Annotated in this window: 37 protein-coding genes and 2 pseudogenes; 30 read left to right on the forward strand and 9 right to left on the reverse strand. The window is 61.9% G+C overall.

The genetic code is table 11. The features are described 5' to 3' along the window. Positions 1-19: 19 nt before the first annotated feature. Together speB and ACXR0M_RS26040 are read right to left on the reverse strand one after the other, a co-directional pair. A complete protein-coding gene (gene speB, locus ACXR0M_RS26035) occupies positions 20-979 on the reverse strand; it encodes an agmatinase (RefSeq protein ID WP_458834485.1) in 960 nt (319 codons plus the stop codon). A gap of 16 nt (positions 980-995) precedes the next feature. Then, on the reverse strand, positions 996-2,087 hold the full coding sequence (locus ACXR0M_RS26040; RefSeq protein ID WP_458834486.1) for a polyamine ABC transporter substrate-binding protein: 1,092 nt from the start codon (positions 2,085-2,087) through the stop codon (positions 996-998). A gap of 99 nt (positions 2,088-2,186) precedes the next feature. On the opposite strand from ACXR0M_RS26040, the gene ACXR0M_RS26045 reads away from it, so the two are divergent. From ACXR0M_RS26045 to ACXR0M_RS26055, 3 genes are all read left to right on the forward strand, one after another. Beyond that, a complete protein-coding gene (locus ACXR0M_RS26045) occupies positions 2,187-3,080 on the forward strand; it encodes a LysR family transcriptional regulator (RefSeq protein ID WP_458834487.1) in 894 nt (297 codons plus the stop codon). Between the two features lie 194 nt (positions 3,081-3,274). Next, positions 3,275-4,741, forward strand: coding sequence for a nucleobase:cation symporter-2 family protein (locus ACXR0M_RS26050; RefSeq protein WP_458834488.1), 1,467 nt, complete (start codon positions 3,275-3,277; stop codon positions 4,739-4,741). Between the two features lie 65 nt (positions 4,742-4,806). Beyond that, positions 4,807-5,280, forward strand: a complete 474-nt coding sequence (locus tag ACXR0M_RS26055; RefSeq protein ID WP_458834489.1) for an LEA/WHy family protein — start codon at positions 4,807-4,809, stop codon at positions 5,278-5,280. A gap of 141 nt (positions 5,281-5,421) precedes the next feature. Here the strand turns inward: ACXR0M_RS26055 and ACXR0M_RS26060 are convergent, their stop codons facing one another. Next, positions 5,422-6,345: a carbon-nitrogen hydrolase family protein gene (locus ACXR0M_RS26060; RefSeq protein WP_458834490.1), complete on the reverse strand. Its 924-nt coding sequence runs from the start codon at positions 6,343-6,345 to the stop codon at positions 5,422-5,424. An 84-nt stretch (positions 6,346-6,429) separates the two neighbouring features. On the opposite strand from ACXR0M_RS26060, the gene ACXR0M_RS26065 reads away from it, so the two are divergent. Beyond that, complete coding sequence (locus ACXR0M_RS26065; RefSeq protein ID WP_458834491.1) at positions 6,430-7,344, forward strand: LysR family transcriptional regulator; 915 nt, start codon at positions 6,430-6,432, stop codon at positions 7,342-7,344. 6 nt (positions 7,345-7,350) lie between these two features. Here the strand turns inward: ACXR0M_RS26065 and ACXR0M_RS26070 are convergent, their stop codons facing one another. Next, on the reverse strand, positions 7,351-7,605 hold the full coding sequence (locus ACXR0M_RS26070) for a hypothetical protein (RefSeq protein ID WP_458834492.1): 255 nt from the start codon (positions 7,603-7,605) through the stop codon (positions 7,351-7,353). A gap of 153 nt (positions 7,606-7,758) precedes the next feature. On the opposite strand from ACXR0M_RS26070, the gene ACXR0M_RS26075 reads away from it, so the two are divergent. Next, on the forward strand, positions 7,759-8,076 hold the full coding sequence (locus ACXR0M_RS26075) for a DUF883 family protein (protein ID WP_458834493.1): 318 nt from the start codon (positions 7,759-7,761) through the stop codon (positions 8,074-8,076). Positions 8,077-8,293: 217 nt separating this feature from the next. Here ACXR0M_RS26075 and ACXR0M_RS26080 read toward each other — a convergent pair whose 3' ends face one another. Further along, entirely contained in the window at positions 8,294-9,334 is a 1,041-nt protein-coding gene (locus ACXR0M_RS26080; protein ID WP_458834494.1) for an Ldh family oxidoreductase, read from the reverse strand. Between the two features lie 211 nt (positions 9,335-9,545). On the opposite strand from ACXR0M_RS26080, the gene ACXR0M_RS26085 reads away from it, so the two are divergent. Continuing rightward, positions 9,546-14,372 carry a dermonecrotic toxin domain-containing protein gene (locus ACXR0M_RS26085; protein WP_458834495.1) on the forward strand — a complete coding sequence of 1,609 codons (4,827 nt, stop codon included), beginning with the start codon at positions 9,546-9,548 and terminating at the stop codon, positions 14,370-14,372. A gap of 56 nt (positions 14,373-14,428) precedes the next feature. On the opposite strand, the gene ACXR0M_RS26090 is transcribed toward ACXR0M_RS26085, so the two are convergent. After that, a complete protein-coding gene (locus ACXR0M_RS26090; RefSeq protein ID WP_458834496.1) occupies positions 14,429-14,698 on the reverse strand; it encodes a PepSY domain-containing protein in 270 nt (89 codons plus the stop codon). Positions 14,699-14,851: 153 nt separating this feature from the next. On the opposite strand from ACXR0M_RS26090, the gene ACXR0M_RS26095 reads away from it, so the two are divergent. Continuing rightward, on the forward strand, positions 14,852-15,877 hold the full coding sequence (locus tag ACXR0M_RS26095; RefSeq protein WP_458834497.1) for a FecR family protein: 1,026 nt from the start codon (positions 14,852-14,854) through the stop codon (positions 15,875-15,877). Between the two features lie 73 nt (positions 15,878-15,950). Here the strand turns inward: ACXR0M_RS26095 and pvdQ are convergent, their stop codons facing one another. Next, positions 15,951-18,299, reverse strand: coding sequence for a bifunctional acylase PvdQ (gene pvdQ / locus ACXR0M_RS26100; protein ID WP_458834498.1), 2,349 nt, complete (start codon positions 18,297-18,299; stop codon positions 15,951-15,953). A 275-nt stretch (positions 18,300-18,574) separates the two neighbouring features. On the opposite strand from pvdQ, the gene ACXR0M_RS26105 reads away from it, so the two are divergent. Next, positions 18,575-18,952 carry a fe2+ zn2+ uptake regulation protein gene (locus ACXR0M_RS26105; protein ID WP_458834499.1) on the forward strand — a complete coding sequence of 126 codons (378 nt, stop codon included), beginning with the start codon at positions 18,575-18,577 and terminating at the stop codon, positions 18,950-18,952. Positions 18,953-18,970: 18 nt separating this feature from the next. Here the strand turns inward: ACXR0M_RS26105 and ACXR0M_RS26110 are convergent, their stop codons facing one another. Continuing rightward, complete coding sequence (locus tag ACXR0M_RS26110) at positions 18,971-19,159, reverse strand: hypothetical protein (protein ID WP_458834500.1); 189 nt, start codon at positions 19,157-19,159, stop codon at positions 18,971-18,973. Between the two features lie 539 nt (positions 19,160-19,698). Between ACXR0M_RS26110 and ACXR0M_RS26115 the strand changes: the two genes are divergently transcribed. Genes ACXR0M_RS26115 through ACXR0M_RS26135 form a run of 5 tightly spaced genes read left to right on the forward strand, consistent with a single transcriptional unit; the run spans position 19,699 to position 26,752 of the window. Next, entirely contained in the window at positions 19,699-20,919 is a 1,221-nt protein-coding gene (locus tag ACXR0M_RS26115; protein WP_458834501.1) for an MFS transporter, read from the forward strand. A 43-nt stretch (positions 20,920-20,962) separates the two neighbouring features. Continuing rightward, a complete protein-coding gene (locus ACXR0M_RS26120; protein ID WP_458834502.1) occupies positions 20,963-22,093 on the forward strand; it encodes a LuxE/PaaK family acyltransferase in 1,131 nt (376 codons plus the stop codon). A gap of 1 nt (position 22,094) precedes the next feature. After that, positions 22,095-24,497, forward strand: a complete 2,403-nt coding sequence (locus ACXR0M_RS26125) for an acyl-CoA reductase (RefSeq protein WP_458834503.1) — start codon at positions 22,095-22,097, stop codon at positions 24,495-24,497. 36 nt (positions 24,498-24,533) lie between these two features. Beyond that, complete coding sequence (locus ACXR0M_RS26130; protein ID WP_458834504.1) at positions 24,534-25,823, forward strand: phenylacetate--CoA ligase family protein; 1,290 nt, start codon at positions 24,534-24,536, stop codon at positions 25,821-25,823. Continuing rightward, a complete protein-coding gene (locus ACXR0M_RS26135; protein ID WP_458834505.1) occupies positions 25,820-26,752 on the forward strand; it encodes a GNAT family N-acetyltransferase in 933 nt (310 codons plus the stop codon). The genes ACXR0M_RS26130 and ACXR0M_RS26135 overlap by 4 nt, the downstream gene beginning before the upstream one ends. A 40-nt stretch (positions 26,753-26,792) precedes the next feature. Here ACXR0M_RS26135 and ACXR0M_RS26140 read toward each other — a convergent pair whose 3' ends face one another. Continuing rightward, entirely contained in the window at positions 26,793-27,320 is a 528-nt protein-coding gene (locus ACXR0M_RS26140) for a hypothetical protein (RefSeq protein WP_458834506.1), read from the reverse strand. 377 nt (positions 27,321-27,697) lie between these two features. On the opposite strand from ACXR0M_RS26140, the pseudogene ACXR0M_RS26145 reads away from it, so the two are divergent. The 17 genes and pseudogenes from ACXR0M_RS26145 to ACXR0M_RS26225 all read left to right on the forward strand — a co-directional run. Further along, positions 27,698-28,828: pseudogene (locus ACXR0M_RS26145) on the forward strand (HAMP domain-containing protein); the annotation flags it as partial. 333 nt (positions 28,829-29,161) lie between these two features. Then, positions 29,162-29,689: pseudogene (locus ACXR0M_RS26150) on the forward strand (methyl-accepting chemotaxis protein); the annotation flags it as partial. 371 nt (positions 29,690-30,060) lie between these two features. Further along, entirely contained in the window at positions 30,061-30,507 is a 447-nt protein-coding gene (locus ACXR0M_RS26155; RefSeq protein ID WP_458834507.1) for a DUF411 domain-containing protein, read from the forward strand. Next, entirely contained in the window at positions 30,507-30,941 is a 435-nt protein-coding gene (locus ACXR0M_RS26160) for a YqaA family protein (RefSeq protein ID WP_458834508.1), read from the forward strand. The genes ACXR0M_RS26155 and ACXR0M_RS26160 overlap by 1 nt, the downstream gene beginning before the upstream one ends. A gap of 85 nt (positions 30,942-31,026) precedes the next feature. Further along, a complete protein-coding gene (locus tag ACXR0M_RS26165) occupies positions 31,027-32,079 on the forward strand; it encodes an alpha/beta fold hydrolase (protein ID WP_458834509.1) in 1,053 nt (350 codons plus the stop codon). A gap of 13 nt (positions 32,080-32,092) precedes the next feature. After that, positions 32,093-33,046, forward strand: a complete 954-nt coding sequence (locus tag ACXR0M_RS26170; protein ID WP_458834510.1) for a D-2-hydroxyacid dehydrogenase family protein — start codon at positions 32,093-32,095, stop codon at positions 33,044-33,046. Positions 33,047-33,606: 560 nt separating this feature from the next. Then, on the forward strand, positions 33,607-35,193 hold the full coding sequence (glgA, locus tag ACXR0M_RS26175; protein ID WP_458834511.1) for a glycogen synthase GlgA: 1,587 nt from the start codon (positions 33,607-33,609) through the stop codon (positions 35,191-35,193). Positions 35,194-35,211: 18 nt separating this feature from the next. Next, on the forward strand, positions 35,212-37,014 hold the full coding sequence (gene treZ, locus ACXR0M_RS26180; RefSeq protein WP_458834512.1) for a malto-oligosyltrehalose trehalohydrolase: 1,803 nt from the start codon (positions 35,212-35,214) through the stop codon (positions 37,012-37,014). Next, positions 37,011-39,089, forward strand: a complete 2,079-nt coding sequence (gene malQ, locus ACXR0M_RS26185; RefSeq protein ID WP_458834513.1) for a 4-alpha-glucanotransferase — start codon at positions 37,011-37,013, stop codon at positions 39,087-39,089. The genes treZ and malQ overlap by 4 nt, the downstream gene beginning before the upstream one ends. Next, positions 39,086-41,854 (forward strand): malto-oligosyltrehalose synthase, encoded by a 2,769-nt coding sequence (locus ACXR0M_RS26190; protein ID WP_458834514.1) that lies wholly within the window; start codon positions 39,086-39,088, stop codon positions 41,852-41,854. The genes malQ and ACXR0M_RS26190 overlap by 4 nt, the downstream gene beginning before the upstream one ends. A 27-nt stretch (positions 41,855-41,881) precedes the next feature. After that, the gene (locus tag ACXR0M_RS26195) at positions 41,882-42,214 is read left to right on the forward strand and encodes a DUF2934 domain-containing protein (protein ID WP_458834515.1); all 333 of its coding nucleotides are present in this window, start codon (positions 41,882-41,884) and stop codon (positions 42,212-42,214) included. A gap of 301 nt (positions 42,215-42,515) precedes the next feature. Beyond that, positions 42,516-44,678, forward strand: a complete 2,163-nt coding sequence (gene glgX / locus ACXR0M_RS26200) for a glycogen debranching protein GlgX (RefSeq protein WP_458834516.1) — start codon at positions 42,516-42,518, stop codon at positions 44,676-44,678. Between the two features lies 1 nt (position 44,679). Then, entirely contained in the window at positions 44,680-45,678 is a 999-nt protein-coding gene (locus ACXR0M_RS26205; RefSeq protein WP_458834517.1) for an acyl-CoA dehydrogenase, read from the forward strand. Continuing rightward, positions 45,675-46,445 (forward strand): PIG-L deacetylase family protein, encoded by a 771-nt coding sequence (locus ACXR0M_RS26210; RefSeq protein WP_458834521.1) that lies wholly within the window; start codon positions 45,675-45,677, stop codon positions 46,443-46,445. Before ACXR0M_RS26205 ends, ACXR0M_RS26210 begins: the two co-directional genes overlap by 4 nt. After that, positions 46,442-47,041: a class I SAM-dependent methyltransferase gene (locus ACXR0M_RS26215; protein WP_458834518.1), complete on the forward strand. Its 600-nt coding sequence runs from the start codon at positions 46,442-46,444 to the stop codon at positions 47,039-47,041. The genes ACXR0M_RS26210 and ACXR0M_RS26215 overlap by 4 nt, the downstream gene beginning before the upstream one ends. Then, on the forward strand, positions 47,038-47,724 hold the full coding sequence (locus ACXR0M_RS26220) for a glycosyltransferase family 2 protein (RefSeq protein WP_458834519.1): 687 nt from the start codon (positions 47,038-47,040) through the stop codon (positions 47,722-47,724). Before ACXR0M_RS26215 ends, ACXR0M_RS26220 begins: the two co-directional genes overlap by 4 nt. 156 nt (positions 47,725-47,880) lie before the next feature. Beyond that, positions 47,881-48,639, forward strand: coding sequence for a PIG-L deacetylase family protein (locus ACXR0M_RS26225; RefSeq protein ID WP_458834520.1), 759 nt, complete (start codon positions 47,881-47,883; stop codon positions 48,637-48,639). Positions 48,640-48,716: the final 77 nt, after the last annotated feature.

Genomic DNA, 48,716 nt, shown 5'->3' on the forward strand with positions numbered 1-48,716 from the left:
TCGGCAGCTCCTACAGGGGCTATAGGTCGACTTTGTGCCGGGCGGCGTACAGGCAGAGCATTTCCATGGCCAGGGTTGCCGCCGCCAGCGATGTAACGTCTGCATGGTCGTAGGCCGGCGCGACTTCCACCACGTCCATGCCGACCAGATTAATCCCGCGCAAGCCGCCGAGGATTTCCAGCGCCTGCACCGTGCTCAGGCCGCCACAGACGGGGGTGCCGGTGCCGGGAGCGAAGGCCGGATCGAGGCAGTCGATGTCGAAGGTCAGGTACACCGGATGGTCACCGACCCGTGCGCGAATCGCCTCGACAATCGCCTCGCAGCCACGCCGATGCACCTGACGCGCATCGAGCACCTGAAAGCCTTGATGATCGTCATTGGTGGTGCGCAAGCCGATCTGTACCGAACGCGCCGGATCCACCAGCCCTTCCCTCGCGGCGTGCCAGAACATGGTGCCGTGATCGACCCGCTTGCCGTCCTCGTCCGGCCAGGTGTCGCTGTGTGCGTCGAAGTGAATCAGCGCCAGCGCGCCGTGTTTACGGGCATGGGCCTTGAGCAGCGGATAGGTGATGAAGTGGTCGCCGCCAAAGGTCAGCATCGCGCTACCGGCATCCAGAATCCGTTCGGCGTGGGCCTCGATGCTTTCCGGGATGGTATGCGGCGAGCCGTAATCGAAGTCGCAATCGCCGTAATCGATCACCGCCAGATAATCGAACGGGTCGAACGCCCACGGCCAGTGGCGTTCCCAGGCAATCCCGGTGGACGCGGCGCGGATCCCGCGTGGCCCGAAGCGCGCGCCCGGGCGGTTGCTGGTGGCGGTGTCGAACGGCACGCCGCTGACCGCCACATCGACGCCGCGCAAGTCACGGCTGTAGCGGCGACGCATGAAACTGGTAATCCCGGCGTAGGTGCTTTCGGCGGCGGTGCCGTAAAGGCTGTCGCGGGTCATCGCCTGGTCGTTGAGCATCGGCACGTCCATCGGTGTGCTCCCTTTATTATTGATGGCTACGGAAAGTGGTCCACAGGCGCGTGCGCTGGCGCAGGTCCTTGAGGTTCATGCTGCGGTCGGCGTACAGGCGCTCGCGCACCTCGGCGGGCGGGAAAATGTCCGGATCGTTGCGCACTGCCTCATCCACCAGCGGCGTCGCGGCCTGGTTGGCGGTAGCAAAAAACAGCGTGTTGGTCAGCTCGGCCACCGATTCGGGACGCAGCATGAACTCGATAAATGCCCGTGCCGCTTGCGGGTGCGGCGCGTCCTTGGGGATGGCCAGGTTGTCCTGCCAGATCAACGTGCCCTCGCGCGGAATCCGGTAGGCGACTTCGAACGGTTTATTGGCCTTGTGCGCCTGATCGGCGGCCATGCTCACGTCGCCGTTGTAGGTCAGTGCCAGGCACACGCTGCCATTGGCCAGATCACTGATCTGTCGGCCGGTGGCGACGTACAGCACCGAGGGCTGCAGCTTCTGCAACAAGGCTTCGGCGGCGGCCAGATCTGTCTTGTCGGTGCTGTACGGATCTTTGCCGAGGTAATGCAGCGCGAGGCCGATCACCTCTTGCGGCGAATCGAGCACGGCAATTCCGCAGTCCTTGAGCTTGCCGGCGTATTCGGGTTTGAACAGCAGATCGAGGCTGTTCAGCGGCACGTCCGGCAAGCGCTTTTTCACCGCCTCGACGTTCAGCCCCAGACCCAGCGTGCCCCAGGTGTAGGGCACGGCGTAGCGATTGCCGGGGTCGATTGCGGTCAGTTTCTGCAGCAGATCGGCATCGAGGTTGGCGTAACCCTTGAGGCCATCATGGGGGATTTCCTGCAAGGCGCCGGCCGCCAGTCCACGGGCCAGAACGCTGGACGACGGCACCACCACGTCATAGCCGCTGCCGCCGGTGAGCAGTTTGGTTTCCAGCACCTCCGACGTGTCGAAGGTGTCGTAGCGCACGTGGATCCCGGTTTCCTGTTCGAAGCGCTGCAGGGTTTGCGCCGGCACGTAATCGGCCCAGCTATAAAGGTTGAGGGTCTGCTCCTCGGCCTGGGCGTGCAGGGCCACGGACATCAACAGCGCGGGAAAACTCAGCTTGAACACGGGAGCCATGGCGAACACCTGACAAGAGAAAGTGGTTGCAGGATGCGCGCTCGGATACATTGGCAAAATATCAAGTTTGTTAACCTGACTTTATTCCGGAGTAATGTGATGCTCGGCCAACTTCACGATGTCGATCTGCAGTTGCTGCGTCTGTTTGTGCGGGTCGTGGAGTGCGGCGGCTTCAGTGCGGCGCAAGGTGAGTTGGGCCTGAGCCAGTCGAGCATCAGTCAGCAGATGGCCAAGCTGGAAACCCGCCTCGGCTATCGTTTGTGCAGTCGTGGCAAGGGCGGCTTCGGCGTCACGCCCAAGGGCGAGCAGTTGCTGATCGCGATTCGCACGCTGTTCGAATCCATCGAAACCTTCCGCCACCAATCCAACGGCGTCGCCGGGCGGCTGATCGGTGAGGTGCGGCTAGGCTTGTCGGAAGCGCTGGATCAATCGGTGCTATTAAAGGTGGCGGAGGCGATCCGGCGTTTTCGCGAACGCGATGAATCGGTGCGCATCGAGTTGATCAGCGCCATGCCCGGGGAAATGGAGCGCCTGCTGCTGCAACAGCGGCTGGACCTGGCCATCGGTTATTTTTCGCAGGTGCAGAGCGCATTCGATTACCGCGAACTGTTCAGCGAAACCCAGCATCTGTATTGCGCCCAGGGGCATCCGCTGTTCACGGTCGAGGCGCCGGATGATGCGCAGTTGCAGGCCTGCGACCGGGTCGATCACCCGTACCGGGTCCTGCGCGCCGGTGAGCCGCTGCCGGAGCGGCGCTTTTCTGCGCGTTCGGAGCAGGTCGAGGGCACGCTGGCTTTCATTCTTTCCGGCAAGCACATCGATTATCTGCCGAATCACTATGCACGGGGCTGGGAGGACAAAGGCCTGCTGCGCGCATTGCGCCCCGGCGAATTGAGTTTCGAAGTGGCGTTTCATCTGGCTCGGCATCGGGCGCAGGTGCCGGGGGATGCGCAGAAAGCGTTCGAGGAGGATTTGCTCGCAGCGTTTGTTTGAAGAACAAAAGATCGCAGCCTGCGGCAGCTCCTACAGGTGACTGGTGTAGGAGCTGCCGCAGGCTGCGATCTTTTGACTTTGCCTGTAAATCCTGACCTTTCAGGCAATTTTTGTTCGTTGCCCTCGCCGCCCGCTTCCGGCATCCTGCGCCTCCATTTTCTGACCCGGCCTCGCCTCGCGGCGCGCAAAACACCATGACCGCCTCTGAAAAAGTCCCGCGCAACAACGATCTGATCTACGGCCTCAACGACCGTCCGCACCTGACCGCCACGGTATTTGCCGCGCTGCAACATGTGCTGGCCAGCTTCGTCGGCATCATCACCCCGACCCTGATCATGGGCGGCGCCTTGGGTCTGCAGAGCGAAATTCCATACCTGATCAGCATGGCGCTGTTTGTCTCCGGCCTCGGCACCTTCGTCCAGGCGCGGCGTTTCGGCCCGGTCGGTTCCGGTCTGCTGTGTCTGCAAGGCACCAGTTTTTCCTTTATCAGCGTAATCCTCAGCGCCGGGTTCATGGTCAAGGCCCGGGGCGGCGGCACCGATGAAATTCTCTCGACGATCTTCGGCGTGTGCTTTTTCGCCGCGTTCATCGAAGTGGTGCTGAGCCAGTTCATCGGCAAACTGCGCATGCTGATCACCCCGGTGGTCACCGGCACCATCATCACCTTGATGGGCCTGTCGCTGATCAAAGTGGCGATGACCGACATCGCCGGCGGCTTCGGCGCTGCCGATCTGGGTGCGTCCAGCCATGTATTCCTGGCGGCGCTGGTGCTGGGCACCATCGTGGTACTGAATCGCGTTGATGTGCCGTTTCTGCGTCTGGGCGCCATCGTGATCGGCCTGACCCTTGGCTATGTGGTCGCGTGGCTGATGGGCACCGTGGATTTCGCCACTCTGCCCGAGGTGCCGCTGGTCAGTGTGCCGGTGCCGTTCAAGTACGGGTTCAACTTCGACTGGATAGCGTTTGTGCCGGTGGCGGTGATTTTCCTGGTGTCTCCGCTGGAAGCGGCCGGCGACCTGACCGCCAACTCGATGATCTCGCGGCAACCGGTGAAAGGCCCGCTGTACATCCGCCGGATCAAATCCGGCTTGCTCGCCGACGGTCTCAATTCGGCCATGGCCGCGGTGTTCAACAGCATGCCGATGGTGACCTTTGCGCAGAACAACGGGGTGATCCAGTTGACCGGCGTTGCCAGCCGCTACGTGGCGTTCTTCATCGCCGGCCTGCTGGTGCTGCTGGGGCTGTTCCCGATGATCGGCGCGGTGCTGCAGCTGATGCCAAAACCGGTGCTCGGCGGTGCCGAACTTGTAATGTTCGGTACCGTGGCCGTGGCCGGGATCAAGATCCTCGCCGAGGCCGGCCTGCATCGGCGCAACATGCTGATCGTGGCGATTTCCGTCGGCATGGGCCTGGGCATCGCCGCCGTGCCGGAAGTACTGCGCGAATTGCCGCAGGCGCTGCGCAACATTTTCGAATCGCCGATCACCGTCGGGGCGTTGTGCGCTATCGTGCTGAATATCTTCCTGCCGGAAGAGTTCATCGAGCTGGAAGAGGACGATTTCGATCCTGAAGCGTCGATTCTGCAAGTCATGGAAAACCCCGATCTGCCGGGCAAAGCTGAACCTGCATCGGCAGCGGCGGTCGCACAGTTGAACCGCTGACGCTGCGCCTTGAACAAAAGGGCTGAGCCGGCAACGGTTCAGCCCTTTTCGTTGAGAGACTGTTTATGCGCCGCGTCCACGCCGTCATCCTGTCCTTGCTGCTGTTGTCCCTGAGCGCCTGCGCGCTGTTCCCCAACCGCGACCCGGTGAACATCAATGTAGTCGGCCTCGAACCGTTGCCGAGCCAGGACCTGGAAGTGCGCTTCGCCATCAAGTTGCGGGTACAGAACCCCAATGAAACCGCCATCGAATACAACGGCATCGCCCTCGATCTGGAGGTCAATGGCCGGCCCCTGGCCTCGGGCGTCAGCGATCAGGTCGGCTCGATTGCGCGCTTCTCGGAAACCGTGGTCAGCGTGCCAGTCAGCGTTTCCGCGTTCGCGGTGCTGCGCCAGACCCTCGGCCTGAGCCAGACGCAAACCCTCGACAACCTGCCTTACGTACTGCGCGGCAAACTGGCAGGCGGCGTGTTCGGCACCATGCGTTTTGTCGACAGTGGCAAGCTCAGTTTGCCGAAAGGCACTGCGGCGACGTGGTAAGAAACGAGGTATCGAAACGGTCCACAAAACCCAGTGGGAGCTGGCTTGCCAGCGATGGCGTCGAATCAGCCGATATCACGGTTGCTGATACACCGCTATCGCTGGCAAGCCAGCTCCCACAGGTTATGTGTATGTCCGAAGCTACGCGGTAAACCGCACCCCCGGCTTCGCCCGCTCATCCACACTCAACTCGAACACATCCGGCCGCGCATAATGGCCGACCACGTCGTAGTCATAGCGTGCCCGCACCAGATCGTCGGTATCGATTTCTGCAGTGAGCAACCCCGCCTCACCGCGTAGCGGCCCGGCCAGCACATCGCCCATCGGCCCGACAATCACGCTGCCGCCGGCAATCAACGGGCGATCCGCCGGCCAGTTGGCGATGTCCACGCCCAGCGCCTGCGGCGAGTCCTGCACCTGACAGGCGCTGACCACAAAGCAGCGACCCTCGTGGGCAATGTGGCGCATGCTGACCTGCCACATCTCGCGCTCGTCCACCGTCGGCGCGCACCAGACTTCAACGCCCTTGGCATACATCGCGGTGCGCAGCAGCGGCATCATGTTTTCCCAGCAGACCACCGCGCCGAGCTTGCCGACCTGGGTGTCGAGCACCGGCAGCGTCGAGCCGTCGCCCTTGCCCCAGATCAGCCGTTCGGTGCCGGTCGGCATCAGCTTGCGATGCTTGGCCACCAGCCCCGCTTGCGGATCGAAATACAGCGCCGTGCAATACAGCGTGCTGCCCGAGCGCTCGATCACGCCGATCACCAGATTGGCCCCGGTGCGCGCCGACAACCCGGCCAGCGCCTCGGTTTCAGCGCCCGGGACGTCGATAGCATTGGCGAAATAACGGGCGTAGGCCTCACGGCCCTCGGGCAAGCGATAGCCCAACTGCGTGCCAAAGCCTTCGCCCTTCGGGTAGCCGCCGAGCAGCGCTTCGGGCATCACCACCAGCGCTGCGCCGGACTCACTGATCGCTTCTTCCCAACGCAGAATCTGCTCCAGGGTCTCACCTTTGCCACCGGGCAAGGCGCCGATCTGCAGGGCCGCCACAATTGATTTGGGCATTGCATACACTCCATCAGGTTCAAGTGTTGCCGATTCTGCGGTGGCGCGGGATCATGAATAAAGACCGAATCACTGCTGAATGATATGAACCAGATGAATATCGCCACGATTGATCTCAACCTGCTGAAAGTCTTCGAAGCCCTGCACGAAGAGTCCAGCGCCAGCCGCGCTGCGTTGCGGCTTGGCGTCACCCAATCGGCGGTCAGTGCCGCACTGCGGCGCTTGCGCGAGGTGTATGGCGATCAGTTGTTTGTGCGCACCGGGCGCGGTCTGGCACCGACGCTCAAGGCCGACCAGCTCAAACCGGTGGTCAGCGAGGCGCTGAACAAGTGCCGGCAAAGTCTGGCGATGGTCGATCCGCAGGCGCAGCACTACGACGGACGTTCGGTGACGGTGGGCCTGTCGGATGACTTCGAAATCGCCTACGGTCGGCGCCTGATCGAAGAAATTGCCCGCCACGCACCGAAGCTGCGGCTGATCTTTCGCCAGACCCACAGCCAGATCGTTGCCGGTGCGTTGATGGAGCGCAGCATCGATCTGGCGATCACTGCCGGCGGGTTTGCTGAACGCTTGCTCAGTCGTCAGGTGCTGGGCGAAGGCGATTATGCGTGTCTGGTCGATCCGCGCAGCCTGGCCGCCGGGCAACAGTCGATCGAGTTGCAGGAGTTTGTCGCCCGCGAACACATTCTGGTGTCGTCGGGAGGTTTCATCGGCATCACCGATGAAGGCCTCGCGGCGCTGGGCCTGAACCGCCGGGTCTGCGCCTCGACCACGCATTTCGCGGCGTTGCCGCACCTGCTCAAAGGCAGCGACGCCGTGGCCACCATCCCGACACATGCCGCCGAGGCCATTGCCGCCCTCAGCGGACTGGTACTGCTGCCCTGCCCGCTGGCGTTGCCACGCTACCCGATCGAACTGGGCTGGCGCACCAGCACGCAGACCGATCCGCTGCTGATCAAGGTGCGCGAAGCGATCACCGCCGCGTTCAACACGCCGTAAGCGCGTTTACTTGTTGGCCGCCATCAGCCGGTTGACTTCACTGCGCACCATGTTGGCGAATTCCGGCGGCGACATGCCATCCAGTTCCGAGCGCACCCACTCGGCCCATTTGCCCTTGCGCTTGGAGCGTTCGCCGAATAACCGGGCGGCTTCGCCTTTGGCTTTGCCCAGATTGTTCTGCCAGAGTTCGAACAGACGGGATTTCTCGTCTTCCAGCGCCGCGCGCTCGGCGAGGGATTTGTCGGCCAGATTGAAACTCATGGGGAAATACCTGCTGCGTAAAATGGCGACATCTTACACGTTCGGCGGAAATCTCCCGCGCAGGTTTTGCGTTCGCACCTAAAATCAGTGCAACTTTTCGGACAGCGCCGCACTCCATTGATCACTGTCCATTCACTAGCAAGGAGTCACTTAATGGCCCGTAAATCCAACGTGCAAGCCGCCGCCGACCAAATCAAGGATCAAGCCTTCAGCGAGCTGCAGCAACTGATCGAAGAGTCCGACAAACTGCTCAAGAACAGCGCCTCGCTGGTCGGCGAGGAAGCGGAAACCCTGCGCGGGCAAGTCGCGCAGAAGCTGCAACAGGCACTGGATTCGGTGTCCAGCGTGCGCGAACGCACCAAACCGGCGGTCGAAGCCACTGAAACCTACATTGGCGGCCACCCGTGGCAGACCGTGGCGATCTCGGCCGGTTTTGGTCTGGTGGTGGGCTTGTTGCTCGGTCGTCGCTAAACCCGATGCAATAAAAAGGCGAGCCCACGGGGCTTAATGCTGTTCACTTAACAGAACCTTGTGGCGAGGGGATTTATCCCCGATCGGCTGCGAAGCAGTCGTCGCTCTTGACGATTTTAGGGCCGCTTCGCAGCCCATCGGGGATAAATCCCCTCGCCACAGAGTTAAGTAAACAGCATTAAGCCTACAGGCTCGCCTTTTTATCGCCTGAAAAAACTCAGCCGGCGGCGAGTTCGCGCAACTGCCCCAACGTCTGTTCGTCAAGAACGATGCCCTCGGCCAACGACTTTTCGCGCTGCCAATGGCGACGGTCACCCGGCAGACGCTTGAGTCCGACACCGTGCATCTGCCGCACCAGCTCCTGGCTGCGTTCGGCAAAGCTCTGCCCGGCGGCCTTGCCCGGATCGATGACGATCAGCAACTGCCCGGTCCACGGCGTCTTGGCGCCAGGATGATTCGACCAGTCGAACTCAAAGGAAAAATTGCCCCCGGTCAGCGCCGCCGCCAGCAGCTCGACCATCATCGATAGCGCCGAACCTTTGTGCCCGCCAAACGGCAGCAACGCTCCGCCCTCAAGAATGGCTTTCGGGTCCTGGGTCGCCTGACCAAGGCTGTCCACGCCCATACCAGCGGGCAGGCGCTCGCCCTTGCGCGCGGCAATCTGTACGTCGCCATGGGCAATCGCGCTGGTGGCCAAGTCGAAGACAATGGGCGCGCCGCCAGCCCGTGGCGCGGCAAAGGCAATCGGGTTGGTGCCAAACAGTGGTCGGTCGGCGCCATGCGGCACCACGCAGGTCATGCTGTTGACCACGCTCAACGCCACCAGCCCTTCTTCGGCGAACGGTTCGACGTCCGGCCACAGCGCGGCGAAGTGATGGGAATTACGAATCGCCAGCACGGCAATCCCGGCGTTGCGCGCCTTTTCCACCAACAGCGGCCTTGCTGCAGCCAGCGCGGGCTGGGCAAAACCATTGCCGGCGTCAACCCGCACAAAACCCGGCGCAACGTCCTCGACCTGGGGCACGGCCTGGCCGTTGACCCAGCCGCTTTTGAGCGTCGAGACATAACCGGGGATGCGGAACACGCCATGGCTGTGCGCACCGTCACGCTCGGCACCGGCGCAATTGGCCGCCAGTGAACGCGCGACCTCGGCGGAGGTGCCATGGCGCAGGAAAATCGTTTCAAGCAATTGCGTCAACGCCTCGAGTGACAGCGAAGGCAAGGCAGCAGAAGACACAGCATCGTGTGGCGCAGACATCTGAAGCTCCAGAGTGATTATTGGAGGGAACAACAGCGTTTGAACGGCTTGCCTGTCGATTAACCACGTCAGGCCGGGGGGCTGTCAACCGTTCGGGTGATCGGTCCTCAACATACGGCACATTTCGCTGATTTGTGTGCGGTAACTATGTACCACCGTCGCCCGTCCAGGGGTTTCTAGTCTGTGCTTTCTTTCTGATAGAGACCCGACAATGTCTGCGCCCGTTACCCCACTGCTGTTCCCGCAGGTCCTGAATGCTCCCGGAATGTGGAGATCGCTGGGTCAGTCCCACGGCCTGTCGATCAAGGATTTCGACTGGTTGGCCCATGTGCAGCTGGCGACCGATTCACTGCGGCGCGAGCAGACGCCACCGATGCTGGCCCATCGCGTGCGGCTGCACAGCGAAGGCGCGCCGCCGATGATTCTGGCCGGGTGCTTCATCCTCAGCAGCACCCCGGAAGACCGGGCTTTCCTGCTGTACAGCCCTTTCGACGGACTGCGCAAGTTCGCCACCCTCGCAGGCCTGACCCGTCACCTTGAGCAGCACCTGAACACGGCAGATGAAGATGATCGCTTGCTGGCCTTGCTTGCCATCGTGCCACGCAAGTTGCTGGTGGAGAAACGCGGCATCAGCGTGAGCTTCGAGCTGATCGAAGGTGACGTATTCGACGATCAGAAAGCCGCCATCGAGCACTGCCGGCAAATCAACGCCCAAGGCATGATCGAGGAGTTACTGCGCCTACCCGAACTCGACAGATTGCTCGAAGACATCCTCAAGGATCAGCTCTCCACCACCATGCCCGGGGTCGATCAAAGTCAAACCCGGGTCAGTTTTTACGCGGCTGCGTCCTCAGGCCATGAACCGGCGCAAACCCGTGGCACCGGACGCTTGCTCGATACCCTGCCCCTCGGCCTTGCCGTGCTCTTGCACTATCGCCATTCGGGCTGGCCGGGCGTGCAGACGCCGGTCTACTCTCACCCGCACAAACCAGTGTTGGCCGCAGACCATGAACATTGGGAGGCGGCAGTCAGCAGCGTCTGCGGAAAACTGCCCGCGCTGCTGTCCCGGCGTCTGCAGGCTTACTGGAGCGCCCCTTCAGCGGACGGCAATGCACGAAAGGATTTTTTCACCCGGATGCTGCGCGAACAGGCCCGGGCGGACATCCTGCTCAAGCGCGAGGGCGAAGTCATTGATACCGACAAATGCGACAACCTCATGGCCTGGATCGAGCCGCACAGTGTGTCCGGTCGACGCGGCACGCTGGAGTCGGTGCAGCTTTGGGAATACCAGCCCAACCATGTGGAGCTGGCTGGTTCACTGATGCTCCTGCACACCGATGCCTGCCTGTACACACCGACCCACGGCTTGCAGGTGTTCAGGGATTACAAGGATCTTAAAAATACCCTGCTGAGCAGATTCAAGGCCACCGGCCATGACGATGAGCTCTATGGCCTGTTGAGCCTTGAAGAGCGCCAGCGCTCCATCGGATTCGAGCAGCCGGTGGTCTCGGGCGAAGTCATCGGCGGCGACGTTTTCAAGGTACTGCTCGAAGCCATCATCACCAAGCAACGCAAGAACATCGAGTATGTTCTGCAGGTGTTTCGCCATAGCGATGGCGCCGTCGACTTAGCGGCACTGTTCGACAAGGCGCTGGATATTCGCTCCATGCTCCACGAACGACTGCTCCCGCTCGATACGGGAGGACGCTGGAGCACACGCCTGGCAATCACCGGCAGCCAGTTGCCTTCGATGCTGCTGGCGGATGTCGCTGCCGCGCAGATAAAAGTCTTCAGCAGCGTTCTGCCGATGATCAGCGCAGAATTCTCGGCCCAGCCGCTGACCACTCTGGCGCAACAACGCGCGCACCTGCAGGGCCTGGAGAGCAGACTGGCGCATTCGTTGTTTGTCGGTGTTACCGGCGAGGCCCGGCTGCGCGTGCTCAATGGCAGTCAGCGGCGTCCCGAGCAAGCGATCGTCGACACCGTCTTCAACGCCGACCGACCAGAACGTCAGCACCGCAATGGACTCAACGGCTTTCGCCCGGATGCGTGGGCCCTCAGCGTGCAAACCACCGGGCTTGCAGATCCATTACCTCTGGCCAATTGCGTATTGCTGACTGAACGCGGCGGGCTGGACGCACAGCATTCGGGACGCGCGGTGTTGTGGACGCCGGCCATGGGCCTGGAAATATTCACGTCCATCGACAACGCCCGGAAGGCGTTGAACCAGCGCTTGCGCGATCCGGTAAAGCGTCTGGTGCTGCTGGAAAATCTCTCGCCGCTGATCGACGGCTTTCATCGGCGCTACACGCTGGGTCCGCTGCGTCTGATCACCGACAGCGTGATGCGCAACCGCATGCAATCGGCCATCGAGCAATTTCTGCAACGCTGCGAACGGGTGCGCAGCCTGAAGCTGTCCGCCAGCAGACAAGAGCAAGCCCTCGAACACCTGCGCAAGCAGATGCTCGAGGTCAATCTGAATAGGGCAACCGCCCTTGCCCGCGCGCTCAACCGTCAACAGACGCTGCCCACCTGGCTGGGCATGGCGCCGCTTGATGAGCAGCAATTACACCTGGAGTTGCTTGAGCAGTGGCGCCACAACGTGGTCGATGGCAAAGACTATCTGCATGGCTTGCCGACCTTGCGCGATTATATCCAGCGCGCTTTCAAGACACTGCTGAGCAGCCGCTACCAGGCAACGGAACTCGACCCGCAACACATCCAGATCTGTCCCGTTCTGGCGCTGGCCGGCCCGCCGGTTAGCCTGGTCGATTTTGCCCTGAACCACGCCCACCTCGCCGGGCAGATCCGCTTCACGGTGGCCTCGAACGGCGCGCAGCCATTGCCAGCCGGGTTCGATCAGCAAGCCGTGCGAAGTCTGCTGCAGTCTGTGGATCTGCCAGGGTTTACTGACACCCTGAGCACGGCCCTCAGTGGTGATGACGCCGATGCGGCCCTGCGCAAGCGTCGATTCCTTCGCGCCTTGCCCTGGCAACTGCTGCAGCATGCCCACCAGTTGAAACTGCAACAACGGCTATCCGCCACCGCTTTCGATTTATTGATTCAAGTGCTGGACATGCCCGACGCGCTTGCCCGCAAGACAGTGCCAGGCGCCAATGCCATGATCCGCCCGGTGCAGTTGATCAAGACGGCAGGCGCAGCCGCGATCAACGCGCTGGGCCTGTACCTGATCGGCCCGGCGTCCGGTGAAACCGGGCCGCAGGTGTTGTATTCGCCGTATCATGGCGAGCGAGTCTTCCGCGAGTTCGACAACGATGCTGCTGTGATCGCGGCCTTCAACCGTCCAGGCGCGCTGCAAGACCTGCTGCTGCGCCGCTTGCCGGACGATCAACAAGCGATCTTTGCCGGTTTGTCCAAGGCCAGCGTTGGCCTGACCAGCGAAATCAGCTTGGCGCTGCCGCCCATCGCTGGCAATGCACTGGAACATTTTTTCAAGGACAACCTGGCACTGCTGCCGCGCCTGCTGCACGGCTACGCGCTCTCTGCGGCGCAGGAAGACTGGGAAGCTGCAAAAAACCTGTTCAATTCAAGCATCAAACCGATATCGGGACTGTTGCCGGGCAAAGTCGCCTATGTGCAGTTTCTCTGGCACAGCTACAAGGACTTTCTCGCCTCCGCCGAAGCGCTGCAGGATCATCACTGGAGCCGCGCACTGGGCGCGTTCATTGCCGGCTGTGCCGAGATGGTTTCGCTCGGGCGCTTGTCACTGGAGTCGACGTTGTCATCCGAGGACGTCACGCCGGAGCCAACAGCGACCACGACATCGCTCAGCGTCCGCCACTGGAAGCAGATCCGGACGACGAGCCCGGACCGCACCACCTTGCAGTCATTCGAAGCGTCGTCGATTGCCTTGAAAGACCTGAAACCGAATCCGGCCGACGGTACCTATCAGGATCTGGCCAGCAAAACCCGCTACGCCGCAATTGCCGGCAAAGTCTATCCGGTAGAAAAGCCCGGAGCAGTCTGGCGCATCAAGGGTATCGACCAACCCGGACCGGTGTTGCAGCACACCGCGACGCGGCAACTGGTGCTGGATCCGGACCGGCACACTGTGCACTTCGGCAAGGCACTGTCGAAAATGTATGAGCGCTACGCCAATGGACGGGAAACCCGACAAGTGCTGAATATCGAGGCTCAAGGCATGGCCGAGATCCGCGCCAGGCACCCGGAAAAGGCCCGGCTGCTGACACAGGCGATCGATCTGGCTCGCTACTATGCGTTCAACAGTTTGCACAACCTGACCCAGTTGCGGCAGCCCGCCATTGGCTCCCGGCTGGACGTTTTCCTCAGAGGTTTTTTCGATGTGCCGCGCGTGGACGCTGCCGTGCTCGAAAAAATCAGACAGGCCATCGTGCCGATCTGCAATGCCCTGGTGGACCCGACTGAAGACCTGATGAACACCGAACGTTTTGTCGTTGGCTCAAACAAATACAGCCAATCCAAATTGATTGCCTTCGTGCTGGACAACGACTCGAGCCGCAAAGTGCACTTCACCGAGAAGTTCTTCAACCAGGGGCTCGACTGGTACCACGACGGCCTGACTCAACCGTTCAATGTGCATGGCCATGCCCAGGCTGCCACCCTGATTCACGAATTTGCCCACCAGATTACTCACGCCGTGGACATTGCCTCGCTGGAAGCGCGGCGGCCGTTTACCGATCTGATTTCGACGATCACCGGCTACGGTGCAGCGCTGAAAGTCAGCCAAACGCGTTTTCAGCGTGAAGCCCTCTCACTGGCCACGCCTCACGAAGAGCTGTTTTCCGTTTGGAGCCGTGAACTAGGCGATTGGGCCAGTATGGATTCGATTCCAGGGATGTCTCATATCGGCAAGGAAATCATCAAGGCGACGGGGCGCCCGACCCTGGAAGAGGCACGGAGCGCGTTTCTCGATCCACAGAATACTGGCGCCCGGATCAACACGATCCTGCGCAACGCTGACTCGATTGCCTTCCTGATCTGTGAAATGGGCCGGCAACTTGACCCGGTCGCGCAATCGGTCGAGGTGAGTTCCTGAACGGCAAAAAAAACGCAGGCCCATGGGCCTGCGCATTTGCTTGCAGAGTAATCGTTTCAGTCTTTCTGATCACGCAGGATGTTGCCGGATGCGCCATCGATGCGGAACTCATAGACCACACCATCCGCCTTGCGACCCTCGCCTTTCCAGTAGCCGTCGTTGTCAGCCTCGATCTCATACACTTCGACATAACCGGCCTTGGTCTTCACGATCTCGATCGCCTTCTCGATGGTCACCCAGCCTGCACCTGGACGGTCGGCCATGGCGGCACCGGCACTGAACAGGGCGGCAGTGGCAACAACAGCGGCAAAGGTCTTTTTGATCATTTTTTCACTCCATTTGTGGATGATATTCATCAGACATACGTTTTTTTGGGCGTCAGCCGGAAAAATAAGTTCCACCTTGATGGGCATTTGCCATGACGGATGTTCTCGGCGCCGTGCCCGCAAGGTTAGAATGCAGCAAATCAGGACGAGTCAATGACCCAAGAATCCCTCTCGGAAGCCGAATACGATGCGATCACCGATGCCGCCGCGCACTGGTGCATGCGTCTGCACGCGGTCGACTGCTGCGCCGAAGAGCGTCTGGCTTTCGAGCAATGGCGCGACGCGCATCCGCTGCATGCCTTCGAGTACGAAGCCATGCTGGAAATCTGGGCCGTCGCCGAACATCTGCCGCGCCCGCCGTCGATGGTCGATGCCAACCACGATGCACCGCTGAATGTGCCGTTGCCCACACCGGTTCCGGCCTGGCGTCATTACGCAATGGCCGCCTGTGTCTGTGCCCTGGCGTTGCCATTGGCCGCTTATGGCGGCTGGCAACTGGGCTGGTTGCCCAACAGCTACCAGCACTTCGAAGCCAGCGACAATGTGCGCCAGATCACCCTGAATGATGGCAGCCAGGTCGAACTCAACCTCAACACCGAACTTACCTTCAGCAATTACAAGGACGAGCGCCGGGTCACGCTGAAAAAAGGTGAAGCGTTTTTCGAAGTCAGCCATGATCTCGCCCACCCTTTTGTCGTGCGTGCCGGCGAAGGCAAGATCCGCGTGACCGGCACCCGCTTCAATGTCTGGCTGTATGAAGATCAGGTGCGGGTCAATCTGATCGAAGGTTCGGTACTGGTCACCAGCAACGCGGCACTGCCCGGCGATGGTTTGCGCCTGGGGCCGGCGATGCAGGCGCAATACAAGCATGGCGACTACATGCCACAGATCAGCCAGACCTACCCCAATGACAATGCGCTGGCCTGGCGCAGCGGCAAGCTGGTGCTGGACAATCTTGCGCTGAATGAAGCCCTGCCCCTGATCAATCGCTATCTGAGCAAGCCACTGAAGCTCGCGGACGCCAGCACCGGCGCGATTCGCGTTGGCGGCGTCTACAACATCAAAGAGCTCGGCGGTCTGGTCAACACCCTGCCCAAGGTGCTGCCGGTCTACCTGACCCGCAACACCGAAGGTGATCCGGTGATCAACTCGATACCGCGCCAGCCGCCGAAGACCTGACTTCGGCCACAAAAAAAGCCGCTGCCCCCGTTCAGGGTGCAGCGGCTTTTTCGTTCAGGCACGGATCAATCGTTTACTGCGCGGCCACCTTGGCCGGCTGCTCCGGTAGCTCGCGAACCGCCCGCACCTGATACTGCGGATCAGCGGTGATCTGCTGCTCGGTAAACGGCAACGTGCTCCACTGCTTTTTCGAAAACGACTCGGTCTGATCGCGGGAGTATTTCGACGCCGGATCGCTGGACAGGGAAAACGCCAGCAGTCCTTGGGCGTGCGGGCCCTTGTCGTCGAATGTCACCACTTGCAGATAGCTGGTGCCGCTGACCACCTCGAGTTTGCCGTCTTCGCGCGGCACACTTTGAATCGCATTGTAAATGCCCAAAGTCCCCGGTCCGCCGTGAATCGCGGTTTGCTGCGCGCCGCTGCTGACCACCTGAATATCACCCCAACGTGCGTTCGGCTTGAGGCCCATTTTCTCGACGCTGGCGGCCGAGGCCTGCATAGCTTCACTGATCGCCCTGGTCACCGCCGGTTGCCCGATCGCCAGACCGCGCGGCGTGTGCTGCGGATCTTGCGGATCGAATGGCACGCGCCACACATCCGGCGCTTCAAGCAAGACCTGCATGACGTTCTGGAAATGCACCACACCGATCCCCGAATCCAGATTCGCCCTGCCGTCCCACGCCTTGAGACTGGTGCAGACCGACTTCGGTGCTGCCGCATCAGCAGCGCAGAACTTCAACAGATCCGGCATCACCTGAGTCGCCAGGTACACCTGATCATCCATCACCATCTGTTGCAGATCCTTGACCGCTACCGCCCGTTGCTTGCCCAAAGTGCCAAGACGCTCCAGAGCAAACCGCGCTCGCAGCCCCAACGGCTGACCTTCCTGGCTAATTAGCGGTGAGAACCCGCTCAGCGGCTGCGCCGGGTTCACCAGCCACGCCGAATCATTGGAATGCTGCACGAAATCCTTGCGCAGCAATTGCGGCAACTGGCTGGAGGCGTAAATCCCCGGTTGCGCCGCTTGCGGGTCGATGTCCCAGGCGCAGACGCTGCGCGAACCGTCCAGCACGATCATCTGCAAACCGGCGCGCGGATCGCTGCACTGGGCGAGTTTCTCGGCGCTGACGTTCGGTACCACCGACAGATTCATGTAGAGCGTCTGGCCCTTGTCGTCCACCGCCAGGGTGTTGACCCACGGGATGCCCTGGATCTTGTGCACCGAATCCTGCAGCGCCTGCAGATTCGCTGCCTGATTCATCGCGTACCACTGCGTCAGCACCCGATCGTTACCCAGATTGGCATCGCGCAGGCTATAAGCGAACTGCTGGTCCCAGTCGAGTTTGCCCGGCCACTGCACAATCGGGCCGAACTGCGAGCTATAAATGTCCCGCGTAACCGGCAGCACCTGACCGTCCGCCTGTTTGACCTGCACGGTCACGCTCTGCTTGTGCATCGGCAGCGATTGGCCGTCCAGCACATACCGTGTCGGATCCTTTGGATCGAGCTGCAGACGATACAGGGTGAAGTGCTTCGACGAATCGACCGTGTGGGTCCAGGCCAGGTGCTGGTTGAAGCCGATGTTGATCATCGGCAGCCCCGGCAGCGCCGCGCCCATGACATCGAGTTTGCCAGGAATGGTCAGGTGCATCTGGTAAAAACGCATGCCACCGACCCACGGGAAATGCGGGTTGGCCAGCAACATGCCGCGCCCGTTGAACGAACGCTCGCTGCCGATGGCCACGGCGTTGCTGCCGCGATCAAGGGCGAAGCGTTGCAGTCGAGCATCCGCCAGCCGATACGCCTGCGCATTGCGGCTGACCTGGGCCGACGCCTGCGGCGGTGTCGCCCCGGCCAGTGCCTCGGCGAACTGGCCGACACCGCCCTCGACCAGCAGCCGTCGAGTGAGCTTGACCAGGTCCTCGGCAGCGATATCACGCACCCATTCACCCTGACATTGCTGCGGCAAGCCCTGCTGACGACGTTCGGCCAGATAACGGTTGTAACCCGCGGCGTAGCCTTGCATCAGGTCGCGCACGGCAGTCGGTTGCGCGTCCCAGAATGCCTTCACCGCTTGCGGGGTGTTGAGCCAGTTGAAGAACAGATCGCTGACGCGGTTTTCGCGTTCCTCTACGGTGAACTGGTCCGGCCCGAAAAACCGCGAACGCTGGCCGTTCACCGTGACGATCTCGTTGGCCAGCAGGCACAGATTGTCTTGGGCGTAGGCGTAACCGATACCGAAGCCCAGGCCGCGCTCGTTTTGCGCGCGAATGTGCGGCACGCCGAACCCGGTGCGGCGAATCTCGGCGCTGGCTTGATCGCTGCTGGCCTGAGCGGTTGGACTGAACGCATGGGCCGACAGACCGAAGCCGAAAAACGCACCGGCAATGGCCAGCCGGGTTAACTGTCTGGAAATAATCACACACGCTCCTGATCGATGGGCAAGGATCGACGCGTGCGCCGGATCCGCTCTGAAGTTGACGCCTGCGCCCGGGCGCAAGGTGGCTATTCAGGAAACGAACCCGGCGGAAAAAATTTAGCCTGCAGCGCGGTGGTGAAATCCCGTGCTGACGGGAAAACCACGAATAACCGACAAAATTTCTACATATTTCCTTTCATGATTTGTCGTGCTGAAACGTCTTGTTTTTGAGAGCTGGCAAAACGTTTCCTGATCAGGCTCTGCAAAGGAGTAATCCCATGTACAACTCGCAACTACCAACGGACGGTAGCCAGGCACCCAAAGGAGCGGCCATGAGCCCTAGCGCGAGCAGTTTCGCACCGAGCCCCGAGCGATTGGGCAATGAGCGCATTCGCCTGCTGCTCAAGAGCTTCGGCCTGCGCACCAGCCTGATTCGCCTGAAAGTCATCGACGCCCTGCTCGTCGCCGCACAGAGCGGTCGACGCCTGGGGGTGCGCGGCGTGCACAGCCAATTGCTCGACCTCGACGTGCCGTTGTCGTTTCTCAGTGTGCGAGAAGTGCTAAAGCGGCTGTGCGCCGAAGGTGTAGTCACCTTCAACCCGGACAAAAGTTACAGCCTGCATCCACAGGCTGCTGCCGTGCTCAATAACGATTGAAGCGTCCCGCGATCGCCGTCAGGGTTTGACCTTGCGGCGCATCACTCCGTTGATCACCACCACGACCACCGCCACGCCCATGGCGATGTACTGGAACATTTTCTGGCTGATCATCCCGTTGTTCTGCAGCCAGGACAGGCCGAGCATGATCGCCAGCACCGACAGGGCGATCAGGATCGAGTATTTCAAACGTTGCTTCTGGGTCATTGCGGGTTCCTGAAACATTCAAATGTATCCGGTTTGTATCCGGTCGCATGCCATGCACATACCGTATTGCGGGGATGGGCCGCGGCAAACGCGGTCTCATGTTACAGCCGCTGAAGAGTTTTGGCTTCATGGCGGCGTAACCATGAGGATTTTTCAAATGTTCCGTCGAATCACCTGGCTGATTCCCCTCCTTGCCGTACTGACCCTGAGTGGCTGCATCATTTTCCCTCACGGCGGCTGGCACGACCATCATCGCTACCAGGAAGGCCCCGGTTACTATCATCGATAGCGAATGATTCAGCGATAAACCGTTACAAACTTTGTTTCGGCCATGCCCGCGCCTACAGGAAAGTAGGCGCTTTCTGTAGCTTCTTTTCCCTCGCACAGATAGGACTAATCTCCACTGCTCGAAGGATTCCAAGCTCTGCAACATCAAGCATATTTTTGATAACTGAAGTCACACTCCCACTGTGTAACCCCTCTCCCTGTCGCCCTACCCTTTGCGCTCTTGAAGTCGAACGACACAGGCTCCTCAGCGCATGCAAAGAACACTCATTGATATCAGCCCTGGACAGGCATTCGGTTTCTGTCTGGCAATAACGCTGTTCGAACTTCTGACCTATATGGCCAGCGATCTGATCATGCCAGCCATGCTGGCCGTGACCTGCGGGTTCGACGTGGATGCGCGGCATGTGCCGCACGCATTCAATCTTTACCTGATCGGCGGCGTCTGTCTGCAATGGCTGATTGGGCCACTGTCCGACCGGTATGGCCGGCGACGAGTGCTGTTATCCGGTTGTGCGCTCTTCGGCATCGCCTGCGCCGCTACGTTCTTCACCCGCAGCATCGAGGCGTTCAACCTGTTGCGCCTGGTTCAGGGGATGGGCCTGGGTTTCATCGTGGCGGTCAGCTACCCGGCCCTGCAGGAAGTCTTCCGTGAGGCGGATGCCGTGCGCCTGATGGCATTGCTGGGCAATGTCGCGCTGCTCTCGCCGTTGCTGGGTCCACTGCTCGGCAGCCTGTTACTCGAATGGTTGAGCTGGCGGAGCCTGTTTCTGACCCTGGGCCTGGCGGCGGCCGTTGCCTGGCTGGGGCTCTATGCCTGGATGCCGGAGACCATCGGCGTCGTGCGCAACGACGGTCAGCAACAGGCGCCCGTTGCGTTCAATGCACAGCAGCTCGGGCAACGCTATCGGGCATTGCTCGCTAACCGGTGCTTCTTGCGCGCGAGCCTCGCGCTGGGCTTGATGAGTCTGCCGCTGATCGCCTGGATCGGGCTGTCGCCAGTATTATTGATGCAGTTGTCGGGTTTGTCCTCACGCGAATATGCCCTGTGGCAGATACCGGTGTTCTGCGCCGTGATCGCCGGCAATCTGATCCTGGATCGCTTGCTCGTCAGGCACTCGCTGCCACAGGTCGTTCGAATCGCCCTCTGGCCGTTCTGCCTGGGTTTGGTCGCCCTGATCGGCACGGCGATATCGAGCGCAGCGCTGCCGATCCTGATTGCCAGTCTCGCGCTGTATGCCACCGGGCTCGGCATGAGCAACGCCGCGCTGTATCGACTGGCACTGTTCGCCAGCGATGACAGCAAAGGCCTGGTTTGCGCAGCAATCGGCATGCTCTCGATTGTCGTGATGGGGACAGGAGGAACCCTGATCTCCGTCATCGGCGGTGCCAGCAGCCTGGCTGACTTCGCGCTGTACGCTGCATTCGGCGGTTGGCTGAGCCTGCCGCTGCTACGGCCTTTACTGCGCCCCTGAATTTCTCCCCCTGCGCAATGGATACATAAAAGGAAACCCCGCCATGCATCACTTTCCTTACAGCGACGCGCTCTGTGCGTTGACGGCTGCCTATTGTCCGGACTCCGTGCCGGCAGGTCTGTTCGACCGGGCCATGGTCGAAATCAGCCACTTTCATATCGAACACACCCCAGGCTATGAACACTGGCTGAACGCCAATGGCGTAGACGCCAGAGACCTGGAAAGCTTCGATGACTGGTCATGCCTGCCGCCGATTTTCACCCAATTCTTCAAGCAGCATTTATTGCTCAGCACAACCGGCAAGGACGCTCTGGAACTGACCTCGTCCGGCACCACTGGCGAGAAAAGCCGCATGCGCTATGACGCGCGTAGCCTCGAAGCGGCGCAGTACATGGTCGAGCGGATTTTCGCGCAATACGGCTGGATCACGCCGCACACACCCTGCAACTACCTGCTGCTGAGCTATGAGCCGGAGCAGACCATCACGCTGGGCACGTCCTTTACCGATCAGTTCCTGTGCACCTTCGCCCCGGTCAACAGGGTAGCGTACGCGTTGCGGGCCAATGGCGACGGTCACCAGTTTGATCTGTTCGGCGTCATTGCCGCGCTGCAAGCGTTCGCCGAGGAAGGCTTGCCGGTGCGCATCATCGGCTTCCCGGCCTTTCTCTGGGAAACCCTGCAACGCATGCGCGCCACCGGGGTCGCGGACCTGCAGTTGCCGGGCGGATCCCTGGCATTTTTTGGCGGCGGCTGGAAAAGCCGCGCCGCCGAGGAAGTGCCCAGACAGCAGTTATATGCGCGCATCGAACAGCAACTGGGCATTACCACGTGCGATTGTCGCGATGGTTATGGCGCGGTCGAGCACGCCGTGCCGTACATCGAGTGTGCCCACCATCACTTTCATGTGCCGGTCTACGCCAAGGCCTACGTGCGCAGTCCGCTGGATTGCTCGGTTCTGCCGTATGGACAGCGTGGATTGCTGAGTCTGGTCTCGCCGTACATTTCTTCCAGTCCGGCGCACGCGGTGGTCATGAGTGATCTCGCCACCCTGCACCCCGGCGCCAGTTGTGCCTGTGGATTATCCAGTGACTGGTTCGAACTGCATGGCCGCGCCGGCACCGTTGCCGCCAGAAGCTGTGCCATGGCCGCCGCCGAACTGTTGGGAAAACACTGATATGTACTTGATCAACGGACACCTGCACACCGACGCAACCCTCGACAGTGCGTTACAGCAACTGCTGCCGCAACTGCCACAACATCTGCAGACGCCGCTGCAAACCGGTACGCTGCTGAGCGCCACCGAAGCCTTTGCCGAACGTCTGCAGCAACAGTCGCTGACGCTGGCGCTGGATGCCGGGCAACGTCAGGCACTGATCGATTTCTGCCAGCCCGCCGCGCTGCAGGCCAAACTCGATCGCGAACTCGGCGATCAACCCGACTCACTGCGCCGCATCCGTTATCGCCAGTCACGCTTCGAACGCTGGAGCCCGCTGGGCCTGGTGGTGCACATCACGCCGGCCAACGCGCCGTTGCTGGCGTTCTGTGCCGTCGTCGAAGGCCTGTTGAGCGGTAACGTCAACTGGTTGCGGCCCAGCAGCACAGACGCAGGCTTCACCGCGCAGTTGCTTCAGGGGCTGCTCCAATGTGACCCCAGCGGACAACTCGCCAGCTACGTGGCCGTGCTGCCGGCGACCACCGAGCAGATCGGCCAACTGTGCAGACTGGCCAACGGTGTTTCGGCGTGGGGCGGCGAAAGCGCCTTGCGCGCCATTCGCCAGGTGCTTCCTGCCGGCTGCCGCTGGATCGATTGGGGACACCGCATCAGCTTCGCCTACCTGACCCCGAACGGCGTGACGCCAGCGCGACTCGACGCCATCGTCGACGAAGTCTGCCGCCTCGATCAGCAAGCCTGTTCCAGCCCGCAATGGCTGCTGGTGGACAGTGACGACGACGCCGTGCTGCACGATATCGGCGCGCAACTGGCCGAGGCCTTTGAACGTCGCGCGGGTGAATGGCCGGCGCTCACACCGACACTTGAGGAAGCCTCGCAGATCATCACGTGCACGGCGCTGGCACGGCTGACGCAGAGTTTTACCGGGCAAACCGGAAAGGTGTGGCATGCGCCGGGCTGGCGGGTGATCTGGCGCCACGATCAGCAACTGGAGCCCTCTGCGCTGTTTCGCAGCCTGCTGCTGCAGCCCGTGCCCCGCGCGCAACTCGCCGCGACCTTGCTGCCGTGGCGCAACGTCCTGCAAAGCTGTGCGCTGCTGTGTGCCGAAACGCAGATCGGCGAACTGTCACAGACGCTGATTGCCGCCGGTGTCACCCGCATCGCGCCGATCGATGCGATCCACGACGGCTACGAGGGCGAACCGCATGACGGGGTTTACGCCTTGCAGCGCTTGAGCCGACGGGTGTCGGTGAGCCTGGCGCCAGACGCGCTGGCGAATCACGCCACGCTCGATCGCCAGCCGGCACCGCCGGCGCTGGCGGGTGTGCCGATCATGGACAAGCAGGCGTTCAGCAGCCAGCCCCCATCGCCGGCGGCGCAGCTGTACTTTCGCTCAGGAGGCAGCAGTGGCACGCCAACACTGTCCAGCTTCAGTTACCACGACTTTCAGCGCCAGATGCGCGCAACCGCCGACGGGCTGCTGGCAGCCGGTCTTGAGCCGCTGCGCGACCGGGTGATGAACCTGTTTTTCAGTGGCGGGCTGTATGGCGGCTTCTCCAGTTTCAGCAAAGTCCTGGAACTGCTGGAAGTCAGCCACTGGCCGATGGGCGCGCCAACCGACGACGATTACCGCGAGATCGCGCAACTGATCGTGCAGCAGCAGGTCAGCGTGCTGATCGGTATGCCCAGCACCTTGCACCGGCTGTTTCTCGACGAGCAGCAGACACTGCGCCGCTATGGCGGCATCGACAAAGTGTTTGTCGGTGGCGAACACCTGAGCCAGCCCACTCGCGAGCTGCTGCAGAGCTGCGGCGTGCGGCTGATTCGTTCGGCGATCTACGGCAGCGTCGATGCCGGTCCCCTGGGCCATGCCTGCCACGCCACACCCGACGGCATTTTCCATGTAATGAGCGATATCCAGCATCTGGAGATCGTCGACTTTGCCCAAGACAAACCGGTCAAGGACGGCGAGCCCGGGCGTTTACTGGTGACTTCCCGAGCCCGCCAGGGCCAGATCGTGCGCCGCTATGACATCGGCGACAGCGGCCGCTGGCTCCCCGGCCCGTGTGCCTGCGGACTGACCTCACCGCGCTTCGAGCTGCTTGCGCGCCACGGCAAGTTGTTGCGTATCGGCAGCGACTTCATCTCGCTGGCGACGCTGGCGCAACACCTGCAAGTGCCGTTTCAGCTGATCCTCGATCACTCCCTCGATGGGCTGGAACGTCTGCGCCTGCGCTGTCCTCTGGAGCCGGCCTGTGCCCATCGGCAACTGAAAAACTACCAGACGCTGACCACGCTGGTGCAGACCGGGTTGCTGACGCTGGATGTCGAGCAATGTGCCGTTGAGCAGTTTGTCCGCAACGCGCACAGCGGCAAGACACCGTCTGTGATTGACCAACGCCGCTGACCGCCGCCGACCACCCTTTTCATAAGAAAAAAAACCATGACCACGACCGATGACTTGAACGCCCTTCACGATTTTGCCCGTCGACACTCCGCCTATTACCGTGAACACTTCAATAACGTCGCAACGCATATCAGTGCCTTGACTGAACTGCCTTTGATCGACCCCGAGTCATACTGGCATGGCAGTCAGAGTCTGGATCACTGGCCGGTGTTGACTGCGCCCCTTGACGACGCACAGGTGTTCAAGACCGGCGGCACCACCGGCAACGGCAAACTTTCAGTGTTCACCCGCGCAGAATGGCAGACCCTGGTACGAGATTTCGGCCACCACCTGACGGCGCAACTGAACCCCGGTGATCGCGTCGCCAATCTGTTTTTCGTCGGTGATCTGTACGCCAGCTTCCTGTTCGTTCACGACGCCCTGGCCCATGTTGCAAATTCGATCAGCGAGTTCCCTTTCACCGGCGGCGTCGACCACGCGGTACTGGCCGACTCGATCCTGACTCACCGGATCAACGTACTGGCCGGCGTACCGGCGCATTTTCTGCAGTTCGCTGCCTGGCTTGAGCGCCACGCGCAAACGCTGGACGGCGTCGATACCTTGCTTTACGGCGGAGAAAGCCTGTTCGGCGCGCAACTGCAATTGCTGCAGCGGGTATTTCCGAACGCGCGCATCGCTTCCATGGGCTATGCCAGCGTCGATGCCGGGCTGATCGGCATCAGCACCCGCGATTGCGCCCTCGGTGAACACCGGATGCTGGACACGCACAGCGTGCTGGAGATCATCGATGAGGTGACCGGCGAAGTCATTGAGGAGTGTGATCGCGTTGGGCGCCTGATCCTGACCAACCTGACGCGACGCCTGATGCCGGTCATCCGCTACCCGGTCGGCGACCTCGCCAGTTGGTGCGAACCGCCCGCCACGCCGATGCGCAAGTTCGTGATCGCGGGTCGCAGCATGCACAGCCAGCGCGTACGGGTCGGTGTCTTGAGCCTGGATATCGCGGCGATTGGCGACCTGCTGCAGACCGTCGGCGACAGTGATGACTGGCAACTGGTCATCCAGCAAGAAGGAAAAAAAGACCTGCTGAGCCTCAGATGGGTAGCGGACAGGCAAAACCCTGACATCCCCCGGGCGTCTGCAAGACTGCGCCAGGCGTTGATCGAGCAATATCCGTTGATCGGGCAATTGCACGCCGAGCATCTGATCGACCTGCAGGTCATTGATTGCACAATCGACGAACTGACCCGGCATCCGCGTTCCGGCAAGCGTATGCGCGTTGTCGACCGGCGCGATTATGCCAACGTGCATGAGAAGCGGGCATGAGGGGCGAGGTAACCCTGCGCCGCTACCGCGACGCCGATGGAGCGGCCGTCAGTGGCCTGTTTCAGACCATCTACGGCGAACATTACCCGCAACCGCAGGTATATCTGCCGCACATGATCAGTCAGAACCAGACGAACGGGCACTGGCACTCGCTGGTAGCCATTATCGAGGAGCGCCTCTGCGGGCACGCCAGCCTGTTTCGCCAAGCGGGCCAGGCCTCACTGGCGGAGCTGGCACTGACGGTGGTGCACCCGCAGGTGCGCGGGCAAAACATCGCTACGCGGTTGAGTCAACAATTGCTGGAACATGCGCAGGCCCTTGATTGCCGTGGTGTCACGATCAAGCAGGTGACTCACCACCTGTATACCCAACGCATGGCTGCAGGACTCGGCTTTCACAACTGCGGTCTGCTGCCGGACTATGTGCCTTGTCCGTTCGGCGGGCCGAACCGGGAAACGCTGATCATTGGCCACCGCGGCATCACCGAGCATCGCCGCCCGCTTCCGCGGTTGCCTTGGCCGCAGCCGCATCGTGCGTTGATGGTGCACCTGGAAGCGGTGTTTGGCAGCGTTGAAAAAGCGCCGCCCTGGCGGGAGCCGAAAGTACGCTTCGAACAGGTGACAGGCCGCTACGACATGGTGCTCAAGGCGCTTGATGACAATCTGCTCGAACAGTTGAAACAACTGCCGACACACTGGCTGATTTCACTCAGGCTGCGACTGGCCGAGGGTTTTGACCGCGCAGCGCATGCGCTGGCGGCGATGGGTTTCGCCTTCACCGGGATCACGCCCGATGAGCGCAGCGAGGGCTGGCTGGCGCTGTTCCATCGCGGTTATCAGCCCTCCACGCAGACCTTGCACTGCCCGCACATGCAGCACCTGCAGGAGCAGGCCGTGGCGTTCGCGGAAAATTACCGGGGACGGAAATGAAACGGCCCGCCCAAAAATGGGCGGGCCGCAAAGGTCAGGCTCAAGCTTTGGCCTTGACACCCTCGTCCACAGGTTTTGCCGCGTTGCCTTCACCATAGGTCTTCAGGTTCTGCAGCACGTAGATCGCCTTTTTATATTCAGGGATCAGGTTCTTGCCGTAGGCGTTGCCATTCAGGCCATTGCTCTGGATGGCATCGAGCTGGGTCGCGAAGTACTCCAGCGCGTTGAATTTGGCATCAACGTCCTTGGTCACGCCAAAACGATCGAACTTGTCGCCAGCATTGAGCAGGGTGAACGAAGTGATCTCGGAGATCAGGCCACGGCTGCGCAGGAAAACGCTGAGATTGCCCAGTTGTTTGACCGAGACGTTCGACGGATCAAAGCCCTTGATGTTCTTGCGCAGGCCCTGCTTGTCCATTTCCGCAGTGTTCAGTGCGTTAGGATCGTTGCCGACCATGCTCAGCATCTGCTGCACCTTGACGCTCTGATTCACTTGCTTTTTCGCGCCGGTATTGCGAACCAGCACCCCCGCCTTGCTCTCCCAGCCGCCGACAATGCCGATCGTCATGAGAAGACTCCCTGTGAAAAAACCATGAAAAATCCGTGAAGGACCACGCGAATGCCGGGGAGTATCTACCGGCCAACTAATGGCACCAACCCTTTTGGTGCAGTCGCTTACAATTTCAGTACATTCTCGATACAAATCATGACAGCCCTGCTACTGGGGGTTTAATGGCAAACGGCATGAACGCCGTCGCTGTTTTCAGACGCCGTTACCAGGCGACTGAAGGGTTTGTATCAGCATCGATACCTGCCTTTGGTCAGTCCCGCGATTTACTGCACGAAAGTACCTAAAGCTTCGTCGCGCGCCGACGATACGCTGGTGTAACCCCGCCGCTTTCCCCGACCCCACAATAAAAAAACGCAGCTCAAGGACCGGTATCCATGCCCGCATTCCGCACCATTCAGGCTCGCTACACCCTGTTTCTGGTTCTGTTCATCCTGTTGCTGTCGGTACTGACCGTGGTCGGCATCAGCCAATTGGTCGCGCCCAAGCTGCGTCACACCGAAGAACAGGTGGTGCTCAACCGGATCGCCGAAGTCGCCGAGCAGATTCAGGGCGAACTGAACAAGGTCCAGGCCCAGCAACGCAGCATCACCCAGACCATTCCTCTGCTGGACAGTGCGGCCATCGACACGGTATTGCCGGGACTGGTCGACCAGTACGGCGAGCTGAAAGTGTTTGGCGGCGGGATCTGGCCGTTGCCCGGCCAGCGTGAGGCCGGGCGCAACAAGTTCAGCACCTTCTGGCACCGCGATGCCTCGGGCAAACTGGCGGTAAACACCTTCTGGAACAGCGACGCCGCGCCCAACTACTACGACCAGAGCTGGTACAAGGGCGGCATGCAGACCCCGCGCGGTCAGTGCGCCTGGGCGGCTGCCTATAAAGATGATGCGAGCGCCGAGCCACGCACCAACTGCGCCATGGCGATCCAGAAAAACGGCGCGGCGTGGGGCGTCTCGACCATCGACGTGACCCTGGGCTTTTTCAACGACCTGGTGGCACGCAAGGAAAAAGACCTCAACGCCGAAATGCTGATCGTCGAGGCCGATGGCAAGATCATCAGCAACAGCTCGCGCATCAGCGGCCCGATCGTGCTGAAAAACATCAGTGAACTGGCCGCCGGTTCGACCTTCGCCAGCCAGGTCAAGGCCGGTCTGCAGAATCGCGATCAAGCACAACGCGTCGAGTTTGACAACAACGGCGAAGCCAGCACCTTCTTCATGCGCCCGATCGAGGGCACGCCGTGGTTCCTCGCCAGCGCCCTGCCGACCAAGATGCTCACCGCCCAGCGTGACGACGTGCTCAGCACCCTGAGCATGTTGCAGATTCCACTGGTGATCCTGCTGGTGCTGTTGCAGGTCTACGCGATCCGCCAACTGATTTCGCGGATGAAAGCGCTGAAAGCCAATATCGATCTGCTGTCCAGTGGCGATGCCGACCTGACCCGGCGCATCACCATTCGCGCCGAAGATGAACTCGGCGCCATCGGCCACTCGGTCAACACTTTTATCGCCTACCTGCAAAACATGATCGGCGAAGTCACCCAGGCCACCGGCGCCATGGCGGGCAGTCTCGAAGACCTGCAGCGCACCTCGGCGCGCACCAGCCAGATCCTGCTGCGCCACGCTTCGGAAACCGATCAGACCGTCACCGCCATCACCGAAATGAGCTCGACCGCCGACAGCGTGGCGCAGAACGCCGCGGAAACCGCAGCCTTCACCCAGCGCGCCAACGAAAACGCCGACCGTTCGCGGGTCGTAGTCGGTGAAGCGACCAACAGCGTGGTGGCGCTGATCGACGAAGTGGCCAGTGCCACGCAGAAAGTCGAGAACATGCAACAAGACGCCCAACGCATCACCGAGATTCTCGGGGTGATCGGCGCGATTGCCGGGCAGACCAACCTGTTGGCGCTCAACGCCGCCATTGAAGCGGCCCGCGCCGGCGAACAAGGTCGCGGTTTCGCCGTGGTTGCCGATGAAGTCCGTGCGCTCGCCGCCCGCACCCAGGCCAGCACCTCGGAGATCAACGAAATGCTCACCCGCCTGACTCAAGGCGTGAGTTCGTCGGTCAGCGCCATGGAAAACACCCAGGCCAGTTGCCAGTCCGCCGCCGACGCTACGGCGCGGGTCACCTCGGGGCTGGACGAAATGGCCGGTTCGGTCAGCCAGATCAACAGCCTCAGCACGCAGATCGCCACCGCCGCCGAGCAGCAAAGCGCGGTGACCGAAGAGATCAACCGCAGCATGGTGCAGATCCGCCACATGGTCGACGAACTGGTGCAAAGCGGCCAGACCAGCGAACTCAACACCCGCCAGCTGCTGGAAGCCAACAGCCGGGTCAGCGCGATCATGGGCCGTTTCAAGGTCCGTTGACTCCCCGCTTTTCTGTAGGAGCTGCCGAAGGCTGCGATCTTTTGATCTTGTTTTTAAAAAATCAAAATCAAAAGATCGCAGCGTGCCGCAGCTCCTACAGGGCTGACAGATTTGTAATGCCTCACTCAGCAGCCTGTCAGGCTTGATCCACGATCATCCTGCCAGCCTGCCCGGTATCAATTTGCAACACTCCGTTGATACCGGGTCGGATAATCCGGTCAAAATGGCCGCCTGCACATGTTCTGTGGTGAGGGGATTTATCCCCGATGGCTTGCACAGCGGGCCTTATAAAGGGTCGCTTCGCGCCCATCGGGGATAAATCCCCTCACTACAGGTCATCATTGGTTTATCCGCGAGTCGAGAACCTTCTTATGCGAAATCCTTTGCAACTGGCCGCCCTCAGCGCCCTGCTCCTCTCCTCCCTGGCCCAGGCTGCCGACCTGATTCCGATCGAAGTGCACCGCGATGCCAATTGCGGCTGCTGCAAAAAATGGATCAGCCACCTCGAAGCCAACGGCTTCAAGGTCGAAGACCACGTCGAAAGCGACATGAGCCGTTTCAAGCAACAACACGGCGTGCCCCCGCGCCTGGGCTCGTGCCATACCGCGCTGATCAATGGCAAGTTCGTCGAGGGCCACGTGCCGGCTGAACAAGTGCGGGCCCTGAGCAAGCGCGACGACCTGCTGGGCGTGGCGGCGCCGGGGATGCCGATGGGTTCGCCGGGCATGGAAATGGATGGCATGAGCGATGCCTATCAAGTGATCGGCCTGAAGAAGGACGGCACTGACGTGGTGGTGGCGGACTACCCGGCGCATTGATGGCGGGTGCCTATCTCGGGCTGTTCGCGGCGGCGTTCGGTGCGGCGACGCTGTTGCCGCTGCAATCCGAAGCGCTGCTGGTCGGCTTGATCGTCAGCGAGCGTTACTGGCTGTGGGGGCTGCTGGCGGTGGCGACCCTGGGCAATGTGCTGGGCTCGCTGGTCAACTGGTGGCTGGGACGCAGCCTTGAACGTTTTCAGGATCGGCGCTGGTTTCCGGTCAGCGCCAAACATATGGCCCGCGCGCGCAAACACTATGAACGCTATGGCCACTGGTCGCTGCTGCTCAGCTGGCTGCCGGTGATTGGCGATCCGCTGACCCTGATTGCCGGCGTCATGCGCGAGCCTCTCGGGCGCTTTCTGCTGATTGTCAGCCTCGCCAAGGGTGCCCGTTACGCGGTAGTGGCGATGTTGACACTGGGTTGGCTCGGTTGAACATTTCGCCGCTGCGGTTGCCTGTGGTTAACGTCGCCCTAATCCCGCCGTTCCAGCATCGGCCGATTTCCATGGAGTTTGTCCTATGTCCGTCCCGCTGACCCGCTGGCTGCCCGGCCTGTTCCTGACTGCCGTGCTGCCGCTGTTTGCCCACGCGGCCACGCCTGCCGAGACCGCGCCCGACGCCGGCCGCACGTATGGCCCGGAGCTGCAAGGCTTCGAGTATCCGTACACGCTCAAGCATTTCGCCTTTCAGTCTCAGGGTAAATCCCTGCAGATGGGCTACATGGACGTCGCCGCCCACGGCAAGGCCAACGGCCGCACCGTGGTGTTGATGCACGGCAAGAATTTTTGCGCCGCCACCTGGGACAGCTCGATCAAGGCCTTGAGCGAAGCCGGCTATCGCGTGGTCGCCCCGGATCAGATCGGTTTCTGCACCTCGAGCAAACCCGATCACTATCAGTACAGCTTCCAGCAACTGGCGAGCAACACCCAGCAACTGCTCAAGGCGCTGGGCATCCAGAAAGCCACTCTGCTCGGTCACTCCACCGGCGGCATGCTCGCCACCCGCTATGCCTTGTTGTTCCCGGATCAGGTCGAGCAACTGGCGCTGGTCAACCCGATCGGACTGGAAGACTGGAAGGCCCTCGGCGTGCCGTATCGCACGGTTGATCAGTGGTATCAGCGCGAACTGAAGGTCACCGCGCAAGGCATTCGCGATTACGAGCGCACCACCTATTACGACGGCCGCTGGAAACCGGAATACGAGCGCTGGGTCGAGATGCTTGCCGGCCTGAGCAATGGCCCGGGCAAAACCCAGGTGGCATGGAACTCGGCGCTGATCTACGACATGATCTTCACTCAGCCGGTGTACTACGAGTTCAAGGACCTGAAAATGCCGACCCTGTTGCTGATCGGCATGTCCGACAGCACGGCCATCGGCAAAGACCTCGCCTCACCCGAGGTCAAGGCGAAAATCGGCCACTATGACGTGCTCGGCAAGCAGGTCGCGCAGTTGATTGCGCAATCGACGCTGGTGGAGTTCCCCGGCCTCGGCCACGCGCCGCAGATGGAAGAACCGGCAAAGTTTCATCAGGCCTTGCTCGGCTGGCTGAACAACCCCAATCCCGTTCGTTGATGAGGTAAGACTGATGGCGGTGCAGATTGCAGTGATCGATGACTGGCAGGACGTGGCACGGGATGTGGTCGATTGGTCGGCGCTCGACAGCATCGGCGAAGTGACGTTTGTGCATGACTACCCGGCGGACAACGCCACCCTGGCCGAACGTCTGAGCCAGTACCAGGTGATCTGCGTGATGCGCGAGCGCACGCGGTTCGACCACGACCTGCTGCAGCGCCTGCCCAACCTCAAACTGCTGGTCACCGGCGGCATGCGCAACGCGGCGTTGGACATGCAGGCTGCCGCCAGCTTCGGGATCAAAGTCTGTGGCACCGACAGCTACAAGCACGCGGCGCCGGAACTGACCTGGGCGCTGATCATGGCCGGCACACGCAATCTGCTCAATGAAGCCAATTCCCTGCGCGCCGGCGGCTGGCAGACAGGGTTGGGCGGTGATCTGCATGGCAAGACCCTGGGCATCCTCGGTCTGGGCAGCATCGGCCAGAAGGTCGCGCAATTCGGTCAGGTGTTCGGCATGCGCGTGATCGCCTGGAGCGAAAACCTCACCGCTGAACGTGCCCAGCAGGCCGGCGTGAGCTACGTCAGCAAACAGCAACTGTTCGAACAGGCCGACATATTGTCGGTGCATCTGGTGCTCAGCGAGCGCAGCCGCGGACTGGTCGATGCGCAAGCGCTGGACTGGATGAAACCCACCGCGCTGCTGGTCAACACTGCGCGCGGGCCGATTGTTGATGAAGCGGCGCTGATCAAGGCGTTGCAGAAACAGAAGATCGCCGGCGCTGCGCTGGACGTGTTCGATCAGGAACCGCTGCCGGCGCTGCACCCGTTTCGCACCCTGGATAACGTACTGGCGACACCGCATGTCGGGTATGTAAGCCAGCAGAACTATGAGCAGTTCTTTGCGCAGATGATCGAGGATATTCAGGCGTGGGCGGCGGGGAACCCAATCAGAACCCTGAACTGAGCCCCCTGTAGGAGCTGCCGAAGGCTGCGATCTTTTGATTTTGTTTTTAAAAAGCAAGATCAAAAGATCGCAGCCTTCGGCAGCTCCTACAGGGTTGATCAACAAATCTCGCACCGCAACGGTGCACCTTCCCTCCCCGCTAGCACAACATCGTGACCGCCCGGTCACCGTTTTGGCCCTCTCCCGCAAAAAAATCTGCACTTCGTCGGTGCGTTCCGGTCTGCAAAGCAGGTAATTCAATGCCTCCCGACCGATTGTCGAACAATTTACCCATTCGCTCTCGCCCGCTCTAGGATCTGGCCTAGACTGATTTTTTGCGGTTAAAACCGCTCGGTCACAAAGTCGAAAAATAGTCGAAACTTTCGCTGATTGCGGCGGGTCATCTGCAGCACAGGGGCAACGTGACTGGTGCAATCCTTGCAACGCCCCCTTCACCCATTCTGCTTGCGCGTGTTGGGTAGCGTTTTGCTCACCAATGCGTGGCGCGTTTGCGCCCGGCCACAGGATTTGGCCATAGTTTGTTCGAGACAAGAATCAGATCAACGATACGGGAGATTCATATGATCAGTGCGGCATTGGAAATTCAGGGAGAGCGTGCTCAGCAGACGTTTGGCGAGTCGAGCACGGTAGGTATTCCCGCTAGCCGGTCGATCAACGTCCCGGGTACCAAAACGCTGACGCCCGTCGCCAGCCAGAATCCCAACAAGAAGAAAGTGTTGTTCGTCACTTCGGAAATCGCCGACCTGGTGAAGACCGGCGGACTGGGTGACGTCTCCGCGGCCCTGCCCCGCGCGATGGCGCATCTGCACGATGTGCGCGTGCTGATCCCCGGTTATCCGCAGGTGATGCACAGCGATAACCCGATTCACGTCATCGGCGAACTCGGTGGCCATGCCGCGCTGCCACCGTGCAAGATCGGGCGCATGGACATGCCCGATGGTCTGGTGATCTACGTATTGATCTGTCCCGAACTCTATGAGCGCGAAGGTTCGCCTTACGGCGCCAACAACGGCCGTGACTGGCCGGACAACCATATTCGCTTCGCCCGTCTGGGCCTGGCCGCTGCCGACATCGCCGCCAATCTCGCACAAATTCACTGGTGCCCGGATCTGGTGCATGCCCATGACTGGCCCGCCGGCCTCGCGCCTGCCTATATGCACTGGCGTGGTCAGCGCACCCCGACCCTGTTCACCATTCACAACCTGGCTTACCAGGGCGTGATCAGTCTGGGCTCCTGCCCGGAGCTGGGCATTCCCGATCATGCCCTGCAACAGGAAGGCATGGAGTTCTACGGCAAGATGTCGTTCCTCAAGGCCGGCATGGCCTATTCGAGCCACATCACCACGGTCAGCGCGACCTACGCGCAAGAGATCACCACCCCGGATTTCGGCTGCGGCCTCGACGGTTTCCTCGCCTCGAAGACGCAACAAGGCCTGCTCAGCGGCATTCCCAACGGCATCGACGAGAGCTGGGACGCGGCGACTGATCCGCACCTGTTCGCGCCGTTTCAGATTGGCGACTGGGAAGGCAAGGCGATCAACGCCGCCCATGTTCGCGAACTGTTCGGCCTGCACGACTCCACCGGCCCACTGTTCGCCGTGGTCTCGCGTCTGGTCTATCAGAAAGGTCTGGACCTGACTCAAGCGGTGTCCGAGTACATCGTGCAGAACGGCGGCCAGATCGCAATCATCGGTCGCGGCGAGCCGGAAGAAGAACAAGCCATGCGTGAACTGGCGCTGCGCTTCCCCGGGCAGATCGGCGTGCGCATCGGCTTCAATGAAACCGACGCCCGACGCATGTTCGCCGGCAGCGATTTCCTGCTGATGCCATCGCGCTATGAGCCTTGCGGCCTGAGCCAGATGTATGCGCAGCGTTTCGGCTCGTTGCCGGTGGCGCGCAATACCGGCGGGCTGGCCGACACCATCGAGAATGGCGTCACTGGTTTCCTGTTCGATGAGTCCACCGTTGACAGCTACCGCGAAGCCCTGAGCCGCGCGTTCAAGGTGTTCGCCTTCCCCGAGCTGCTCAATGCCATGCGCTGCCGGGCCATGGCCGCGCCGTTCAACTGGTCCAAAGCGGTTGAACCGTACGCCGAACTCTACGAACAACTGGTCGCCAAGGCGCTGGGTAAAACTCACCACAAATAACCACGGAGGGTCACCACAATGCCGTCACGGTCTATTGAAACCTGGCCCCACGGCGCGATCTTGCTGGATGCCGAACACACGCAATTTGCGCTGTGGGCACCGGATGCGTTTTACGTGAGTGTCGAACTGGAAAACGACCAGTCGCTGCCGATGCTGCCCCAGGCAGACGGCTGGTTTGTCATCAAGGCCCGCTGCCCGGCGGGCAGTCGCTACCGCTTCAACATCGACGGCGAACTGGAGGTGCCCGACCCGGCCTCCCGCGCCCAGGACGGCGACCTTGACCGCCACAGTGTGGTGGTCGATCCGCTGGCCTATGACTGGCGCCACACCACCTGGCACGGTCGGCCGTGGAGCGAAGCGGTGATTTACGAGCTGCACGTCGGTGCGCTCGGCGGCTTTGCCAAAGTCGAGCAACACCTTGGGCGTCTGGCGGAACTCGGGATCACCGCCATCGAGCTGATGCCGCTGGCGCAATTCCCTGGCGATCGCAACTGGGGCTACGACGGCGTTCTGCCCTACGCGCCACAAGCGTCCTATGGCACGCCGGAACAACTCAAACACCTGATCGACACTGCCCACGGCCATGGCCTGGCGGTAATTCTCGACGTGGTTTACAACCACTTCGGCCCCGACGGCAATTATCTGGGGCGCTACGCCAAAGGCTTCTTCCGCGAAGATAAGCACACGCCGTGGGGCGCAGCAATCGACTTCCGCCGCCGCGAAGTGCGGGACTTCTTCATCGAAAACGCCTTGATGTGGCTGCTCGAATACCGCTTCGACGGCCTGCGCCTGGACGCGGTGCACGCTATCGAAAGTGAAGACTTCCTCCCGGAACTGGCGCAGCGCATTCGCCAGCAGGTCGACCCGAGCCGTCACGTCTGGCTGACCGTGGAGAACGAACACAATCAGGCCAGTCTGCTCGAAGAGCATTACGACGCACAGTGGAACGACGACGGGCATAACGCCCTGCATGTACTGCTGACTGGCGAAACCGACGCTTACTACGCCGATTACGCGCAGCAACCGACCGCACAACTGGCGCGCTGCCTGAGCCAGGGTTTCGTGTTCCAGGGCCATCTAAATCGCCATGGCGAAGCGCGTGGCGAGCCCAGCGAACACCTGCCCTCCACCGCCTTCGTGTTGTTTTTGCAGAATCACGACCAGATCGGCAACCGCGCCTTTGGCGAACGTCTGCATCAACTGGCTGACCCGCGGGCGCTGCAAGCGGCCACCGTGCTGTTGCTGCTGTCGCCAATGATTCCGCTGATGTTCATGGGCGACGAGTTTGCCGCCGAGCAGCCGTTCCTGTTTTTCACCAGCCACCACGGCGAACTCGCCGACCTGGTGCGCGAAGGCCGGCGCAATGAATTCGCCGCGTTCAGCGCCTTCACCGACCCGCACAAGCGCGAACAGATTCCTGATCCGAATGCCGAACAGACCTTCCATGCCTCGCAACCACGCCTGACCGGCAACGGATCTGCCTACCAGCAGCAAACCCTCGCGCTGTACCGGCAACTGCTGCAGCTGCGCCACCAGCACATCATCCCCCATCTGCCCGGCACTCACGCTCTCGGCGCGCAGACGCTCGGCCGTGGCGCGGTCAGTGCGCGCTGGCGCCTGGGCGATGGCAGCGAGCTGCGAATTGACCTGAACCTCAGCGATACGCCAGTGGTCAACCCTCCACTGGGTAACGCCACGCGCCTGTTTCAGCAGCCGCCGGCCGTTGCCCCTACGGAACCGGGCCAACTGCCCGCGTATTGCGCGCTTGTCAGCCTCACGGCCGCAACCCCCTTGCAACCCTTGGATGGAGAGCGCCTATGAGCGATGCGCAACTGGAAATTCTCGCCAGCAGAGCTGGTCTTGCCGTTGACTGGATCGACGCCAACGGCCGCCCGCAAAAAGTCGCCCCGGCGGTGCTGCGCAATGTCCTCACCGGCCTTGGCCATCCGGCCAATACCGCGCAGGAGATCGATGCCAGCCTGCTGCAATTGCAACAGGCACAACAGGATCCGCAGCTGCCGCCGCTGCTCACCGCCGACTTCGGGGTCGGCGTCGATCTGGCGCTTTATTTTGCCCCGCAGACGCCGTGTGAAATCCATCTGGAAGATGGCTCGCGGCTCAACCTCAAACTGGATGACAAAGCCATGCTGCCGGGGCTGGTCCCGGTCGGCTATCAACAGGTGCATATCGCCGATCAGTATTTCACCCTGGCGGTGGCGCCGGAGCGTTGCTTCAGCGTCGCCGATGCGGTGGACAACCCGATCCCGCGGGTCTGGGGCCTGAGCGCGCAGCTATATGGTCTGCGGCGCCCCGGCGATTGCGGTTTCGGTGACACGCAGGCACTGGAGGAACTGGTGCGGGTCGCCGGCGAGCGCGGTGCCGATGCCGTGGCGATCAGCCCGCTGCACGCGATGTTCAGCGCCGACACCAGCCGCTACAGCCCCTACTCACCGTCGAGCCGTCTGTTTCTCAACTCGCTGTATGCAGCGCCGGGAACCATTCTCGGTGAACGTGCGCTGCGCGATGCGATCGACGCCAGTGGTCTGGCCGAGCAGTTCCAGCATCTGGAAGACCTGAAACTGATCGACTGGCCCACTGCCGCAGAAGCCAAACAAAAATTGCTCCAAGCGTTGTACGACGGTTTTGTCGCCGGCGAGCATCCGCTGCACCCGGACTTCGCCAGTTTCCGCCACAGCGGCGGCGAAGCCCTGGAAAATCATTGCCGCTTCGAGGCCATTCAGGAAATGCGCACCGCCCGTGGCGAAAGCCTCGACTGGCGCGAATGGCCCGAGCACTGGCGCGACCCGCGCGGCGCCGCACTTGAAGCGTTCGCCGAGGAATACGCCGAGCGCATCGGCTACTTCGCCTTTTGCCAATGGCTGATCCATCGCTGCCTGGAGCGCGCACAGACCGCTGCGCGCAGCGCCGGCATGGGCATTGGTCTGATCGCCGACCTCGCCGTCGGGGCCGATGGCGCCGGCAGTCAGGCCTGGAGTTTTCAGGATGAATTGCTCGCCTCGCTGACCGTCGGCGCACCTCCGGACATTCTCAACCGCTCCGGTCAGGGCTGGGGGATCTCCGCGTTTTCCCCGGAAGGCCTGATCCGCAACGGCTTCCGCGCCTTTATCGACATGCTGCGCGCCAACTTCGCCCATGCCGGCGGGTTGCGCATCGACCATGTGATGGGCCTGCAACGTTTATGGGTGATCCCTAATGGTGCGGCGCCATCCGATGGCGCGTACCTGTATTACCCGGTGGACGACATGCTGCGCCTGCTGACACTCGAATCCCATCGCCATCAGGCGATTGTCCTCGGCGAAGACCTCGGCACCGTTCCCGATGGCCTGCGCGAAAAGCTCAGCGCACGCGCGATTCTCGGCATGCGCGTGCTGCTGTTCGAACAGGACAATACCCGGTTCAAACCGATTCTCGACTGGCCGGATAACGCCCTGGCCACCCCCACTACTCACGACCTGCCAACGCTCAACGGCTGGTGGCATGGCCGTGATATCGACTGGAATGCACGCCTGGGCCTTGTCGATGCCAACGGTGAAATTGACTGGCGCCGCCATCGTCAGCGCGAACGTGAAGGTTTGCGCAGCGCCTTGAGTCAGGACCCGCAAAACTTCCGCGAAGAATCCCACGAAGCCGATCAGGTGCTGGACGCCGCCGTGCGTTTCCTCGGGCATACCCGGGCGCCGCTGGTGTTGCTGCCGCTGGAGGATGCCCTGGGCATCGACGAGCAGGCCAACCTGCCCGGCACCATTGACAGCCACCCGAACTGGTCGCGGCGCCTGCCCGGTAACAGCGAAGCACTGCTCGACGGCGTCGATGCGGCACGTCGTCTGGAACTGCTGGCCTGCGCGCGCCTTCAGGCAGCCGAGCGTGACCAATGAATCAGATGCATATCCAACCCTTGCGCGCGACCTTGCGCCTGCAATTTCACAAAGGCTTCACCCTCGACCAAGCGGTACCGCTGGTGCCGTACTTTGCCAGCCTCGGCATCAGCCACATCTATGCCTCGCCGCTGCTCGCGGCGCGGGCCGGCTCGATGCACGGCTACGACGTGGTCGACCCGACCCAGGTCAACCCGGAACTCGGCGGCGAGCCGGCACTGCGGCGGCTGGTCAGCACCTTGCGCGAACACAAGATGGGGCTGATCCTCGACATCGTCTCCAACCATATGGCGGTCGGCGGCGGTGACAATCCATGGTGGCTCGACCTGCTGGAATGGGGACGCCTGAGCCCGTACGGCGAGTTCTTCGACATCCAGTGGCACTCGCCGGACCCGCTGATGGAAGGCCAGTTGCTGCTGCCGTTTCTCGGCAGCGATTACGGCGTTGCCCTGCAGGAAGGCACGCTGAAGCTGCAATTCGATGCGCAACAAGGGCGCTTCCATGTCGAGCATTACGAGCATCACTTCCCGATCTGCCCGAATGCCTACGGCGAATTGCTCAATTCCATCGAAGCGCTGAAGCCGCTGGCCGATCGCTTCAGCGCCTTGAGCTATCAGACCGATGCGCATTCGCTGGCAATTGCCCTCAAGCAAGAGCTGCGCGAGCTGGCAGGCAATCCGCAGATTCTTGCCGCTATTGAGCGCAATCTGGCGCAGTACGATTCCACCAGCGCTGAAGGTTTCGACAAGCTGCATCAGTTGCTGGAACGGCAAAGTTACCGTCTCGCCAGTTGGCGTACCGCGGCGGATGACATCAACTGGCGGCGCTTTTTCGACATCAACGAACTCGGCGGCTTGCGCGTCGAGCGTCCGGCGGTGTTCGAAGCGACTCACGGAAAAATATTCGAGTTGATCGCCGAAGGCCTGGTCGACGGTCTGCGCATCGACCACATCGACGGCCTCGCCGATCCGCGCGGTTACTGCCGCAAGCTGCGTCGGCGCCTCGACCAGCTCGCCCCCGACCGGCACTTGCCGATCTACGTCGAGAAGATTCTCGGTGAAGGCGAAACCCTGCGCCGCGACTGGATGGTGGATGGCAGCACCGGTTACGAATTCATGAATCAGCTGTCGCTGCTGCAACATGACCCGGACGGCGAACACGTGCTCGGCGATCTGTGGCAGCGCCGCACTGAACGCCCGGCGGCATTCATAGAAGAAGCGCAACTGGCGCGCCAGCAGATTCTCAACGGCTCGCTGGCCAGCGATTTCGAAAGCGTCGCCCAGGCGCTGCTGCAAGTGGCGCGGGACGACTTGATGACCCGCGACCTGACCCTCGGCGCGATCCGCCGGGTGTTGCAGGCGCTGATCGTGCACTTCCCGGTGTATCGCACTTACGTCAGTGCACTGGGGCGCTCGGCGCAGGATGAACAATTCTTCCAGCAGGCCATGGACGGTGCCCGCCAAACCCTGAGCGAAAGCGACTGGCCGGTGCTCGACAACGTCGCCGCGTGGCTCGGTGGCACGCCGTGGCGGCACAAGCCGCGCGGGCGTTCGCGCAAGATCCTCAAACACGCCTGCGTGCGCTTCCAGCAACTGACTTCACCGGCAGCGGCCAAAGCCGTGGAAGACACCGCGCTGTATCGCTCGGCGGTGCTGCTGTCGCGCAATGACGTCGGCTACAACACTGAACAATTCAGCGCGCCGCTGAGTGACTTCCACGCGACCAATCAGCAGCGCATGGACGCATTTCCCGACAACCTGCTGGCCACCGCCACCCACGACCACAAACGTGGTGAGGACACCCGCGCGCGGCTGGCGGTGCTCAGCGAACGCAGCCACTGGTACGCCGAACAAGTCGAATTGTGGCGCGCCCTTGCCCGACCGCTGCGCGACGATGATCAACTGCCCTCTTCCGGCGACGAACTGATCCTCTATCAGGCGCTGCTCGGCAGTTGGCCGCTGCAGTTGCGTGAGGACGACCGGCAAGGGTTCGCTGACTACGCCGAGCGCATCTGGCAGTGGCAACAGAAAGCCCTGCGCGAGGCCAAGCTGCAAAGCAGCTGGAGTGCGCCCAACGAAGCCTACGAAAACGCTGCACAGACCTTCACCCAACGCCTGCTGACCGGCGACGAAGGTGAACTGCTGCGCGCGGCACTTAGCAAGACCGTCAACAGCATCGCCGCCGCCGGCGCCCTGAATGGTCTGGCGCAAACCTTGCTGCGCATGACCGTGCCGGGGGTGCCGGATCTGTATCAGGGCAACGAGTTCTGGGACTTCAGCCTGGTCGATCCGGACAACCGCCGGCCGGTGGATTACCCCGCTCGCGAGCAGGCCCTGCACGCACACGCGCCGCTTGAGGAGCTGTTGGCTAACTGGCGTGACGGGCGCATCAAGCAAGCGTTGATCGCCGAGGTGCTGAACCTGCGTGCCGAACACGCCGAGCTGTTCCGGCGCGGCTCGTACCAGCCCCTGGAGGTGCTGGGCAGCCAGGCGCACAACGTGCTCGCGTTCGCCCGTGAACACGAGGGCCTGTACGCCATCGTGATCGTTCCGGTGCGTTGCGCGACGCTGCTGGAAAACAGTGCGCTACCGCAGGTCGATGCGCTGCGCTGGGGCGATACGCGGGTGGTTTTACCGTTCGCCGCCTCCGACACAAACCTGAAGGGACTTTTTCACAGCAGCGCAGTCACAAAAAACAGAGAGCTGAACGTCAGCGCCGCGCTGGGGGAAGTCCCGGTCAATCTCTTTACCCAACTCTTTACGTAACGACGAGTTCAGTTCAGGAGCATTGCGATGAGCACCGACGATAAACGCATCCGCGAGTTCGCCTATCAAATCTGGGAATCAGAAGGCAAACCGGAAGGCCACGAAGCCCGCCATTGGGAAATGGCGCGCAAGCTGGCTGAAGCCGAGGCCCTGGCGCCGAAGAAATCACCGAAAGCGGCGGGCAGCAAAACCGCTGGCAAGACTGCCAGCAAAGACACCGACAGCAAGGCTGCAGCGGCCAAGCCCAAGGCGCCTGCGCCAGCCAAGGCCAAGCCGGCCAGCGCCGCCAAAGTCGTCCCGCCGGGTGAAAAGTCCGCCGAGAAAAAGCCTCGGGCAGCACGCAAGCCCCCGGCCAACTGACACACCCGGACCATTGAACTGAATGACCGCGTGGCGAGTTCGCTCGCCACCGAGGGCCAACTCGTCCTCAAGAAATGTAAAAAACACTGACTCCTACTGGATAGTATTTTGTGGTGAGGGGATTCATCCCCGATGGGTCGCGCAGCGGCCCCCAAAGCAGCAACGGCGATGCTTCAGACATTGCGCGTGCACTGGTTTTGCGACTGCTTCGCAGCCGATCGGGGATAAATCCCCTCGCCACACAGCTCGCTCCCGGCGGTCGTCGGTGTCATCCGAATTTTATCGTTTTGCAGGAGCAATCATGACCCGTCCAAAGAAAGCCGAGCCCGCAGCGCCGGTCGAGCCGTCGAGAATCCGTGAAGGCCTGCCCTTCCCGCTGGGTGCGACCTGGGATGGTCTGGGGGTCAACTTCGCGCTGTTTTCCGCCAACGCGACCAAGGTTGAACTGTGCATTTTCGATGATACCGGTGAGGTTGAACTGGAACGCATCGAACTGCCGGAATACACCGACGAGATCTACCACGGCTATCTGCCAGACGCGCACCCGGGGCTGATCTACGGCTATCGCGTCTACGGCCCGTATGACCCGGCCAACGGCCACCGTTTCAACCACAACAAACTGCTGATCGACCCCTACGCCAAGCAACTGGTCGGCGAGTTGAAATGGTCCGAAGCGCTGTTCGGCTACACCATCGGCCACCCGGACGCCGACCTCAGTTTCGACGAACGCGACAGCGCGCCATTCGTGCCCAAATGCAAAGTCATCGACCCGGCACACACCTGGGGCAACGACCAGCGCGTCAGCGTGCCATGGGACAAGACGATCATTTATGAAACCCATGTGCGCGGCATCAGCATGCGTCACCCCTCGGTGCCGGAGAACGTGCGCGGCACCTTCGCCGGGCTGATGGCGGACGACGTGGTGGAACACATCCGCAAGCTCGGCGTGTCCTCGGTGGAACTGCTGCCGATCCATGCCTTCGTCAATGACCAGCACTTGCTGCAAAAAGGCATGACCAACTACTGGGGCTACAACAGCATCGCGTTTTTCGCCCCGGACCCGCGCTACCTCGCCAGCGGCAAGATCGCCGAGTTCAAGGAAATGGTCGCGCACCTGCACGACGCCAACCTCGAAGTGATCCTCGACGTGGTCTACAACCACACCGCCGAGGGCAACGAGCAAGGCCCGACCCTGTCGATGCGCGGCATCGACAACGCCTCGTACTACCGCTTGATGCCCGACGACAAGCGTTACTACATCAACGATTCCGGGACCGGCAACACTCTGGACCTGAGTCACCCATGCGTACTGCAAATGGTCACCGACTCGCTGCGTTACTGGGCCAGCGAGATGCATGTCGACGGTTTCCGCTTCGACCTCGCGACCATCCTCGGGCGTTATCACGACGGTTTCGACGAGCGCCACAGTTTCCTCGTTGCCTGCCGTCAGGACCCGGTGCTGCGTCAGGTGAAAATGATCGCCGAACCGTGGGACTGTGGCCCCGGCGGCTATCAGGTCGGGCACTTCCCGCCGGGCTGGGTCGAGTGGAACGACAAGTTCCGCGACACCGTGCGTGCGTTCTGGAAAGGCGACGACGGCCAGATCGCCGACTTCGCCAGCCGCATGACCGCCTCCGGTGAGATGTTCAATCAGCGTGGGCGGCGGCCGTATTCGTCGGTGAACTTCATCACCGCGCACGACGGTTTCACCCTCAATGATCTGGTGTCGTACAACGACAAGCACAACGAGGCCAACGACGAGAACAACCAGGACGGCAGCAACAACAACCTGTCGTGGAACCACGGCGTCGAAGGCCCGACTGACGACCCGGAAATCAATGCGCTGCGCCACCGGCAGATGCGCAACTTCTTCGCCACCCTGCTGCTGGCCCAAGGCACGCCGATGATCGTTGCCGGCGACGAATTCGCCCGCACTCAAGATGGCAATAACAACGCCTATTGCCAGGACAGCGAGATCGGCTGGGTCAACTGGGACCTGAGCGAGGACGGCAAGGCGTTGCTCAAGTTCGTCAAACGCCTGATCAAGCTGCGTCTGGCTTACCCGATCCTGCGCCGCGGACGTTTCCTGGTCGGCGAATACAACGAGGAAATCGGCGTCAAGGACGTGACCTGGCTCGCCCCGGACGGCACCGAGATGACCACCGAACACTGGCACGACGCGCATAACCGCTGCATGGGCATGCTCCTCGATGGCCGCGCGCAGGAAACCGGGATCCGCCGCAAGGGCGCCGATGCGACCCTGCTGCTGGTGGTCAACGCGCACCACGACATCGTCAACTTCACCCTGCCGGAAGTCCCCGAAGGCAGTTTCTGGACGTGCATGGTCGACACCAACCAGCCGGCGATTCGCGGTCAGGAACGCTTCGACTTTGGCCATGAATATTCCGTGACCGGGCGCTCGTTGCTGCTGTTCGAACTGCAACGCGTAGATGAAGAAGACTGATATGGACTTGCATAATTATCTGGCGCGGCGCCCGCCGGATTATCGCGACACGGCGGCGCTCGGCCAGTGCCTGCGGGCATTGGTCGAGGCCGGGCTGGACCAGTTGCCGTTACCCGGCAGTGGCCGCACGCTGGAGCGCTTTCAGCGTCTGGCGGAGGTCGCTGGCCACGATCTGGGCTTATGCAAACTGTATGAAGGCCACACCGACGCGCTGGCGATCATCGAACAACTCGGTGGCTCGCCCACGCCCGGCAGCACTTGGGGCATGTGGGCGGCGGAACCGCCGCAGGCGCGGGTGCAGGTGCGACCGGTCGGGCACATGGTCCGCCTCGACGGGCGCAAGGCCTGGTGCTCCGGCGCGTCCGTGCTCAGCCATGCGCTGCTCACTGCGTGGGACGCTGACGACCGCCAGCAACTGGTGGCGGTGGCGCTCGATCAACCGGGCGTGAGCATCACCAATGACGGCTGGCAGGCGGTCGGCATGGCCGCCACCGGCAGCGTCGAAGTGCTGTTCGACGGCGCCGAAGCACAGGCCATCGGCAACCCCGGCGACTACCTGCAACGTCCGGGGTTCTGGCAAGGCGGAATCGGCATCGCCGCATGCTGGTACGGCGCCACGCAGCAGATTGCTCAAGCGCTACGCCAACACTGCGCGCAACGCCCGGAACCGCATGCACTGGCCCATCTCGGCGCGGTCGATAGCGCTTTGAGTGCAGCGGCCAATGTCCTGCGCTTCAGCGCGCTGCACATCGACACCCATCCCCAGGCCGATGCCGAACTGCTCGCCCGACGCGCGCGCGCCGTGGTCGAACACAGCGCCGAACAGATCCTGCGTGAGGTAGGACGCGCGCTGGGGGCCGGGCCGTTCTGCAAGGACCGGCATTTTGCGCAGCTGAGCGCGGATCTGCCGGTGTTCCTGCGGCAGAGCCACGCCGAGCGCGATCTGGCGGCGCTCGGCCAACAAATCGCCGACCAGCCCAAGGAGGCATGGACGCTATGATTGCCGCGCGCAAATCCAACCCGATCGTCGGTCAGGGCACGTCCCTGCAGCAATGGCAGCATTCGCGGCAACTGGCGGCGCTGGACAGCATTGATGTCCTCAGTCTGGTGCCGCCGGGTGCGCGGGCAGTGATCGTCGCGCCGCATCCCGACGATGAGGTACTGGGTTGCGGCGGCTTGTTGCAACTGCTGGCGGCAGCCGGTCGGCCATTGGAACTGATTTCCGTCACCGATGGCAGCGCCAGTCATCCCGGCTCCGCACGCTGGCCGGTGGAGCGCCTGAGTGTGATTCGCCCGCAGGAATCGGCGGAAGCGCTGCGACGTCTTGGCGTACCGCTGCACCGGATGAAATGGCTGCGCGGTGGTTTCACCGATACCCAGGTCGCCGCGCAGGAAACGGCGCTCGTCGAGTTCATCGAGCGCTACTTGCACCCCGGTGACGTGGTGTTCAGCACCTGGTGCGAAGACGGCCATTGCGATCACGAAGCGGTCGGTCGCGCCAGCATCGAAGCCGCCCGCCGCGTCGGCGCCACCTGTCATGAATTGCCGGTGTGGACCTGGCACTGGGCCGATCCCGAAGACGCCACGGTACCGTGGTACCGGGCGCGCAAGATTCTGTTATCGCCGGAACAGGTCGCACGTAAACGCCATGCGGTGCACGCCTTCGCGAGCCAACTGGAAGGCGACCCGCAGGCCGGATTGCCGCCGGTGCTGGCGCCCTATGTGCTGGAGCGTCTGCTGCAACCGTTCGAAGTGGTGTTTCTATGAGCGTCGATGATCGTTATTTCGACGGTTTGTTCCGGGCCAGCGACGACCCTTGGGCCTTTCGCGAGCGCTGGTACGAGCAGCGCAAACGCGCCATCACCCTGGCTGCCCTGCCCCGCGCCCACTATCGGGCGATCTTCGAGCCCGGTTGCGCCAATGGCGAACTCAGCGCCGAGCTGGCCGAACGCTGCGACCGCCTGCTGTGTTGCGATACCGCCAGTGCGGCGGTGAGTCTGGCGCGGACCCGTTTGAGTGTTTTCGAGCACGCCGAAGTGCGCCAGAGCCGCTTGCCCGGCGACTGGCCGCAGGAAAAATTCGACCTGATTGTATTTAGCGAAATCGGCTACTACCTCGACGCCCAGGATCTGACAGAAGTGATCCGGCGCATCGCTGACTCGCTGAGCGCCGACGGCCAATTGCTGGCCTGCCACTGGCGACCGCCGATTGACGAGTGCCCGCTGAATGCCCGTCAGGTTCACGACCTGATCCACGAACATCTGGCGCTGCCGCGGGTGGCACTGCACCAGGAAGCCGACTTCATTCTCGAGGTCTGGAGCCGCGAACCGCGCTCGGTGGCCGCGCTGGAGGGCCTGCGATGATCGGCATCCTGATTCCGGCGCACAACGAGGAAACGCTGCTCGGGCAATGCCTCAACGCGGCATTGCGCGCCAGCCGGCATGGGCTATTGGCCGGCGAGCCAGTGGAGATTCTGGTGGTACTCGACAGTTGCACCGACCGCTCGGCGCAGATTGTCAGCAACTTCCCGGTGCTGAGCCTGCAGATCGACGCACGCAACGTCGGTCAGGCTCGCGCTGCCGGGGCGCAGGTGCTGCTGGAGCGCGGCGCGCGCTGGATCGCCTGCACCGACGCCGACAGCCGGGTGGCCGAGGACTGGCTGGTAGCGCAGCTTGGGCTGGGGGCTGACGCGGTGTGCGGCACGGTGACCGTCGAGCAATGGGATCACGGCTTCGATGAGTCGGCGCAGATCCGTTATCACAGCCACTATCAGGCCCGCGACGGCCACCGGCACATCCATGGCGCCAACCTTGGCATCAGTGCTGACGCCTATCGCTCGGCCGGTGGATTCCCGCCGCTGGCTTGCGACGAGGACGTGCAACTGGTGCGGCGCCTGGAATTGTCCGGCGCCGATATCGCCTGGAGTCATCGTCCACAGGTGCACACCAGCGCCCGTCTGGACAGCCGGGCCAGGGGTGGATTCGGTGACTACTTGCGCAATCTGCTACAGATGGAAGAAAAAAAAGCGGATCAGATTGATCTGTGACGCGACGAACCGTCGATCTTGAGCAATACTCTGCTGCGCGGCAATCCAGGGTTCGGAGCGTCGCCCGGCAATTCACCCGCCTTCACGGGTCGCCCACGTCTGGTTGTTCACGGCGTCGGGACGACGGGGGGCAGACACAACAAGGACGTCACACCGATGAAACCGTTATCCCTCGGCGACAATTCGCTACCGGCGCAGATATGGAACAGCGCCCCGCAGCTTGAAAACATTCCCGTCATCAACACCCACACCCTCGTTCCGCCCGGCGCTCGCGCGGTGGTGGTCGCCCCGCATCCGGGCGATGAAGTGGTGACCTGCGGCGGTCTGCTGCAATTGCTGTCCAGCCTCGGCCATCCGTTGCAATTGCTCTCGATCACCGACGGCAGTGCGAGCCACCCCGGCTCGCGGCAATGGTCGGAAAAACGCCTGAGCGTGTTCCGCCCGCAGGAGAGCGTCGAAGCATTGCGCCGTCTCGGTTTGCCGATGCACAGCCTGAAATGGGTGCGCGGCGGGTTTACCGACAATGCATTGCTTGAGCGCGAAGCCGACATCGTCGAGTTCGTCGCACGCTATCTGCGCCCCGGCGATGTGGTGTTCAGCACCTGGCGCAATGATCGCAATGACGACCACGAAACGGTCGGCCGCGCCAGCGCGCGCGCAGCGGCCCAGGTCGGCGCCACGTTCCACGACGTGCCAGTCTGGGCCTGGCACTGGCCGGAACGCGACCAGGGTCTGATCCCTTGGGAACGTGCGCGCAAACTGCGCCTCGACACTTGGACCGTGGCGCGCAAGAGCCATGCCACCCACGCCTACGCCAGCCAGCTCAAGGGTGAACCGGCGATCGGCATTGCGCCACTGCTGCCGCCGGCGATCCTTGAACGGATGCGCTTGCCGTATGAGATTGTGTTTATCTGATTCTTTGCAGCAACCCGCTCCCACAGGGTTAGCGGCGCTTCATCAACTTTGCGCAACACCAGAAAAACCTGTGGGAG

It is taken from the genome of Pseudomonas sp. Eth.TT006 (assembly GCF_054456575.1).

Bases quoted from the DNA above. Each gene is read 5' to 3' on its own strand.
- speB (WP_458834485.1), bottom strand. From the start codon at position 979: ATGGACGTGCCGATGCTCAACGACCAGGCGATGACCCGCGACAGCCTT.
- ACXR0M_RS26040 (WP_458834486.1), bottom strand. From the start codon at position 2,087: ATGGCTCCCGTGTTCAAGCTGAGTTTTCCCGCGCTGTTGATGTCCGTG.
- ACXR0M_RS26045 (WP_458834487.1), top strand. From the start codon at position 2,187: ATGCTCGGCCAACTTCACGATGTCGATCTGCAGTTGCTGCGTCTGTTT.
- ACXR0M_RS26050 (WP_458834488.1), top strand. From the start codon at position 3,275: ATGACCGCCTCTGAAAAAGTCCCGCGCAACAACGATCTGATCTACGGC.
- ACXR0M_RS26055 (WP_458834489.1), top strand. From the start codon at position 4,807: ATGCGCCGCGTCCACGCCGTCATCCTGTCCTTGCTGCTGTTGTCCCTG.
- ACXR0M_RS26060 (WP_458834490.1), bottom strand. From the start codon at position 6,345: ATGCCCAAATCAATTGTGGCGGCCCTGCAGATCGGCGCCTTGCCCGGT.
- ACXR0M_RS26065 (WP_458834491.1), top strand. From the start codon at position 6,430: ATGAACCAGATGAATATCGCCACGATTGATCTCAACCTGCTGAAAGTC.
- ACXR0M_RS26070 (WP_458834492.1), bottom strand. From the start codon at position 7,605: ATGAGTTTCAATCTGGCCGACAAATCCCTCGCCGAGCGCGCGGCGCTG.
- ACXR0M_RS26075 (WP_458834493.1), top strand. From the start codon at position 7,759: ATGGCCCGTAAATCCAACGTGCAAGCCGCCGCCGACCAAATCAAGGAT.
- ACXR0M_RS26080 (WP_458834494.1), bottom strand. From the start codon at position 9,334: ATGTCTGCGCCACACGATGCTGTGTCTTCTGCTGCCTTGCCTTCGCTG.
- ACXR0M_RS26085 (WP_458834495.1), top strand. From the start codon at position 9,546: ATGTCTGCGCCCGTTACCCCACTGCTGTTCCCGCAGGTCCTGAATGCT.
- ACXR0M_RS26090 (WP_458834496.1), bottom strand. From the start codon at position 14,698: ATGATCAAAAAGACCTTTGCCGCTGTTGTTGCCACTGCCGCCCTGTTC.
- ACXR0M_RS26095 (WP_458834497.1), top strand. From the start codon at position 14,852: ATGACCCAAGAATCCCTCTCGGAAGCCGAATACGATGCGATCACCGAT.
- ACXR0M_RS26105 (WP_458834499.1), top strand. From the start codon at position 18,575: ATGTACAACTCGCAACTACCAACGGACGGTAGCCAGGCACCCAAAGGA.
- ACXR0M_RS26110 (WP_458834500.1), bottom strand. From the start codon at position 19,159: ATGACCCAGAAGCAACGTTTGAAATACTCGATCCTGATCGCCCTGTCG.
- ACXR0M_RS26115 (WP_458834501.1), top strand. From the start codon at position 19,699: ATGCAAAGAACACTCATTGATATCAGCCCTGGACAGGCATTCGGTTTC.
- ACXR0M_RS26120 (WP_458834502.1), top strand. From the start codon at position 20,963: ATGCATCACTTTCCTTACAGCGACGCGCTCTGTGCGTTGACGGCTGCC.
- ACXR0M_RS26125 (WP_458834503.1), top strand. From the start codon at position 22,095: ATGTACTTGATCAACGGACACCTGCACACCGACGCAACCCTCGACAGT.
- ACXR0M_RS26130 (WP_458834504.1), top strand. From the start codon at position 24,534: ATGACCACGACCGATGACTTGAACGCCCTTCACGATTTTGCCCGTCGA.
- ACXR0M_RS26135 (WP_458834505.1), top strand. From the start codon at position 25,820: ATGAGGGGCGAGGTAACCCTGCGCCGCTACCGCGACGCCGATGGAGCG.
- ACXR0M_RS26140 (WP_458834506.1), bottom strand. From the start codon at position 27,320: ATGACGATCGGCATTGTCGGCGGCTGGGAGAGCAAGGCGGGGGTGCTG.
- ACXR0M_RS26155 (WP_458834507.1), top strand. From the start codon at position 30,061: ATGCGAAATCCTTTGCAACTGGCCGCCCTCAGCGCCCTGCTCCTCTCC.
- ACXR0M_RS26160 (WP_458834508.1), top strand. From the start codon at position 30,507: ATGGCGGGTGCCTATCTCGGGCTGTTCGCGGCGGCGTTCGGTGCGGCG.
- ACXR0M_RS26165 (WP_458834509.1), top strand. From the start codon at position 31,027: ATGTCCGTCCCGCTGACCCGCTGGCTGCCCGGCCTGTTCCTGACTGCC.
- ACXR0M_RS26170 (WP_458834510.1), top strand. From the start codon at position 32,093: ATGGCGGTGCAGATTGCAGTGATCGATGACTGGCAGGACGTGGCACGG.
- glgA (WP_458834511.1), top strand. From the start codon at position 33,607: ATGATCAGTGCGGCATTGGAAATTCAGGGAGAGCGTGCTCAGCAGACG.
- treZ (WP_458834512.1), top strand. From the start codon at position 35,212: ATGCCGTCACGGTCTATTGAAACCTGGCCCCACGGCGCGATCTTGCTG.
- malQ (WP_458834513.1), top strand. From the start codon at position 37,011: ATGAGCGATGCGCAACTGGAAATTCTCGCCAGCAGAGCTGGTCTTGCC.
- ACXR0M_RS26190 (WP_458834514.1), top strand. From the start codon at position 39,086: ATGAATCAGATGCATATCCAACCCTTGCGCGCGACCTTGCGCCTGCAA.
- ACXR0M_RS26195 (WP_458834515.1), top strand. From the start codon at position 41,882: ATGAGCACCGACGATAAACGCATCCGCGAGTTCGCCTATCAAATCTGG.
- glgX (WP_458834516.1), top strand. From the start codon at position 42,516: ATGACCCGTCCAAAGAAAGCCGAGCCCGCAGCGCCGGTCGAGCCGTCG.
- ACXR0M_RS26205 (WP_458834517.1), top strand. From the start codon at position 44,680: ATGGACTTGCATAATTATCTGGCGCGGCGCCCGCCGGATTATCGCGAC.
- ACXR0M_RS26210 (WP_458834521.1), top strand. From the start codon at position 45,675: ATGATTGCCGCGCGCAAATCCAACCCGATCGTCGGTCAGGGCACGTCC.
- ACXR0M_RS26215 (WP_458834518.1), top strand. From the start codon at position 46,442: ATGAGCGTCGATGATCGTTATTTCGACGGTTTGTTCCGGGCCAGCGAC.
- ACXR0M_RS26220 (WP_458834519.1), top strand. From the start codon at position 47,038: ATGATCGGCATCCTGATTCCGGCGCACAACGAGGAAACGCTGCTCGGG.
- ACXR0M_RS26225 (WP_458834520.1), top strand. From the start codon at position 47,881: ATGAAACCGTTATCCCTCGGCGACAATTCGCTACCGGCGCAGATATGG.